Origin of the sequence: Escherichia sp. KTE31, assembly GCF_000407925.1 — a bacterium.
Lineage (GTDB): Bacteria > Pseudomonadota > Gammaproteobacteria > Enterobacterales > Enterobacteriaceae > Escherichia > Escherichia ruysiae.
This window is the reverse complement of the sequence record NZ_KE136726.1, coordinates 1-57,180: the sequence shown is the minus strand read 5'-3', so window position 1 is coordinate 57,180 and position 57,180 is coordinate 1. Positions and strand designations below refer to the sequence as shown.

Below are 57,180 nucleotides of genomic sequence, written 5' to 3'. Positions count from 1 at the left end.
ATAAAAAGAAAAATGAGAAAAATCATCGAGATGTTTGTTGTCGATTTGTTTTGAATTTAATAATAGTAATGAATTAGTTTCATGTTTATTGTTTACACATCTTTTTAGAGATGAAAAACACCAGGATTTTTATCAAAAAATATAGTTGTCGTACATCGATGAAATGTATTCAAAATATGAGATAAAATACACCATTATTAGGAAAGATATAAATATGTTTTATTTTTCTGTCTATTTTTCCTGATTACTCAACTGTTTATTAAGCAATCCTGAATAATGGCATCATTTGGCGCTGATAAAAAACGTTTACAGAATAAGCAAAGAAAAAGGGAGCCGCAGCTCCCTTTGACAACGTTAGTGCGCACCGCCTCCGCCACCACCTGCACCAAATGGCGGCCTGGCAAACCACACCAGCCCCAGCAGGACGAGGAATATCCCGGCTGACATCCAGAAGATCTCATTGGCGGAAATAATCAGCCCCTGATTGGTGATCTGCTGGGCAATCCAGCCGGAAGCCTGCTGTTGCGTCATTCCCAGTCCTTCCAGTTGATGGTACATCGCCTGGGCGTTCGGGTTATATGGGTTCACTGATTCGGTCAACTGCGCATGGTGCAGCGACTCGCGGTTAGTCCACATAGTCGTCGTAATGGACGTGCCGATAGAACCCGCCAGCGTTCGCGTAAAGTTGGAGAGACTCGACGCCGCTGCCAGTCGTTCCGGTGGCAAACCAGAGAGCGTAATGGTGGTCAGCGGCATAAAGAAGCAGGCCACCGCGAAGCCCTGGATAAACTGCGGCCAGGCCGATGCACCAAAATCCATACCCGGTTCAAAAGTATAAGCACGCCAGTAAAAGCAAACGGCATACATAATAAAGCTGAAGGTTACCAGCCGACGCATATCCAGTTTATGCGCAAAACGACCAATAATCGGCGACAGGATCACCGGAATAATCCCTACCGGCGCAGACGCCAGCCCTGCCCAGGTTGCCGTGTAGCCGTATACCTCCTGCAACAACTGCGGCAACAGAACAATAGCGCCGAAGTAGAGCATATACGCGAGGCTGATACACAAGCAGCCAATAGTGAAGTTGCGCGACTTAAACAGTGACAGATCGACTATCGGGTTATCGTCGGTCAGCTCCCAGACAATGAGGAAGCTGATAGCCACCACTGCCACCACGGTGAGGACGATAATTTCCTGTGATGAGAACCAGTCCAGCTCTTTACCCCGGTCGAGCATAATCTGCAGACTGCCGATACCAATCACCAGCAGTGCCAGCCCCACAGCATCAATTCGCCGCCTTTCTGTGCGGGTTTCGCGTCCGCGCAGGGTTTGCAGTGTCATCAACACCACCGCCACGCCAATTGGCACGTTGATGAAGAATATCCAGCCCCAGTGGTAATTGTCACTGATATAACCGCCGAGGATTGGGCCGCAAATTGGCGCGACAATTACCGTCATCGACCACAACGCCAGCGCGATCGAGCGTTTGGCAGGCGGGTAGTTATTCAGTAATAGACTTTGCGAAAGCGGGATTAACGGCCCGGCGACAATCCCCTGAATCACGCGGAAGAAGATCAGCATATTCAGGCTGCTGGAGACACCACACGCCCACGAAGCAATAGCAAAGGCGATGGTTGACCAGAGGAACAGCTTCACTTCCCCGACGCGCTTTGCCAGCCAGCCGGTAAGGGGGATCGAGATGGCGTTTGCCACCCCGAAGGAGGTGATCACCCACGTTCCCTGGCTGAGCGATGAGCCCAGGTTTCCGGCGATAGTAGGGATCGCCACGTTAGCAATGGTGGAGTCCAGCACCTGCATGAATGTCGCCAGTGACAGCGCAATGGTCATAATGACCAGTTGCGCGCCTTCCAGCGGTTTTTGCTGTTGCATCACACGCACCTCTGGATTAGCCAGCGTTAGCTTTTACGATATCGTCGATCAGTTTATTGACAGGTGCCAGGCTGATTTCACGCGCAGTGCTTACCGCTACCGGCATAGAACGTACTTTGTTTGCCAGTACCTGACCGTCACGGTTAGTGGTATTGACACTCACCAGCGTGGACAAACCGATGCGCAGTGGGTATTGCTCCAGCTGTTTCTGATCCAGTTCAATACGAACAGGCAGACGCTGAACGACTTTGATCCAGTTACCGGTGGCGTTTTGCGCCGGAAGCAGCGAGAACGCGCTACCCGTACCCATATCCAGACCGACCACTTTACCGGTGTATTTCACATCATCGCCGTAAATATCAGTGGTAATAGTGACCGGCTGACCGATGCGCATATTGGCAATCTGCGTCTCTTTAAAGTTGGCATCCACCCACATATTGGTCGCCGGAACGACCGCCATCAGCGGCGTTGTTGGGCTAATTTGCGCACCAGGCTGTACGGCTCGGCGGGAGACATAACCGGTCATTGGGCTGACAATACGGGTACGTTCCAGCGCCAGCCAGGCATTACGTACTTCAGTTGCGGCCTGTTGCACGGCAGGCTGATCTTCCAGTTTAGTTCCCAGAATCATCGCCTGATTAGCATTGTATTGTTGAATGGCGACATCCAGTTGCGCCTGGGCGCTGGTGACGGCATCGCGGGCGTGTTGCAGTTCTTCACGACCAATCAGGTTGGCATTGCCCAGCGGCACACGGCGGTTGTAGTCGCTCTGTGCTTTAGCGAGGGCGATTTTCTGCACCTCAATATTCGCCTGCAACTGCTTGCTGTTAATCATCAGCTGGTGGGTTTGACGAACGCTGGAAGCCAGTGCAGTTTTGGCTTTTTCAAACGCCTGGCGAGCATCAGTCGGGTCGAGAGTGACCAGCACATCGCCTTCTTTTACAAAATCGGTGTTATCGGCCCAGACTTTCGTCACGCTGCCTGACACCTGAGACATAATTTGAATCTGATTCCCTGCCACGTATGCGTCATCGGTCTCTTCAAAATGACGCAGTACCAAAAACCAATAAATTCCTATCGCTACGGCAATAATGATAAAGAGCAAGGTGAGAAGGAGGAGCAGACGCTTACGTTTGCCGCTCTTCTTTACCGGTTGCTGCGGGTTTTGAGTCTCCGCATTTGCGCTCATATTGTTCTCCACGATCTTCTTAACTCATCGGCTGAGCCGACCTGCTTGCCAAAAAGGCCAGCACGTTGCGATGCTGGCCGGTCAGTTTTTCTTTTATAAATCTGGATTTTTGAGCGAGATGACGCGTTAGCTCATCGCTTCGAGGACCATGCCGTCTTGTTCCATCTGGTCGAGACGGGAGAGCAACTTGCGGGTGATTTGCTCAAGCTGATCTTTTTCGCTAGTGCTGAGTGCGGACCAGAGTTGATGCAGGCAGTTATGCTGCGGCGGTAAAACCTCGCGCAAAAACTCGTGACCTTTTTCCGTTAATTGCAGATGCAGACAGCGGCGATCGTTATCGCTTTCACGACGCTCGATCCAACCGCGTTTTTCCAGTTCATCGGCAATACGCGTCGCATTGGTACGGGATGATCCAAGAGCACAACTTAATTCAGAAGGCTGAATACTGTGGTTTTCCTGAGACTCCAGCGTAATCAACGCCATAAACAACGTCTCGTTAATCCCCTGAGCCTTCAGCATTTTATTGCGGTTCTCCAGCAGCTTGCTCTGCATATGCATACAAAGACGGGTCAGAAGGATTTCCTGGTAAGGAAAATCTTCGTGGCGGCTGGCGCGAAATTTTAGCATTTGTTCAATGGGCGTAAACGAACTATCCATTTGGGTATGACCTCATTAATTTCAGCCGATATAGTAACGACAGTGACAAATAAAGTAAATGTATTGTTTTAGAAAAATGATTCTTGTGGGTTATATAATCGCCATCACTTTCCAGGCGAGCCCGTAGGCCAGCGCACTTAGCAGTGTCGGGACGATAATGCTGCGTGTTTTATAGAAACTGGCACCCAGTACCGCAAAGCCGACCAGCGTGGGCACGAAACGACGTGTATCGTGCATCACTTCTGGTGCGGTAGAGACAACCAGCAGAGCACAAATCGAGGCTATGCCAATGGTGTCGAGCAAAATACCCACCGCACCACGTTTGGTTGGGCGGGCATTACCCACACGCAGGCGCAGCGGCAAATAGCGAAAGCAGTAATTAACCGCGCCAACCAGTAACCCAAGCAGCAGAACCTCATAGCTCATCGGGCGCTCCTTGCCAGAATGCCTGAATTAGCGCAGTGAGGCAGCCACAGACAATGCCTGCCAGAATGGCGACGGGGATAGAAAATAGCGTTACGCCCGCAAGGGCGCCGATTAACGCTGCGGTAACGCAAAGGGATTGTTTGCGCTGGAAAGAGGCGAGCAGAAAACTCATAAAGAGCGCCGGTAGCATAAAGCCTAATGCTGCTTCAACGGCTGGATAACCTTGCAGCAAACCGCTGCCGGAGAATGCCCCTATAACCGTACCAAATACCCACGATGACCATGAACTGAAGGCAATGCCAATCATCCAGTTCTCGCTCCAGCGGCGATTATTGCGCACCAGCTTTGCCGTTGCTGCGGCAAAAACTTCATCCGTCAGGCCAAACGTCCACAATGCAGTTTTCGATTTTTGCAGACGCTGAACAATGCGGCTACGCAACGATGGGCCATACAGAACATGGCGAACATCCATTGCCATGACGGTCAGCGCAGCGACCCATAAACTACTCCCGGCTGCCAGCATCGTGGTAATGACGAACTGACTCGCGCCTGCATAAATGATGCAGGAGAAAAAAACGCTTTCGAGAGGAGAGAATCCCAGACGGGTCGCATTCAGACCGAAAGCAAAGGCCACCGGAATATAACTAATAACAATCGGTAAACTGTCTTTGCATCCTTCCATGAAGGTCGCCGAACCAGAAGCAGGCAGAGGAGTAGGGCTTACCATAGAGTGTACGCTTAACGACTGTTAAAATTATAAATAGACTGAATGAATATCTTAACCTTATCAGACTGATGGGCTTCTTAACACCCTTATAAGTGTAAAGCCACGAAAACGGTTGCTGATTGTCTAAATAGCGGCTTCCTGACGATGAAAACCTCGCCACCAGACTAACAGATTAACCAGGGCAATCGTCGCACCAGCCAGACAAACGCCAGCCCAACCGGCATGTTGCCAGGCAGAGGCCGAAATCAGTGAACCGGCGGCACCGCCAATAAAGTAACTGGTCATATAGCCTGCGGTCAGACGATTACGTGCATCAGGATAAATACGATAAATCACGGTTTGATTGGTGATATGCACGCCCTGTACGGTGAGATCCAGTACCAGGATGCCGATAATCAGCGCCAGCACGGAAGTGTGACCAAACCAGATCGCCAGCCATGAGAGCAACAGCAGCAGTAGGCCGAAAGTTGTTGTCAGGTGCGATTGACCCTTATCGGCAAAACCACCTGCCGGACGTGCGCCCAGCGCCCCAGCGGCTCCTGCAAGGCCAAACAGACCAATCGTTCCATCGCTGTAGTTAAAAGGCGGTGCGGCAAGCAAAAAGGCCATTGATGTCCACAGAATGCTGAAGTTAGCAAAGGTCAGGCAGCCCAGCACCGCGCGGGTGCGCAGGATCTTATCGCTGATAAACATGCTGAAAACGGAACCTAACAACTGTGGGTAGTTGAGGTGCGTCTCAGATTTCATCTGCGGCAGGCCGCGCCACAACGCCAGCGCCATTAGCGCCATTAATACTGCTGCGACCCAGAAAACGGTGCGCCAGCCGCCGAGATTTGCCAGCAACCCGGCAACGGTACGCGCCAGCAAAATGCCCAGTAGCAGGCCGCTCATAATAGTGCCAACCACCTTGCCGCGTTTTTCTGGTGAGGCCAGTGTTGCCGCCAGCGGAACCAGAATTTGTGCCACGACCGAGAATAAACCCGTTAATGCCGTACCGAGGATCATCATCGCCAGTGACTGACTGCTGGCAGTGATTAACATGCCACCGGCTGCCAGTAAGGTCATTGAGACGATCAGCCTGCGGCGTTCAAACATATCACCCAGTGGAACTAGAAATAGCAGACCGGCGGCATAACCTAGCTGCGCGGCGGTGACAATAAAGCCCGCCGAACTGGCAGAAAGGGAAAAGTTACGCGCGATGGTGTCGAGCAATGGCTGGGCGTAATAGTTGCTGGCGACCGCCAGACCGGTGGCGATCGACATCAGCACGATCAGCGCCGGGCTAAGCTCGTGATTGGGTTTAGTCATTATTGTTGTTTATCAGGTGATGATTAGTCTGAAAAGCAATAATAGCGGATGTTTATGGATGTGGGGTGAAAGATTGATTGTTGAAATGTGCGGTGTGATTTGTAGGCATGATAAGACGACGCCAGCGTCGCATCAGGCATTGTGCACAGAAGGCGGATGCGGCGAAAACGCCTTATCCGCCCGAATAAAAATTACTTCTGCGCTGCCAGCGCCTCATTTACCCAGCCATCGAACTGCTGCTGGTGGGCTTTGATCCAGCCATCAACGTGACCCTGAATATCGCCTTCTGAGGCCTTGCCGTCATGCATAATGGCGTTCTGGGCGTTAATGTCCGCAACCGGTAACTGCATAATGGCAAACAGTTTCGCTGCCGCCGGGTTTTTCTCGGCCCAGGCTTTGTTGGCAACGATATGCATGGTGCTGACCGGGAAGCCGTAATTTGCGCCATTCGGCAGTTTAGTGTCAGCATTTTTATCGCCCGGCAGTGCGGAGAACGGCACCTGCAACCAGACCACATCTTTCCCTGGCTTCAGCTCATTACTCACCCAGTACGGCGTCCAGGTGTAATAAAACACCGGTTTGCCCTCTTTGTAGCGACTGATGGTGTCGGCCATCATCGCTGCGTAGTTCCCCTGATTATGCGTCACGGTGTTGGTCAGTTCATACGCAGCAAGCTGGTGATTAATGGCACCTTCGCAGCCCCAGCCGGGGTTACAGCCGGTTAAATCCGCTTTGCCATCGCCATTGGTATCAAACAGTTTGGCGATCTTCGGATCTTTCAATTGTGCGATGTTGGTGATTTTGTACTGGTCGGCGGTTTTCTTATCGATCAGGTAACCCTGTGCCGCGCCGTTAACAAATACCCCTTCACGATAAAATTTCTTATCGCCACCGGCAGCTTCGTACATGTTGTCATGCAGCGGCGTCCAGTTCACTGCGGTAAAGGTCGCATCGCCGGAAGCAAGCGAGGTGTAGCCAACGTTGTAATCCACTTCGCTGGGTTTATTGACGGTATAACCTAATTTCTCCAGCGCACGGCTGACCAGCAGCGTCTGGAAAGTTTCTTCAGTGATGGTGCTTTGAACCGGATTAACGGTAATGCCTTTGCCCGGCAGATCGGCAGCAAAAGTTTGTGTAGAGATAAGCGTGGCAAACGCTGTCGCAAAAAGTACGCTATGTCGCATTGTTATTCCTTTTTTTGGCAGGGTGATAATGCCCGGCGTCACCGGGCAAGTGCAGAGTTACTTAATGAATGGGCGGGTCAGCAGACCAACAGGGCCAGTGGTGTACCAGCGACGGTTGCCGCGACTGCGTGAGTCGCGCCCAACGGCCTGCGTCAGGCGATCGAGGATAATGGCGAGGATCACAATCCCGACGCCGCCAACGGTGGCAAGCCCCATATCCAGACGACCGATACCGCGCAGAACCATCTGACCCAGCCCACCGACGGCAATCATCGAGGCAATGACCACCATAGAAAGCGCCAGCATCAGCGTCTGGTTGACGCCCGCCATAATGGTCGGCATCGCCAGCGGTAACTGAACTTTGAACAGCATCTGGCGCGGGCTGGCACCGAATGAGCGCGAGGCTTCAATCAGATCCGCCGGAACCTGATTAATCCCCAGAATGGTCAGACGGATAATCGGCGGCAGAGCAAAGATGATGGTCACCACTACGCCCGGCACGTTGCCGATACCAAACAGCATGACGATTGGCACCAGATAAACAAACGCGGGCGTAGTCTGCATGGCATCAAGCAGTGGACGGATTATTTTCGCTGCTCGCGGACTTCTCGCCAGCCAGATCCCCAGCGGCAGACCAATGACGATACAGAACAGCAGGGCGGTTAATACCAGCGCCAGGGTGACCATTGCTTGCGACCATGCGCCAATCGCGCCGATAGCAATCAGTGAAACTAATGCCGCAACGCCCATACCGACGCCGGAAATCTGCCAGGCGATTAGAGCGAAAACGATAATCGCCACAGGTGCGGGCATACCCAGCAGCAGTTGCTGGAAACCGTTGAGGATGTAATCCACCGGAACACGCACGCCCTGGAAGAGGGGACGGAAATGGGTGACTACCCAGTCGATCCCTTCGGTTACCCAACTGTCGAGCGGGATCAGCGTCTTATGGAACGGATCGAGAATATTAAAATGCTCGACGTTTGGCGCAGGCGTACTGGTCAGCCAGTCAGCGCCACCGCCATCAGTTGGTGCAGGAGCCGGTGTACCCCAGGCGTCTGCGGATTGTGCGGCGCTGTCCGCCGCTGGCGTGGTATCCCACGGATTGTTTTGATCAGCCATTGTTTACCCCCTCACGATCTAAAGCGCGCAGCAACATTCCTTTCGAAATGATGCCGACATACTGTTGGTCCTCGTCGACCACGGGCACCGCACAGGGCGCCTGTCCGACATGAGAGAGCAACTCGCTAAGAGGCGTTTGCGCATCGACCGCTAACGGCGCATCAATCAGCGCCGCATCAAGACCTTGCTGCTGTGTTAATGCTGCTTTTAACGAATCGATAGAGACTGCGCCGACAAACTTATTACCGCGTTCGATGACGTAACCATATTCGCGGTCTTCATCCTGCAATAATTTCAGTGCCGAACGCGGGCCGAAACCGGGCGTTTTACGAATTAAGCCATTAGGGCTGCGGCGGGCAATATCTTTTGCGCTGAACACCTGGCTAATATCAACACCACGGAAGAAGGTACGGACATAATCATTCGCCGGATTATTGAGAATTTCATCCGGTGTACCGACCTGAACGACTTCACCATTTTGCATAATGGCAATTCTGTCGCCAATACGCATAGCTTCGTCGAGATCGTGAGAAATAAATACAATGGTGCGCTGATGTTTCGCCTGTAATTTTACCAGCTCATCCTGCATCTCGGTGCGAATTAGTGGATCGAGCGCCGAGAAGGCTTCGTCCATTAATAAAATATCCGGATTGATGGCTAACGCGCGGGCTAATCCCACACGTTGACGCATCCCGCCAGAGAGTTCATCCGGGTAGCTGTGGGCATAATTTTCCAGCCCGACCTGACGCAGTGCATCAATGGCTTTTTCCCGGCGTTCTTCGGCATTAATTCCGGCCAATTCCATACCAAACGCAGTATTGTCCAGCACGGTCATATGCGGCATTAAGGCAAAGGACTGGAAGACCATCGCAATCTTTTTTCTGCGCACCTCACGGAGTTCGGCGTCGGATATTTTGGCAATATCCACACCGTCAATTAGTACTTGTCCACGGGTGGGTTCAATCAGGCGATTGAGAAGGCGTACCATTGTGGATTTACCCGAACCGGATAATCCCATGATGACAAATATCTCGCCTTCTTCAATGGCCAGACTGGCGTCTTTTACGCCAAGCGATAGCCCTGTTTTTTCCAGAATTTGTTCTTTTGAAAGTCCTTGTTCGATATATTTGAAAGCTCTCTGTGGATGCTCCCCAAATATTTTATAAAGATTTTTAATTTCTAATTTAATTGCCATGCAATAGAAAGATTCCTGTTATTTGTTTATGTCGATATATTACCCGATGGAAATAGTCACTTTTTTCTACCCTAACATACTGAGAATCTGAGGCAACCCCTGAGGGCAAATGTGGCATGAATATTGACGTGAGCAAATTGCCGGAATTTCCCGTGATATAAGGGCTGAGAGCAAATCGAGAAAAGTTGATATTTTTTGTTATAGATAGCGAAAAAACTCCTGAATATTGTAGTTTCAGGCGAATAATGCAACAGAGTATCAGTGTAGATCACCACAAAATACTTGTGTGATAAAAAGCTACTTAATGGAAATTATTTCCCTGCTGTGGTTGATGATATTTTTTAAAATAACCGTGTCAGAAATTCCAGTCTTCGTCTTCTGTTTCGACCGCTTTTCCCATCACATAAGAGGAGCCAGAACCGGAAAAGAAATCGTGATTTTCATCGGCATTCGGCGAAAGCGCGGCGAGGATTGCCGGATTCACTTCCGCCATTTCTGCCGGGAAAAGCGGTTCGTACCCCAGATTCATTAATGCTTTATTAGCGTTGTAGCAGAGAAACGCTTTTACATCGTCAGCCCACGGGGTTTCGGCGTACAGCTCATCGGTGTATTGCAGTTCGTTGTCGTAGAGTTCCAGCAACAAATCGAAGGCAAAACTCTTTAACTCTTCGCGTTGTGCCTGGGAGGTTTTTTCCATGTTTTTCTGATATTTATAACCGATGTAATAACCGTGCACTGCTTCATCGCGGATAATCAGACGGATCAGGTCTGCGGTATTGGTCAGCTTACCGCGACTGGAAAAATACATCGGCAGCCAGAAGCCGGAGTAGAACAAAAATGATTCCAGAAAGACACTGGCGATTTTCTTTTTCAGCGGATTATCGCCGCGATAATGTTGCTGAATAATCTGTGCTTTTCGCTGCAACGGCGCGTTTTCTTCACTCCAGGCGTAGGCGGCATCGACATCTTTTGTCTGGCACAACGTCGAGAAAATCGAGCTGTAAGAGCGGGCATGAACCGCTTCCATAAAGCTGATATTCGATAATACCGCCTCTTCATGGGGCGTGAGCGCATCGGGCATCAGCGAGGGTGCGCCGATAACATTTTGCAGCGTGTCGAGCAGCGTCAGGCCAGTAAAAACACGCATCGTCAGTTGTTGCTCTACGGCGCTTAATGTCTGCCAGGCGGGGATATCGTTCGACAGCGGCACTTTTTCCGGTAGCCAGAAATTACTGGTCAGGCGATTCCACACCTCCAGATCTTTATCATCAGTAATCTTGTTCCAGTTGATGGCGCTGATACGTGAGAGTTTCATAAGCAATCCTTAGAGCGCGCAGGAGACGCAGCCTTCAATTTCAGTACCTTCCAGCGCCATCTGACGCAGGCGAATGTAATAGAGCGTTTTGATTCCCTTACGCCAGGCGTAAATCTGCGCTTTGTTGATATCGCGGGTGGTGGCGGTATCGGGGAAAAACAGCGTCAGCGACAGCCCCTGATCGACATGGCGTGTCGCTTCGGCGTAGGTGTCGATAATCTTTTCCGCGCCGATTTCGTAAGCGTCCTGATACAGCGCCAGATTCTCATTCGTCATAAACGGGGCAGGGTAGTAAACGCGCCCGGTTTTGCCCTCTTTGCGGATCTCCACTTTCGCCACAATCGGATGAATACTCGATGTGGCATGGTTGATATAAGAGATGGAACCGGTTGGTGGCACCGCCTGGAGGTTCTGGTTGTAGATGCCGTAGCGCATCACGTCGTCGCGTAACTCTGCCCACATTTCACGAGTAGGTAATGTGATACCGCTACGAGCAAACAGTTCGCCAACTTTCGCCGTTTTCGGCTGCCAGTTACCTTGCAGATATTGGCTAAAATATTCACCGCTGGCATAGCGCGACTGTTTGAACCCGGCAAAGGTTTCACCGCGTTCGCGCGCCAGCAACATTGAAGTACGCAGGGCGTGCCAGGTGATGGTGTAGAAATAGAAATTGGTGAAATCCAGAGCTTCCGGTGAACCATAGGCGATGCCTTCCCGCGCCAGATAACCGTGTAAATTCATCTGCCCCAGCCCGATGGCGTGCGAGGCGGCATTTCCGGCCTCAATAGACGGCACGCTGCGGATATGACTCATATCTGACACCGCCGTCAGACCGCGCACGGCTGTTTCTATCGTGCGGGCAAAGTCAGGGGAATCCATGGTGTGGGCAATATTCAACGAACCTAAATTGCAGGAAATATCATGGCCTGTGCGTGCATAGTCGAGATTCTCGTCATACTCTGAGGCGCTGTTAACCTGCAAAATCTCTGAGCAAAGATTGCTCATATTTATGCGTCCGGCAATAGGGTTAGCACGGTTAACCGTGTCTTCATACATGATGTAGGGATAGCCGGATTCAAACTGGATCTCCGCCAGCCGCAGGAAGAAATCACGCGCATTGATATATTTTTTGCGGATGCGTTCGTCGGCAACCAGTTCGTCATAGTGTTCGCTGATGGCAATATCGGCAAACGGCTTGCCGTAAACCCGCTCAACGTCATAAGGCGAAAACAGTGCCATCTGCGCATTCTCTTTCGCCAGATGGAAGGTGATATCCGGGATCACCACGCCCAGCGACAGCGTTTTAATGCGGATTTTTTCGTCGGCATTTTCCCGTTTCGTGTCGAGAAAACGCAGAATATCGGGATGATGAGCATGTAAATAGACTGCACCAGCCCCCTGACGAGCGCCGAGTTGGTTGGCATAGGAAAATGCGTCTTCCAGCATTTTCATCACCGGAATTACGCCAGAAGATTGATTTTCAATACGTTTAATTGGCGCGCCCGCTTCCCGCAGATTCGACAGCAAAAATGCTACGCCGCCGCCGCGTTTCGACAGTTGCAGTGCGGAATTTACCGCCCGACCAATCGACTCCATATTGTCTTCAATACGCAGCAAAAAACAGGAAACCAGTTCGCCGCGCTGCTGCTTACCGCAGTTGAGGAATGTTGGCGTGGCTGGCTGAAAGCGTCCTGACAGCATTTCATCGGTCAGTTGCAACGCCAGCGTCTCATCGCCTTGTGCCAGCGTCAGCGCCACCATCGTTACTCGATCGGCAAAATCTTCCAGATAACGTTTACCGTCGAATGTCTTCAACGTATAGCTGGTGTAAAACTTCCATGCCCCGAGGAATGTCTGGAAACGAAAACCGCTGGTGTGTGCGTGGGCAAACAGCGTAATGACAAAGTCGCGAGAGTAGCGATTAAGAACGCTTTCATCATAGTAACCTTCGTTGACCAGCCAGTTCAGGCGCTGCTGCTGGCTACTGAAGGTCACACTGTTCGGACGCACATGCGTCGCCATAAAGGCGTCAACGGCCTGGCTGTCTTTATCGAACTGAATGCGGCCTGCGCTATCGTAAAGGTTAAGCATCGCATTCAGAGCGTGGTAATCCATCGTTTCCTGCGTCAGGCATTCTGCGGTTGTCGTTGCCAAAATTCTGTTACTCCTTTACGAACGTTTTCGATATCGCTTTGCGTACCCATAAGTTCAAAGCGGTACAGCCTCGGCACACCGCATTTCCGGGCAATTACATCTCCGGCGCGACCATACGCCTCACCAAAGTTGCGATTACCCGAAGCAATAACGCCGCGAAGCAACGCCCGGTTATGCTCGTCGTTTAAAAAGCGAATCACCTGTCGTGGCACAGCGCCAGCCGTACCGCCACCGCCGTAAGAGGGCACGATCAGGATGTAAGGCTCGTCTACCTGGATCCGTTCCCGCTCATTGAGTGGAATGCGCACGGCGGGTAGCCCTAAACGTTCGATAAAACGCTGCGTATTTTCGGAGCTGCTGGAGAAGTAGACGAGCTGGCTCATGCACTGGCCGCGTGTGGCGCTGGATGCAGACGGTTGATCATGTCCGGGCGGAAACCAGACCAGCTAAGATCGCCTGCAATCACTACCGGCAACTGACGAAAGCCCTGAGCACGCAACGCTTCCGCCGCTTCAGGAACGCGATCGACATTAATCATTTCAAAATCAAAGCCCCGGTTTTCCATCGCCCGTTTGGTGGCGTGGCACTGAACGCAATCGTTACGAGTGTAAATAGTAATGCTCATGATTCGTATTTCCGTTTAAAATGAAGATACGGCGCGATGATACGCGTCGGGTTGTCTCTCTGTTGATACAGGGATACTAGATGTAGTTGAAAAAAGATTCAACCATACAAGATATGGGAAATTTCGATAAATCTCACCGCCGTTGAGTGGCTCAACGGGGTAGGGGGTTTTGTGTTCTATAGCCGGGTGATTACCCGGCATCAGGAAATTACATCCGCATGGAAACGGCCAGGCGGTTAAAGCAATTCATCAGTCCGATGGCAAAAGTCAGGTCGCTGATCTCTGCTGCGCTGAAATATTCAAGCAGAGGTTGATAAACGTCGTCTTCTGCATGGGTTCGGGCAATATCGGTCACCGATTCCGCCCATGCCAGCGCCGCCCGCTCGCGATCGTCAAAATGATGGCTCACCCGCCAGCCTGCAAGAGCGTCCAGCTTGTGCTGTGGCACACTGGATTTGCGTAATGCTTTACTGTGCATCTCCAGACAAAATGCGCAGCCGTTGATTTGCGAGACGCGCAAATAAACTAACTCCATCAGTGTGGTATCCAGCGCACTATTTTCCAGCGCCGTTTTGGCCTGCACCAGCGCGCTATACACTGCCGGGCTAAGTTCGTAGTAAGGCTGACGTAATGTAGTCATACAGTTTCTCCTCTTATTAACGCCCGCAATGTAGCACTATAATGGACTGCTAAAGAGAGCCATAAATTACCTAAAAAAGCAGACCATATGCCGCGCTATCAGGATATCGCCCGTCAGTTAAAAACGGCTATTGAGCAAGGGGAACTGAAACCCGGCGCAAGGCTACCTTCCAGTCGTACCTGGTCGCAGGAGCTGGGCGTGTCTCGATCCACCGTCGAAAATGCTTATGCTGAGCTGGTGGCACAAGGATGGCTGGTACGGCGGGGGCAGGCAGGCACCTTTGTCAGTGAGCAGATACATCCCCAACAATCCGCTGTGGATGTGCTTGCCTTTGCCGGTGAAAGCCAGCAACCGCTGCCATTCCAGATGGGATTACCCGCACTCGATCTCTTTCCGCGTGAGCTGTGGGCGCGGGTGATGGGGCGTCGCCTTCGTACCCAGACGCGCTTTGATTTGGCGTTAGGCGATGTCTGTGGTGAGGTGGCGTTGCGCGAGGCAATTGTTGATTACTTACGCGTCTCACGCGGGATTGAATGCCAGCCAGAACAGGTCTTTATCACTCATGGTTATGCAGCCTCAATGGCCTTAATTCTGCACGCGCTGGCGAAACCGGGAGACAGGATGTGGATGGAAGATCCTGGTTTTCCGCTGATTCGCCCGATTGTTACTCGCCACGGTGTGGAAATTTTACCTGTGCCTGTTGATGACAACGGACTGGATGTCGCAAGCGGAATGCAAAATTATCCTGATGCACGTTTTGCTCTGATAACTCCTGCGCATCAAAGCCCGCTCGGTGTTGCGCTCTCTCTGGCGCGCAGGCATCAGGTGTTGGCGTGGGCAGAGCGTGCGCAGGCGTGGATTATTGAAGACGATTACGACAGTGAATTCCGTTATCACGGTAAGCCATTACCGGCACTGAAAAGCCTCGACGCGCCGCAGCGGGTGATTTATGCCGGAACATTCAGCAAATCGCTATTTCCTGCATTGCGCTGTGCGTGGCTGGTGGTGCCGGTGGAGCAGATTGCACAATTCCGCCAACAGGCGTCACGGGAGCCATGTGCAGTGCCTGTTCTATGGCAGAACACACTGGCAGACTTTCTTCACGAGGGGCATTTCTGGCGGCATCTGAAGAAAATGCGTCAGCACTATGCTCAGCGTAGGCAGTGGATTGAGCAGGCGCTTACGCAACAAGGATTCCAGGTTGTGCCACAAAAAGGGGGCATCCAGATGGTTATCAGCATGGTGGGCGACGATATTGTCCACGCGCGTAAAGCCAATGCTGCTGGCCTTGCGGTACAGGCACTTAGCGACTGGCGTATCTGCTCAAGTGGGGAAGGAGGATTGCTTCTCTCGTTTACCAATATCGTTAGCGAAAGCATGGCGCAGCAGGTGGCACAACAATTACGCGGTGCCTTAAGTTAAAAACCCCGAAGTCAGGCTTCGGGGTCAAAGACGCGTATTTATTATCATTGTTGCATTACGATTTGCGTATGCTTAACAGCGCGCCGATAAAAATACCTACCGCAGCTGCTGTACCCACGCTACACCAGGGTCTTTCACGAACAAAAGAATCTGCGCAGCCAACTGCATCGCGCGCGGCTTGCTGGACGCGAGTACGACCATGCATCCGCGCTCTGGTTTCTTTCAGTAGAGCCTGAGCTTTACTGCGTGCGGCTTCGGCTTCACCTTTTGCGTCGCTGCCCCAGGACCTCAATACAGATTCGAGACTGTCGGCTAATTGATTGACATCATTCTGAATATCCTGCACGCCATCATCGACGTCGTTGCGGTTCGGTCTGTTAAACATATGATCCCCCATTAGAATTCGATGTAATTTTCAGTGTAGACCATAATTTTCTTAACAGAGATTCATCGCGGCTTTATGGACTTTTCTGAAAGCGTTGGGAATGCGCAATCAGGTAAGGTAGGCGCGCAGTAGATAATAACGAGGATAAAATATGTATTTACGACCAGACGAGGTGGCGCGCGTACTTGAGAAAGTCGGTTTTACTGTCGATGTAGTAACCCAGAAAGCATACGGTTACCGCCGTGGGGAACATTATGTCTATGTTAACCGCGAAGCGAGAATGGGACGTACCGCACTGATAATTCATCCAACATTAAAAGAACGTAGTTCCACACTGGCTGAACCTGCTTCCGATATTAAAACTTGCGATCATTACCAGCAATTTCCGCTCTATTTAGCGGGTGAACGTCATGAGCATTACGGTATCCCGCATGGCTTTAGTTCGCGTGTTGCGCTTGAACGTTATTTGCATGGCTTATTTGGCGAAGCCAGTTAAAGACGCGACTGGCGATGCCAGTCGCGAAAAGAAGGGTCAGGCTTTTACCTGCTGGTAGCTGCTCACTTTGAACAAGCGGCGACAGTAATCAAGGAAGTAGCCATAGACCGCCCCCATCAGCATCGAAACAACGATGTTTGAACTGACCGCAGCCATAATCTGGTGCCAGTCTGCGCCTACCACTAATAAGATCGCCATATATACCGGTGACTGGAACGTCACATAAGCCAGAATATCAGCCAGATTTTTTGTCCAACCAGAGTGGCTAACTTTGCGTGCCGCGCGCATAAACAGATCGCGGTACATGCCATATGGCCATGCAATTAAGATATTCACCGGAACGGCCACTAGCCTGGAATAAAAAGACTGTTCGAAGCTCATCCCGGAGAGGAAAACTTCAATACACATGTTCACGACAGTACAATAAACAACCATCGCGAACGTGTCTGCAACTGCATGACGCAAGCGTGACTGCGGTGAGAACATGTTAATGCTCCTTAATAAAAGCGAAATCGGATATGAATGGAAATGGAAGCAGTGCTTTAGACTGCCTGTTTCATTTTTGCATAGCGTATATTGCTGGTTGCCAGTAATCAATTAGTGAAAAATTTTTATTTATTTTGTTTTTGTAGATAAAATGTTCCGCAATGGCGTGTTTTTTATACATTATGGATTTTTAAATGCCTTCATGAATAATTTTATTTAAAATCATATCATTACGTGGTTATTTTGAACTGTGCTGGTGGGGCGGTTAAGAGATGTTAACGCTATAAAGCGTAGACAATCCGGCTTAAGTAGGGGGTTGAGCTCATTTAGCATTTTTAATGACCTGAAGCCACTAATGTCAGCATAAAACTTCAGTTGCTGAAAATTTGTTTTATTCTTTGTTTATGCATTTTTATTCACTTGTCTTTAATCTACATTCGGTGATGATGGCGCAGAGAGCACCCGATTATTCGCAAATGTCTGGAATGATAAGCCAAATGGCTAATATATAAACTGAAAATAATTATTAATTTGTCTGGAAATAACGGTTGAAATAATATCGCACGCGACTGTAAATAGATTAAATTTTGTGGAAATATAATAAGTGATCGCTTACACTACGCGACGAAATACTTTTTTTGTTTTGGCGTTAAAAGGTTTTCTTTATTATGTCCGTAATGTTACAAAGTTTAAATAACATTCGCACCCTCCGTGCGATGGCTCGCGAATTCTCCATTGACGTTCTTGAAGAAATGCTCGAAAAATTCAGGGTTGTCACTAAAGAAAGACGTGAAGAAGAAGAACAGCAGCAGCGTGAACTGGCAGAGCGCCAGGAGAAAATTAGCACCTGGCTGGAGCTGATGAAGGCTGACGGAATTAACCCGGAAGAGTTATTCGGTAATAATTCTGCTGCACCGCGTGCAGGTAAAAAACGCCAGCCGCGTCCGGCGAAATATCAATTCACCGATTTTAATGGTGAAGTCAAAACCTGGACCGGTCAGGGTCGTACACCGAAACCGATCGCTCAGGCACTGGCTGAAGGTAAATCTCTCGACGATTTCCTGATCTAATGACTGCTGCCGGATGCCGCCACTATGGCGCGTCCGGCGTCGCTTCTTACGTTCGCTGATTCCACGGCATCTTATCTAACAACCTTGCCATCCCGCAAAAACCGCTGATACCCGCAAATATTAATCCCGCACCGACAAAGCCGCTTAATAAGAAGAACGCGCTATTCACGGCATAACCCAATACGACGCCGATTAATATTAAGCCACCAGCTGTGATCTGTACCTGACGCATTAATGGTAAAGGCTGTGATTTATTTTCGGCTACCGGCAATCCCGCTTTTTTCCAGCTATCAATTCCGCCTTCCAGTAAAAATATCTCTGCGGGGGCGGCAATCGCTGCTAATTTTTGTGCATTATTACTGGTGCGTTTTCCAGCCTGACAGTGGAATATAATTTGTTCTCTACGTAATTTTTCCGGAAGACCAGCCTGTTCCAGCACGGATAATGGTGCCAGATCCGCTTCAGGAATATGTTCACGAAGATATTCATCGGCATCGCGAATATCGATTAACTTTGCACCGCGTGAGATTAATTCTTGTGCATCATGCGGTGAAATTGTTGTTAAAGCCATTGCTACTCCTTACGGACAATAGACGTTTTTCAGGGTGGCGATAATGGCATTTACCGCCTCATTTTTAATGAAATAAAGAATGCGTTGGGCATCCCGTTGGCTGTCGATAAGCCCTTCGTCACGCATCCGTGCCAGATGCTGTGACGTTGCAGAGGCACTCAGTCCGGTAATACGCGCCAGTTCACCGGCGCTGGTGCCGGGGGAACCGCAAATCATGCACAGAATCAGCAACCGTTTGGGGTGACTCATTGCTTTCAGTAAGGCCGCAGCCTGTTCGGCGCTGGCCTGTAGTTGGGCTAGTTCAGTCATATTTATTTAAGTGTTTTCTAAATTAAGTAAACTCTAAACTAAAAATGTAACGTATACCAGCGTCAGCAGCGTAAATGAGGGTAAAAGCATAGGCTGAAACGGGCAGACTCCGCTAAAATTACTATGCTTAAGAGATAAAATCTCTTTTTAAACAATGATTAATTTTCTTATAGGGAGGAAATATGGGGTTCTGGAGAATCGTCATCACCATCATTTTGCCACCGCTCGGCGTGCTGCTGGGGAAAGGATTTGGTTGGGCATTTATTATTAATATTTTGCTGACACTTCTTGGCTATATCCCTGGTTTAATTCACGCTTTCTGGGTGCAAACCCGCGATTGATCCTGTGCTCATCCTGCGGCGTTAACGCGCCGCGTTCCTCTGCTACACTTTCTGAGTGTTTCCGTTAACGAATGAGGTAATTATGGGTCTGTTCAATTTTGTGAAAGATGCCGGAGAAAAGCTCTGGGACGCGGTTACTGGTCAGCATGATAAAGACGATCAGGCGAAGAAGGTGCAGGAACATCTGAACAAAACCGGTATACCTGATGCCGATAAAGTGAATATTCAGATTGTCGATGGTAAAGCGACGGTTACAGGTGACGGCTTAAGTCAGGAAGCGAAGGAAAAAATCCTTGTTGCAGTGGGGAATATTTCCGGTATTGCCAGTGTTGATGATCAGGTAAAAACGGCGACGCCAGCCACTGCCAGCCAGTTTTATACTGTTAAGTCTGGCGACACCCTGAGTGCCATTTCCAAACAGGTCTACGGTAATGCCAATCTCTACAATAAAATCTTCGAAGCGAATAAACCGATGCTGAAAAGCCCGGATAAAATTTATCCGGGGCAGGTGTTGCGTATTCCTGAAGAGTAGTTAATTGCCAGCCATCGCCTGCTGGATAATCGGAATTGGCGTCAGTAAATGCTGGCGCATTAACTCACTGGCGCGCGCCGTATCTCGCGCCAGCACCGCCGCAGTCAGGGTCTGGTGCTGATCGTGTTTATCTTCCAGCATTTCTACAGAAAGAACCGTTTGCCGCAGCCAGATGAACCGATAGCGCGCCGCCAGATCAAACAAACGCTCGCGCATTTGCAGTAAATAGTGGGAACCGCAGCCCGCCACAATCGCAGTATGAAATGCCTGATGGCGCTGATCCCACTCATCAAGCATTTTCTCGCTGGCGTCAGAGGCTTCAAGTTTACCGAGCAAGTGTGCCTTCGCGAGAACGTCAGCCTCCCACTCATCGCTGCCACGGGCAATTGCCAGACTCACCAGCATCGCTTCCATATTGGCGCGGGCGTCGAAAATATCGAGTAGTTCTTGCTCTGACATAGACGCCACCCGATACCCTTTTTGATTCACCACCGTGACCAGCCGTTCCGCCACCAGTTGCGAAAGGGCTTCCCGCAACGGCCCGACGCCGAGTGCATAACGCGACGTTAGCGAACTCATCCGTAATTTTTCATCCGGCTGAAAATTGCCGCGAATAATATCGTTTTTCAACCAGCGGTAGCCATCCAGAGACGTAATGGTCATGGTGTGACTCCTGAACATTATCAGCGCGTATTATGAACGGGTGTTTTTTGCCACAATATCAGCTTTTTCCAGCGTGCCATAATTGGCACGGTACAGATAATCCCTATCGCTAATAAGCCGGTGGAAATTACCTCGAGTTGTTGCGCCGGGCGGAATAACATCACCACCAATACAAAGGTAATAAAGCCAATCACCAGCCAGGTGAGCCACGGATAAAGCCACATGCGCAGGCGAATTTCGCCGCCTTCCGCCAGCAGGATTTTACGCATCCGCAATTGCGAAACGGCGATGACTAAATAAACCAGCAGGGCAATAGCACCGGAGCTGTCGATCAGGAATTTAAACACTTTCGCAGGCGCGTAATAGTTCACTACCACCGTTAAAAACGCCGCGCCGGTCGAGAGTAATACTGCCACATACGGGGTTTTGCTACGGTTGATTTTGCCCATTACCGCTGGCGCATCCCCGCGACGGCTTAAGGAGTAGAGCATCCTTGACGCGGTATACAGCGCCGAGTTCAGGCAACTGGTCACTGACAGCAAAATAACGCAATCCATAATGAATTTTGCATGTGGAATATTCAGCAGCTCCAGCACGGAACGGTAGGAACCCACGGTTTTCAGTCCTGGCATATTCCACGGTATGAGTGCCACGACGACAAAAATAGAACACAAATAGAAAATGGAGATACGCCAGATAACCGAGTTGGTGGCGCGGACAATATGTTTATCCGGCGTGTCGGATTCTGCTGCGGCAATGGTGACAATTTCCGCGCCCATAAACGAGAACATGGTGATCAGCATCGCGCTTAATACGGCGCCAAAGCCGTTCGGCATAAAGCCGCCGCTATCCCACAATCTTGAAATACCGCTCACTTCGGCATAAGGGTAAAAACCGCTAATTGCTACAGCTCCAAGGAAAATAAACGCCAGAATGGCAATCACTTTGCATATCGCCAGCCAGAATTCAAATTCACCGTAGTTTTTAACGCTTAATAAATTACTGCCGGTTAAGGCGAGGGTGATGACCAGAGAAAATAACCAGATGGGAATGCCGGGAACCCACGAGTGCAGGATCATGGCGGCGATGTTGGCTTCCAGCGGAATGACCAGTACCCAAAACCACCAGTACAGCCAGCCGATGGTATAGCCCGCCCAGCGGCCAATGGCTTTGTCGGCATAGGTGGAAAACGAACCGGTGTCGGGCGTGGCGACCGCCATTTCCGCCAGCATCCGCATAATCATAACCACCAGTAATCCGGCGAACAGATAGGCCAGTAAGACCGCCGGACCCGCTTCGGCGATAGCGACGCTCGAACCGACAAACAGACTTGCGCCGATAACACCGGCAATAGACAACATGGTGACGTGGCGTGATTTCAGCCCGCCGCCTAGCTCATGTGGTTGCGATGATTGCCCCATCCTGAATCCTCTCGAAAGTGTGTCACTTGGGAGAGCGCCCCGACATTTCCCGCGTCGGGTCACGCGTTTAATTGTTATTAATTCTTTTTGCCGGAGAGCGGCTCCGCCTTATCCGGCCGACATAGATTTATTCCTGTTCACGTACGGATTGTCGGATGCGACGTAAACGCCTTATCCGACCTGGATTCCCGTAGGCCGGACAAGACGCGTAAGCGTCGCCTCCGGCATGGGTGCGGTGCTACTGTTTCGCCTCATCAAAACACTGATCGATGATCTCCAGACCCTGACGGATCTGATTATCTTCAATGGTGAGCGGTACAAGGATGCGCAGCACGTTGTAATACGGGCCGCAGGAGAGAAGAATCAGGCCTTTGTCACGGGCGCGCGCCACGATCTCAGCGGTGAGTTTGGCGTTCGGTTTACTGTGATCGCCACCTTCAAACAGCTCGATGGCGATCATCGCTCCCAGACCGCGAACATCGCCGATCTCCGGGTGTTTTTCGGCGATTGCCAACAATCCGTCTTTCAGCTTCTGGCCCAGGTCATTGGCTTTTTGCAGTAGATTTTCCTGCTCAAACACCTTCAACACTTCCAGCGCCGCCACGCAGGCTATCGGGTTACCCGCATAGGTGCCGCCCAGGCCGCCTGGAGCGACGGCATCCATCACTTCCGCGCGCCCGGTGACACCCGCCAGCGGGAAGCCGCCCGCGATGGATTTCGCAAAGGTGGTAAGATCCGGTGCCACGCCCATCTGCTCCATCGCAAACAGCGTGCCGGTACGCCCCGCGCCGCTCTGCACTTCATCGGCAATCAGCATGATCCCGTGCTCGTCACACAGCGCGCGTAAACGCTGCATAAAGGCTGGCGTCGCGGCGTAGAAACCGCCTTCGCCCTGAACCGGCTCAATCACGATGGCGGCGATATCTTCCGGCGCGGCGTCATTTTTGAAGATCCGGTGGATGCTGGCGATAGCGTCATCCTCGCTTATGTCGTGCAGCGGGCAAGGATAAAGCGCGCGATAAACATGGCCCGGCATCAGCCCCATGCCCGCAGAGTACGGATTCACCTTGCCGGTCAGCGCCAGCGTGTAATGCGTGCGCCCGTGATACGCGCCGCTAAAAGCGATGGTGCCGCTACGTTTGGTGGCGGCGCGGGCGATTTTCACCGCGTTTTCCACCGCTTCGGAACCGGTCGTAACCAACAGCGTTTTCTTGGCAAAATCGCCCGGCACCTTCTGATTCATTATTTCGCACAACTCCAGATACGGCTCGTAGGCCAGCACCTGGAAGCAGGTGTGCGACAGTTTTTTCAACTGCGCTTCCACCGCAGCAACCACTTTCGGATGCAGGTGTCCGGTGTTGAGCACCGCAATCCCGCCCGCGAAATCAAGATACTCACGGCCTTCAACGTCCCACACCCGGCAGTTTTCCGCGCGGTCAGCGAAAATCGGGTGGATCTGCCCAACGCCACGAGGAACTGCCTGACTGCGGCGCTGCATTAACTCTTTATTGCTGCTCATTCGCGTTCTCCAGTTAAAGACCGATGCACATATATTTGATTTCTAAGTAATCTTCGATGCCATACTTCGACCCTTCACGACCCAGTCCCGAGGCTTTGATTCCGCCGAACGGGGCGACTTCATTGGAAATAATGCCGGTATTGATGCCGACGATGCCGTATTCCAGCGCCTCGCCCACGCGGAAGACGCGGCTTAAATCGCGGGCGTAGAAATAGGCGGCAAGACCAAACTCGGTGTCATTGGCCTGTGCAATCACATCGGCTTCATCTTTAAAGCGGAATAGCGGGGCGAGGGGGCCGAACGTCTCTTCTTTCGACACTTTGGCGTTGGCCGGAACGTCCACCAGAATGGTCGGCTGGTAGAAGTTGCCGCCGCGTTCGTGCGCTTTACCACCGCAAACCACGCGCGCGCCTTTCTCCAGCGCATCGGCAATATGTTCTTCCACTTTTGCTACCGCTTTTTCATCGATCAGCGGCCCGATGGTGACGCCTTTATCCAGCCCGTCGCCGATGTGCAGTTTGCTCACTGCCTGCTGCAATTTTTCAGCAAAGCGGTCATATACGCCGTCCTGCACATACAGGCGGTTGGCGCAGACGCAGGTTTGCCCGGCGTTGCGGAATTTTGAGGCCAGCGCGCCTTCCACGGCTTTGTCGAGATCGGCATCGTCAAAGACGATAAACGGTGCGTTGCCGCCCAGCTCCAGCGACACTTTTTTGATGTCTTTCGCGCACTGTTCCATTAACTGGCGGCCAATTTCGGTCGAGCCGGTAAACGACAGCTTGCGCACCAGCGGATTGCTGGTCAGTTCGTTACCGACCGCCCCCGCTGAGCCAGTGACGACGTTAAATACGCCAGCCGGAACGCCCGCGCGGATCGCCAGCTCCGCCAGCGCCAGCGCAGAGAACGGTGTTTGACTCGCAGGTTTCAGCACCATGGTGCAGCCTGCCGCCAGCGCCGGGCCAGCTTTACGGGTAATCATCGCCGCCGGGAAGTTCCACGGGGTAATGGCGGCGGTCACGCCAATCGGCTGCTTGATAACAATCAGGCGCTTATCGGCCTGATGACCGGGGATAGTGTCGCCATAAATGCGTTTACCTTCTTCGGCAAACCACTCAATAAAGGAGGCGGCGTAGCTGATTTCGCCTTTCGCTTCAGTCAGCGGTTTGCCCTGTTCGAGGGTCATCAGGCGCGCTAAATCGTCCTGATGCTCCATCATCAAATTGAACCAGTTACGCAGAATGGTGGCGCGTTCTTTGGCGGTGAGCGCACGCCAGGCGGGTAGGGCGCGGTTGGCGGCGTCGATAGCGGCGCGGGTTTCATCTGCGCCCATTTTCGGCACGCTACCCAGCTTGTCGCCGTTCGCCGGATTGGTGACGTTGATGACCTCGCCATTGTTGGCGTCCAGCCATTCCCCGTTAATCAACGCCTGCTGGCGGAATAAGTTACTGTCGTTAAGTTTCATCGTTACGTCCTGTTTTCAAAGGTTATTGATTAAATGCGGCGTGTAAGGCATCCACACTACGTGCCGCTCGCAGCGTGCGTCCGGGGTTACTCTGGCTTGCCAACAGCGTTTGTACCTTGCTGACAATATGCGCACCAATAGGAATTGCTGATGTCGCTGCCGGGGAGGGCGCATTGCAGGTGTGGATCGTGCGCGGGGTGGTGACAAACAGAAAATCGTCAATCAGCTTGCCGTCCGGCGATACCGCCTGCGCCCGCACACCGGCGGGCCAGGGCTGGAGATCGCTTAACGAAAGCCGGGGACAATACTTTTGCACCAGCCGCAGATAGCCGCTTTTGCACAGCGAGTTTTTCATCTCGCCCAGTCCTGAGCGTAGATGGTTTTGCAGCACCCGGCGAATCCCCGACGAGCCCAAAATCTCCAGCGTGTCGCTAAATGAGAAGTCGCGCTTGCGATAACCCTCGCGTTTAAAAGCCAGCACCGCGTTTGGCCCGACGGTGACGCTGCCGTCGATCATCCGGGTGAGATGAACGCCTAAAAATGGCATTGCCGGGTCGGGAATGGGGTAAATCAGGTGGTTAACAATCTGGTTATGCTCCGGCGCAAGGCGGAAATACTCGCCACGGAACGGGCAGATGATAAAGCCGGGTTCAAGGCCGAGCATTTTCACCAGCCGGTCAGCCATCAGCCCGGAACAGCTAATCAGCGTCGACGCTTCATATTCGCCGCCCTGACGGGTACGTATCACCACGCTATTCTTATGCTCATTAAGGCCGCTGACTTCGGCGTTATAGATAATCTCACCGCCTCTGGCCTGGAAGATTTTTGCCATCGCCGCTGTCACTTCGCGGTAGCTGACAATACCGCTGGACGGCACAAAAATGCCGCCGAGCCCGGTGATATTCGGTTCACGTTCGCGAAGCTCGTCGGCGTTTAACCACTCGCGCTCGATCCCGTTCGCCGCTGTGCGTTCCCATAACGCGCGCATCCGCTCCATTTCGAGTTCGGATGTGGCGACCAGCATCTTGCCGCAGTTGTCATAGTGGATGTCGTTTTGATCGCAAAAGGCTTTGGTGGCGCGGTTTCCCGCCAGGCAAAACTGCGCTTTCAGGCTGCCGGGCGTGTAATAGACCCCGGCATGGATCACGCCGCTGTTGTGGCCAGTCTGATGGCAGGCCGGGCCGGACTCTTTTTCCAGCAATGCAATACGGGCGTCGGGATAGACATCAATCAGTTGCATGGCGGTCGACATGCCGATGATGCCGCCGCCAATAATCACAAAATCATACATCCGCTCAATTCCTTTGCGTTTACTGATGCGTCTGGTAGTGGTTAGTGGCGTAAGCGAAATAGCCGCGCTGGCGCATCAGTTCACGACGCAGATCCGGATGTGCGGTAAAGCGGTCGCGACCGTGCAGCCAGAACAGATTGTTAATCAACAGGAATTTGCCAACGGGAACCGGCACAGACAGGATGCCTTTGCTGGTTTCAATGGCGTCCGAAAGCTCGCTCAACCACACGCCTTCTTCAAAATCTTTTGGCTGGACGAACTGGTCGATATAGCGCATCACCGGGCGACCCTGCTGATCGACGTCGAACACAGGATGGAAGACATCTTTACTGACGTTTTTACTCGGCGGCGCGGCAAAGCGCATCGGGCGACGCGCCAGCGGATGGCGGAAATAGTGGTCCAGATGTTCCCAGTCATCGAGATGCAGCAGCAGCGAGTTTCCGCCCTGCATGTTCTGTTCGTCGATTTTCATCATCAGCACGTAGTCGGTGATCTCTTCGACGTAGGTGCCGTCGTTGTGCAGTTCCATCACACGGTGTGGTTGACGCAGATAGCTGTCTGAGTTATCGACATTTTTCACCACAAAACGCGCGTAATACTGACCGCTCATGGCATCGAAATTGGAACGACCAATCAGATGCGCCACCGCCGTTGCCAGCTTCACCATCTCGTCCGCCTGCTTCACATCATCGACACCCACGGCGTTGATTAGCAGTGCACCTTCAGCACGGTTTAGTAGCGTCTTCAACAGCAGTGGTTGCAGCTGATTTGCACACAAGTCGTCAAGAATTTTGCCCACACGGAAACGCAGGAAAGATTTGTACTCCAGCGCCTGCACGGGCCATTCGGCAACCTGTTCGAGGAACTGTTTGGTCGTCTGTTCGGTGAAGGTGAGTTCCAGAAGACGCGGGGATTGCGCCGACGGGGTGAGGGTGAATCCGCTATAGTCCTGGCCTGAATCGACAGCGTTTGTGTGTACGGCGGTCAGTGCATTCATCAGAAGCGATCCTCTTATGAGATGTAGGGTGACATGGCGATGCTCATTTCGTAGCCATAATCTAAAAATATCTACATTTCTGAAAAATGCGCACAAAAGTGACATATTGTTTTCTTATTGTGATCGAAAACAACAAATAGTTAACATTTGGTTTGGTGAGTACCTTCAATGGGCTAAAAAATTCGGATTTAAGTCAGGAATGTATTAATGCAATTCAGTACGGGGCACAGAGAATACAGCCAGATATTTGTTACATTGGCGATGGTTTTCTCTCTATTGAAAAAGGAGAAGGAAGACTGTGATTGTAAAACAGAAGAGTAATACGGGGTCGTTAAATCCGTCGCCATTTTGCCGCCACAACCAAAGAAAAAGGGGCTACGTTTTCACGTAACCCCTTGATTTATTTGGTGGAGCTGGCGGGAGTTGAACCCGCGTCCGAAATTCCTACATCCTCGGTACTACATGCTTAGTCAGTCTTTACATTCGCTTGCCAGCTGCGGACGGACACGCCACTAACAAACTAGCCTGATTAAGTTTTAACGCTTCAACCCCAGGCAGGGCTTCCACGCGATCTCTTTTGGGTTTGACCTCTCTTGATCCCCGTCCTAAGAGCGGAGGCTAGGGAGAGAGGGCTCTAAGCAGGTTATTAAGCTGCTAAAGCGTAGTTTTCGTCGTTTGCGACTATTTTTTGCGGCTTTTTACGAGGCCAACCGCCCCTCGGCATGCACCTTGGGTTTCGCAAATCCCGTCGAATCCAGAATCAGCCCCAATGTGTAACAGCGAGTATACCAGATTTGTGAGCGTCATGACCAGCCCCAATGGCGTTATCGTTCAGGATTTAGCGCCCGCCTGGCATGATTTTTATTCGATTAAGCAAAGGGATGACGACATCTGTATCAAATATGATAGCCGATAAGATGTGCATTCGCGCCACCGGAGAGGGGAGGCGCGGTGAGGATCTGGTCAGAATATGTGATGCAGGTTTAGCGGTGAGCGTTTTTCATGATACGCGCTTTATCAACCTGCCATTCACGTTCTTTGATGTCGGAACGTTTATCGTGCTGTTTCTTACCTTTCGCGACGCCGATTTTCACTTTGCACCAGGCATTTTTCCAGTACAGAGAGAGCGCCACTACGGTATAGCCTTCACGATTGACGCGACCATATAATGAGTCCAGTTCGCGCTGGTTGAGAAGTAACTTGCGGGTACGAGTAGGATCGCACACCACATGTGTGGAAGCCACAGCCATCGGCGTGATATTCGCGCCAAACAGGAACGCTTCTCCGTCGCGCAGAAGGACATAGCTGTCACTAATATTGGCTTTTCCTGCGCGCAGGGATTTAACTTCCCAGCCTTGCAGGGCAAGTCCCGCTTCGAACTCTTCTTCAATAAAGTATTCGTGACGGGCGCGCTTGTTAAGCGCGATGGTCGCTGAACCAGGTTTATGTGCTTTTTTCTTCGTCATAAGCGTCGTGAATCATCGGTAATCTGAAATCGAAAGTACCCCATATCAATCCTGCGGGGGACAAGGCTCTATCTTAGCATGAACACGATGTTACCCAGCACCGGGATAGCGTTTTTTTTACAGCAGGATAAATGATATTATTTGTTGGATTTTTGTTGATGGAATTTGTTATGCCTCAAATTAGCCGGACCGCACTCGTTCCCTACAGCGCGGAGCAAATGTATCAGTTAGTGAATGACGTTCAGTCTTATCCTCAGTTTTTGCCAGGTTGTACTGGAAGTCGGATTCTGGAGTCCACTCCTGGACAGATGACCGCTGCGGTAGATGTTTCTAAGGCTGGGATCAGCAAAACGTTTACTACCCGCAATCAGTTGACCAGTAACCAAAGTATTCTGATGAATCTGGTTGATGGGCCGTTCAAGAAATTGATCGGCGGCTGGAAGTTTACACCGTTGAGTCCGGAAGCGTGCCGTATCGAGTTTCATCTCGACTTTGAGTTTACTAATAAGTTGATTGAACTTGCCTTCGGGCGCGTGTTTAAAGAGCTGGCGGCTAATATGGTGCAGGCTTTCACCGTGCGAGCAAAAGAGGTTTATAGTGCCAGGTAAAATTGCTGTAGAGGTAGCTTACGCGTTACCAGAGAAGCAGTATTTGCAGCGTGTAACATTGCAGGAGGGCGCGACGGTTGAAGAGGCAATTCGCGCCAGTGGTTTGCTGGAATTACGTACAGATATCGATTTAACTAAAAATAAAGTTGGCATTTACAGTCGTCCGGCAAAACTGAGCGATATCGTGCGCGATGGCGATCGTGTAGAGATTTATCGACCACTGATTGCCGATCCGAAAGAGCTTCGTAGACAGCGCGCAGAAAAATCGGCGAATAAATAGCAGGCAGAAAAAAGGTGCTCACTGAGCACCTTTTTTAATCGCTATAAACAGCAAGTTTTATTCGTTGCCACTCAGCGCAGGTTTGTTATCAATATTGGTCAACACACCGCTACTGTTAAAGGTCAGCGTCAGCGTTTGCTGCGTTACACCTTCATGACCAGGTTGCTGGCGGAAGACATAGAACCAGGTATTCGTACCAAATGGATCGGACATCAGCGGTGTACCCAATGCGTACGCAACTTGTTGTTGCGTCATGCCAACACGTATTTTGGATACGTCGTTAGCGGTCAGATAGTTCCCCTGGTTGATGTCAGGACGGTAAACCACTCGCTCCAGAGTGGAACAGCCTGCGGTCAACATCAATAGTACTGCTGCTGCAGCAGTCAGCGTTTTACAGCGCATAGTGATTTGATTCCTTTTCGGGCCCGAGCAGTACGTGGCTCATCTGTAATATGCCGATGATAATAGACCTTTCATCACTTTAAAACCTTTTGCTTTCCGGTCTTACGGCGTTTTGCTGTTTACTCTGACCGTGAAGCAGGAAAAAAGTTTACGCTGCAAGCAGTTCTTTCGCATTCGCCAGTGTATTACGTGTGACTTCACTGCCACCAAGCAGGCGCGCCAGCTCTTGTAACCGCGCTTTTTTATTCAGGGCTTGCATATGCGTTTCTGTCATCGCACCATCGGTTTCTTTGCTGACAAAATAGTGTTGATGACCACATCCCGCGACTTGTGGCAGGTGGGTAACACACATCACCTGAGTTGATTCGCCGAGTTGACGCAGCAGTTTGCCGACAACTGCCGCTGTTGGACCGCTAATCCCTACATCCACTTCATCAAAAATCAGTGCCGGGGTTTCCATTTTACGCGCCGTGATGACCTGGATTGCCAGTGCGATGCGGGACAATTCACCACCGGATGCGACTTTGGCAATAGGCTGCATTGGCTGACCTGGGTTGGTGGTTACCCGAAACTCAATACGATCGGCACCGTCAGCGCCCAGGTGATGCTCGTCAAATTTAACATCGATCGTAAACTGCCCATGCGGCATTGAGAGCGCATGCATACTGTCGGTGATCAGCTGTGCAAGTTCTTCTGCATATTGCTGGCGTTGTTGGTGTAATGCGCGCGCGGTTTCCAGTGCCTGCTGATGATGTTTCGTTACCGCCAGCGCGAGCGTTTCTTGTGAGTCGGCCTGATCGTCCAGTTGCTGCTGTTCTTCCAGTAGCGACTGGTAATACTGTGGTAATGCCTCAGGGCTGACGTGATGTTTACGTGCCAGCGAAATCTGTTTTGAGATGCGCTGTTCAAGTTCAAACAGTCGGTTGGGATCGAGATCCAGACGATCGCAGTAGTGGCGCAGTTCGTCGCTGGCTTCAGCAATCTGGATGGTAGCTTCTTCCAGCATATCAAGTACGCCGGACAGTTTGCTGTCCATGCCAATCAATTCGCTCACCAGTTGTTTAGCCGTGTAAAGCTGACTTTGCAGGTTTGCGTCTTCACCGTCGGCCATTAATGCCAATGCATTCTGGCTGGTGGTCAGCAATTGACCGCTGTTCGCCAGACGTTTGTACTCTTCGTCGATTTGCTCAAACTCTCCGGGCTGCGGATTAAATTCGTTAAGTTCTTTTAATTGGTATTGCAGCAGTTCCGCACGGGCGGCGCGTTCCTGACTTAACTGTTGATGATGCGCGAGGTCACGGCAGCTTTGATGCCACAATTGATAACGTGCGGTCATTTCCTGAAGTAGAGAGGTTTCATTGGCATAGCCATCAAGCAGGAATTTTTGGTGCTCAGGTTTGGTGAGTAATTGATGAGCGTGCTGACCATGGATCTGAATGAGCAACTGACCCAGTTCGCGCAGTTGTGACAGAGGAACAGCTGTACCGTTGATAAACCCACGAGAGCGGCCATCGCTACTGATAACGCGACGAAGCAGGCATTCGTGGCCATCTTCCAGTTGGTTTTCTTCCAGCCAGCGCAGTGCTGCGGGCGTATCTTTCAGTGAAAAACGGGCGCACAGATCAGCGCGGGCAGCGCCGGTACGCACCATGTCGGCTTCAGCACGACCACCGAGACACAGGCCGAGAGCATCTATCGCAATAGATTTACCCGCGCCGGTCTCGCCGGTTATTACGGTCATGCCGCTGTGAAAATCAATCTCAAGCTCACGAACGATAGCAAAGTTGCTGATGGTCAGTTGTGCCAACATAGTTGTTTTCCTGTATGAAAAACCATTACTGTTATTGTGTACAGTATAAACTGGTTTTATATACAGTAAAGAGGCTGGCGTAAAATTAGAATAATTTTTTTGACCAGCCGAGCTTGGTACTTAATGTGTTGAAATAGCTGTAATCTTTCGGGTGAATCAGATTCAGATGGTAATCACAGCGCCGAATCAGGACATCTTCACCTTCCTGAATCGGCAGTGCTATTTGACTGTCGCAACTGATTTCCAGGTCGTTACGGCGATGCGAAAAACGCAGGCGGATCGTGCTGCTGCTGTTTATGACCAGTGGTCGCGCTGACAGCGTATGCGGGAACATGGGTACCAGGGTAATCGCATCCAGAGAGGGGGTCAGAATCGGGCCACCCGCCGACAGAGAATAGGCGGTAGAGCCTGTAGGCGTCGAAATAATCAGTCCATCGGAACGCTGAGAAAACGCAAAGATCTCGTCGATGTACACTTCGAACTCAATCATATGCGCCACTTTGCCAGGATGTAGTACCACTTCATTAATCGCGGTGCTGATGCGTTTCTGGCAATCTTGCTGGCAGACCTGCGCTTCCAGCAAAAAACGTTTCTCGCTGATGTAATGACCTTCCAGCACATCGGCTAACTGTTGTTGGGCGTTATCAGGGTCAAGGTCGGTCAGGAAACCCAGGTTACCACGGTTGATGCCGATGACTTTAATGTCGTAGCGCGCGAGTGTGCGCGCTGCGCCCAGCATATTACCGTCGCCACCAACGACTACCGCGAGATCAGCCAGTTGCCCAATCTCCGCGAGCGTGCCAGTTTTCACATTCTTCAGTTGTAGTTCGTGAGCGATTTGCTGCTCGACGATGACCTCGTAACCTTTTGTGCACAGCCAGCGGTAGAGCATTTCATGTGTTGTCAATGCAGTAGGGTGCCGTGGGTGTCCCACAATGCCAATACACTTGAAATGATTATTCATTTTTCCGAGGTCCTTGTTGCGAAGATTGATGACAATGTGAGTGCTTCCCTTGAAACCCTGAAACTGATCCCCATAATAAGCGAAGTTAGCGAGATGAATGCGAAAAAAACGCGGAGAAATTCATGAGTAGTAAAGAACAGAAAACGCCTGAGGGGCAAGCCCCGGAAGAAATTATCATGGATCAGCACGAAGAGATTGAGGCAGTTGAGCCAGACGCTTCTGCTGAGCAGGTGGATCCGCGCGATGAAAAAATTGCGAATCTCGAAGCTCAGTTGGCTGAGGCCCAGACCCGTGAACGTGATGGCATTTTGCGCGTAAAAGCGGACATGGAAAACCTGCGTCGTCGTACTGAACTGGATATCGAAAAAGCGCATAAATTCGCGCTGGAAAAATTCATCAACGAATTGCTGCCGGTGATTGATAGTCTGGATCGCGCGCTGGAAGTGGCTGATAAAGCTAACCCGGATATGTCTGCGATGGTTGAAGGTATTGAGCTGACGCTGAAGTCGATGCTGGATGTAGTACGTAAGTTTGGCGTTGATGTGATTGCCGAAACGAATGTACCGCTGGATCCGAACGTGCATCAGGCTATCGCAATGGTGGAATCTGACGACGTTGCGCCGGGTAACGTACTGGGCATTATGCAGAAAGGTTATACGCTGAACGGTCGTACGATTCGCGCGGCGATGGTTACTGTAGCGAAAGCAAAAGCTTAATTACTGTTTTCGTAATAAATTACGGCCCGGCATGTGAATGCTGGGCCGTTTTCGTTACTCCGCCACACTCTCGCGCAGCGGTTTCACAGGAAAAACTTTTACCTGCTTAATCATATTGTCCTGTACGTCGAGAATATCGATATCGTACTCGCCAATACGCACGCGAGTGCCTGCGACAGGAATCTCTTCCAGTGCCTCAAGAATGACGCCATTAACCGTGCGAGCATCATCTTCTGGCAGATGCCAGTTAAAGGCTTTGTTGATTTCTCGCACGTTGGCTGTGCCATCAATAATCACCGAACCGTCGTTTTGCGGCGTCACTTCTTCAGCAAGCGTTGGCGACATCGACGTGGTGAAATCACCGACAATCTCTTCCAGAATATCTTCAACCGTCACCAGTCCCTGAATATCGCCGTATTCGTTGACGACCAGGCCGACTTTCTTTTTATTGCGTTGAAATTTAACTAATTGCGTACTGAGCGGCGTGCCTTCCGGCACAAAATAGATTTCGTCCGCAGCGCGTAGCATGGTTTCTTTGGTGAACTCTTTTTTCTCCGACATGAGCCGCCAGGCTTCACGCACACGCAACATGCTGATGGCGTCGTCCAGCGAGTCGCGGTACAGCACTATGCGCCCGTGAGGAGAGTGGGAGAGCTGGCGGAGAATCGATTTCCAGTCATCGTTGATATCGATGCCGATAATTTCACTGCGCGGCACCATGATGTCATCGACGGTCATTTTTTCCAGATCGAGTACCGACAGCAGCATATCCTGATTGCGACGGGAAATTTGTGACCGCGATTCGTGCACAATGGTGCGCAACTCTTCTTTGCTTAAAGAGCCGCTGACCACGATATCAGTTTTGATGCCCATCATGCGCATTAACATGCGGGTGATAGCGTTCAGTAACCATACCAGCGGCATCATCAAAATTTGCAGCGGTGCTAACAGAAAACTACTCGGATAGGCGACTTTTTCCGGGTACAGCGCGGCAATGGTTTTCGGCAATACTTCGGCAAAAACCAGTACTACAAAAGTCAGCACACCAGTCGCAATTGCCACGCCCGCATCCCCGTACAAACGCATACCGACAATGGTGCCCAGTGCGGAAGCGAGAATATTGACCAGGTTATTGCCGATTAATACCAGGCTTATCAGGCGGTCTGGTTTGCGCAGTAATTTTTCGACCCGTTTAGCCGAACGATTACCCTGCTTCGCCATGTGCCGCAGGCGATAGCGGTTGAGTGTCATCATTCCGGTTTCGGAGCCGGAAAAATAGGCTGAAATGACCACCATGATGATCAGAATTATGATCAACGTGGTAGTAGATATGTGTTCCAGGGGAAACTCCTTTTCTGGTTTAGCTGATTAACTGCTGGACAATTCGGCTGCCGAAGTAGGCCAGTGTCAGAATGACCGCACCCGCGACGTTAAACCAGACGACGCGGCGTCCACGCCATCCTTCATGATAATGCCCCCACAGCAGCACAATATAGACAAACCACGCCACGATAGAGAGCACAGCCTTGTCGATATTTTCCATGCTAAATAAGTTGTGCATGTAGAACAGGCCGGTACAAAGAGTGAGCGTTAACAGCACCACGCCAATTTGCGTGATGTGGAACATTTTACGCTCAATACTCATCAGCGGAGGCATTTCCTGATTAAACGCCAGCTTCTTGTTCTTCAGTTGGTAATCAATCCATGCCAGTTGCAACGCGTACAGGGCTGCAATAATCAGCGTGGCATAGGAAAAGAGCGATAAGCCAATGTGTACCAGCATTCCTGGCGTCGCTTCCAGATGAGTGATGTATTCATTGGGCATGAAGGTTGCCAGCGCCAGATTGATGAGCGCAAAGGCATAAACAATCGGCAACAGCAGCCAACCACGGTTGCGTGAGGCCACGATGGTCATTACCGTACAGATCATCAGGCTGACCAGCGAACCGACATTCAACAGGCTAAGGTTTTGTCCGCTATCGCCGCCTGGCAAAATGCGGGCTTCAAGAGCGATAGCGTGGCAGACCAGCGCGATGACCGCAGAAATAATAGCCATTCGCCGCCAGCCGCCGTTTTTTTGCAGCAGACCGGGAACAATCAGCGCGAGACTGACGGAGTAGGCGACGAGCGCGAGCAGAGCAAAAACGGGCATAGTGATGTCGACAGTTTGAGCAATGAGAAAGAAAAGCAGTATAGCGTCAGGTGAACGCTGCTCCAACCGTTGCATAACAACAAAGACGCCTTCATGTTATACTGCGGCAAAATACAGATGATGTGTCGCGATTGCGACCAACCGTTTCCACCCCAGGCGAGAGACAATGTTTGATAATTTAACCGATCGTTTGTCGCGCACGCTGCGCAATATCAGTGGCCGTGGACGCCTTACTGAAGACAACGTTAAAGATACGCTGCGCGAAGTGCGCATGGCGCTGCTGGAGGCGGACGTCGCTCTGCCTGTAGTGCGTGAGTTTATCAATCGCGTAAAAGAGAAAGCGGTTGGTCATGAAGTTAATAAAAGCCTGACGCCGGGGCAGGAGTTCGTCAAAATCGTCCGTAACGAACTGGTTGCGGCGATGGGCGAAGAGAACCAGACCCTGAACCTGGCTGCGCAACCGCCTGCGGTGGTGCTGATGGCGGGCCTGCAAGGTGCCGGTAAAACAACCAGCGTGGGTAAACTCGGTAAGTTCCTGCGCGAGAAGCACAAGAAGAAAGTGCTGGTGGTTTCTGCCGACGTTTATCGCCCGGCGGCAATCAAACAGCTTGAGACGCTGGCTGAACAGGTAGGCGTCGATTTCTTCCCTTCAGATGTTGGTCAGAAGCCGGTTGATATCGTTAACGCGGCGCTGAAAGAAGCTAAGCTGAAATTCTACGACGTGCTGCTGGTGGATACCGCCGGTCGTCTGCACGTTGACGAAGCGATGATGGACGAGATCAAACAAGTCCACGCGTCGATTAATCCGGTTGAAACCCTGTTTGTGGTTGATGCCATGACCGGTCAGGATGCTGCCAATACGGCGAAAGCATTCAATGAAGCGTTACCGCTTACCGGCGTAGTGTTGACTAAAGTGGACGGCGATGCGCGTGGCGGTGCGGCGCTTTCTATTCGCCATATTACCGGCAAGCCTATCAAGTTCCTCGGTGTTGGCGAGAAAACAGAGGCGCTGGAGCCGTTCCACCCGGACCGTATCGCTTCCCGTATTCTCGGCATGGGCGATGTTCTGTCGTTGATCGAAGATATCGAAAGTAAAGTTGACCGCGCGCAGGCAGAGAAGTTAGCCAGCAAGCTGAAAAAAGGCGACGGCTTCGATCTTAACGATTTCCTTGAGCAGCTGCGCCAGATGAAAAATATGGGCGGCATGGCCAGCCTGATGGGCAAACTGCCGGGTATGGGGCAGATCCCGGATAACGTGAAATCGCAAATGGACGATAAAGTGCTGGTGCGTATGGAAGCCATCATCAACTCGATGACGATGAAAGAGCGCGCTAAGCCAGAAATCATCAAAGGTTCGCGTAAACGCCGTATCGCTGCCGGTTGCGGTATGCAGGTACAGGACGTTAACCGTCTTCTGAAGCAGTTCGACGACATGCAGCGCATGATGAAGAAAATGAAGAAGGGCGGAATGGCGAAGATGATGAGAAGCATGAAAGGGATGATGCCGCCGGGATTTCCTGGTCGCTAAATGACCTTATGCGACAGAGTTATTAACTGCTGATTGCATTTTCTCCAGAAATCAGTAAAATTTTCGGGCTTTTAATATGACACCGGACTCCGTTCCTCGATGGGGTCCGGTTGTTTTATTCACACAAGAGGATGTTATGGTAACTATTCGTTTAGCACGTCACGGCGCTAAAAAGCGTCCGTTCTACCAGGTTGTTGTCGCTGACAGCCGTAATGCACGCAACGGTCGCTTCATCGAGCGCGTTGGTTTCTTCAACCCAATCGCTAGCGAAAAAGAAGAAGGCACTCGCCTGGATCTGGATCGCATCGCTCACTGGGTTGGCCAGGGCGCAACTATTTCTGATCGCGTTGCTGCGCTGATCAAAGAAGTAAACAAAGCAGCTTAATCTGTCACGGTGGTCATGATGAGCAAACAACTCACCGCGCAAGCACCTGTTGATCCCATCGTTTTGGGAAAAATGGGTTCGTCTTACGGTATTCGTGGGTGGCTCAGAGTGTTTTCTTCCACCGAAGACGCCGAAAGCATTTTTGACTATCAGCCCTGGTTTATCCAGAAGGCGGGTCAGTGGCAGCAAGTCCAGCTGGAAAGCTGGAAGCACCACAATCAGGACATGATCATCAAGCTGAAAGGTGTTGACGATCGTGATGCGGCGAACCTGCTGACGAATTGTGAAATTGTCGTGGATTCATCGCAGCTGCCCCAGCTTGAAGAGGGTGACTACTACTGGAAAGACCTGATGGGCTGCCAGGTAGTGACCACTGAAGGCTACGATCTCGGTAAAGTCGTCGACATGATGGAAACCGGATCTAATGACGTTCTCGTCATTAAGGCAAACCTGAAAGATGCGTTTGGCATCAAGGAACGTCTCGTACCGTTCCTCGATGGGCAGGTTATCAAGAAAGTCGATCTCACTACTCGTTCAATCGAAGTAGATTGGGATCCTGGTTTTTAAACCACCGGATAAACGGTAAAAGACGGCGCTATGTGGATTGGCATAATTAGCCTGTTTCCTGAAATGTTCCGCGCAATTACCGATTACGGGGTAACTGGCCGGGCAGTGAAAAATGGCCTGCTGAGCATCCAGAGCTGGAGTCCACGTGACTTCACGCATGACCGGCACCGTACCGTGGACGATCGTCCTTACGGCGGCGGACCGGGGATGTTAATGATGGTGCAACCTTTACGGGACGCCATTCATGCAGCAAAAAGCGCGGCGGGTGAAGGCGCTAAGGTGATCTATCTGTCACCGCAGGGGCGCAAGCTTGATCAAGCGGGCGTCAGCGAACTGGCAACGAATCAAAAATTGATTCTGGTGTGCGGTCGCTACGAAGGTATAGATGAGCGCGTGATCCAAACCGAAATTGACGAAGAATGGTCAATCGGCGATTACGTTCTCAGCGGTGGTGAGTTACCAGCAATGACGCTGATTGACTCCGTTTCCCGGTTTATTCCGGGCGTACTGGGTCACGAAGCCTCGGCAACGGAAGATTCCTTTGCTGAAGGATTGCTGGATTGCCCGCACTATACGCGGCCTGAGGTGTTAGAAGGGATGGAAGTTCCGTCAGTGTTACTGTCGGGCAACCATGCCGAGATACGTCGCTGGCGTTTGAAACAGTCGCTGGGCCGTACCTGGCTTAGAAGACCTGAACTTCTGGAAAACCTGGCTCTGACTGAAGAGCAAGCAAGGTTGCTGGCGGAGTTCAAAACGGAACACGCACAACAGCAACATAAACATGATGGGATGGCGTAAGCCCCCGAAATATCAGTTTACCCAGGATAAGAGATTAAATTATGAGCAACATTATTAAGCAACTTGAACAAGAGCAGATGAAGCAGGACGTACCTTCCTTCCGTCCGGGTGATACCGTGGAAGTGAAAGTATGGGTTGTTGAAGGTTCCAAAAAACGTCTGCAGGCATTCGAGGGCGTGGTTATCGCTATTCGTAACCGCGGTCTGCACTCTGCATTCACTGTTCGTAAAATTTCCAACGGCGAAGGCGTTGAGCGTGTCTTCCAGACTCACTCTCCGGTAGTTGACAGCATTTCTGTCAAACGTCGTGGTGCTGTTCGTAAAGCTAAACTGTACTACCTGCGTGAGCGTACTGGTAAGGCTGCTCGTATCAAAGAGCGCCTCAACTAAGATTTCGCTCAGGCGACATCCTGTTAAGAAGGGCTGGCCAATTGGCTGGCCCTTTTTTTATCTATTGGAATTGCGTTTACGGTGCACTAATCACCACCGCAACGCGGCGGTTTTCAGCCCGGCCCTGTGCTGTCTTGTTGCTGGCGATAGGATATTTTTTCCCTAAACCCTGAGTAGTGAGATTACTGCGCGGAATTTGCCCACCTTCAGCCCAGGCATCGGCGACGACATTCGCTCGCTTCAGTGATAAGGCTTCGTTGTAGCTATCTTCACCATAGTTATCGGTGTGACCATCCATACGGGCGTGTGTTAGCCCGGTAGAGGTCAGTTTTGCCGCCATGGTCTGGATTTGTTGCTGACTTTCCGGAAGCAGTTTGTAGTCATTTTTAGCAAACAAAATAGTGTCGGATAAGCCAAGCGACCAGTCACCTGCAGATTCAGTAAAACCATAAGACTGCATAGCAGCGACTTGCTCTGGGGTGAATTTGCCTTGTGGAGTCTGGCAACCAGCCAGTATCAGAGTGGAGAAAACCAGAGGTGCTACCAGTTGCTTTATCATGTAGATATTTCCTTGTTATTTCACCAGCTTTTCGGCGCGCTGATGTTTGGCCTGATACATATTACGATCGGCAAGCTCTTGTAATTTTTCCGCAGAAGCGTGTTCGCGAGTCAGAGCGTATCCAATACTTAAGGTCATACTTGTCTGGTGACCGTTATGGAGATCGAATGGGCGATGAAAGGTTTGTGTGAGAGCTGTACAGATACGCTGCACTTCATATTCTGACAGTACGCCATACAGAATCATGGCGAACTCATCGCCTCCTATACGGTACGCTTGATGCCGTTTCCCGCTAAATTCCATTAACCGTGTTGCTATCTCGATCAAGACCTGATCGCCCGTCGCGTGACCCCATGTGTCATTGATATATTTAAAATTATCGCCATCAAGAAAAAGTAAGGCTGAGGTTTCCCGAACGGTAGAATCACTCATTAACGTATTGATGCAGTTGCGGAATGCTGCGCGGTTAGCCAGGCCGGTTAACGGATCATGCAGGGCAGTACGTAAGAGTTGCGCATTTTTTGCCTGTAAACGAAGCTGCCACTCTTCCATTTCATCCAGCAGACTATTGAAGTCGAGGGCAAAGCGGTGAAACTCTGCGATACGCTCTTCCGAAACTCGTCGGGAAAAATTGCGGTTAGATCGCACATCATGAACTACATCAGTAATGTTTTTTAGCGCCTCCACCAGTCCGTTATGCAAATGGCGGGTGAGGGTGATTGCAATGCCTGATGCCAGCAGAATACAACCGGTAAGCACAGCGAGTGAAAACCAGATGAAATGGCTGATTGAACTGTCGCGAGCGGTTAACTGGACTTCGCCGATGATTTTTCCATTGTGGCGAATGGGCTGAATTACCGGTGCGGGAAAGAGCCAGTGGCTAATGAAATTACTGAATCTATCTCCCGGTTCTCTGGCTGTGTAGTGCCAGGATGCAATGATATTTTGCTGATTATCACGTACTTCAGCGGTTGAAAATTGACCTTGCTGCCCCAGCGCGGCCAGGGTTTCTGTCGCTGCCGAACCATCGGCAAAAACGACCGCTGCTTCCAGACTATAAGTCATGGTTGCTGCGGTGAGCGCCAGATTTTTTTGCGCATATTGTTTCAGTGTCAGTACCGACGTCACGGAAAGCAGCAGCCAGATCAGCGTCATGGTGATAAAGATGCTGGTCATGCTGATGTTGCGTAATGCTCTTTTAAACGTTGGTCGCTTATTAAGAGAATTATCGTTATCCATCTTTTTTCTTCCGAGCGAGCATTAAGACATCCGGGTTGACCTTCACACCACTACGCGATAAGGCATCCAGGTTTACGGCAAATCTGACATCATTATTGTTGATGATCAGACAAAAGGCGCTGCCAATAATGCACTCTGCATTTTGTTCGGCAATTAATAATAACGCCTTAGACGGATATTGTTTGATTAATTCCATCTGGAATGTCGGTGATTCGTTGCCAAAATAAAAACCATTGCAGTCTGAAATCAGTGCTTCTTGTTTGCTGTGAATGATGACGGGCAGATAAGGTAAAGAAGTCGCGCCATTATCTTGCAGGGTGGTACTAAAACGTGAAGATGAAAAAATACATAGCTTTGGCGGGCCAGATAACGCTGGCCAGCGAGTGTAGCTGACAATACCGGAAACCATCTGGCGCACATTTTTCGCAGCGTCAGTGGTTTCCTGAGCAAGTAATGGTGCGCTCGGCAGGAGGGAAATTAGCAGTAAAAACAGCCGGTGAGAAAAACGCATTCAGGGATCCTCACCACCGTCGCTCGAAATGCATCGATAATTTTTTCAGAATACTCATTAAAATATCATTATTCTATGCGGGCGTCATCACGATGAGAATTAAAGTTTGAGTGAGTTAAATCTCATGACTAATTTGTTGATGACGCTCCAGTTAATTTAATCGCATCGTGCTGGCATTTTCCTCTGCCCCTTTTTGCCATGCTTCATGTAGTTGGTTGGCATTTTCAACATTGTTGCAGCTGGCAGGGAAACTTTTACCGGAAAGCCCTCTGGCATAAGTAAAATCGATTTGGCAGGTTTTCTTTTGTCCTTCGGCATATCCTTTAAGGTATACCCTCCGATCAGCCTGTGAATCGCTAAATGTATCGCCATCTTTTATGGCAATACCAGATATTGCATCTTCCATACCAACATCATACCAGTCGGTGCTGGTTAAGTTTGGCGCGTGAGTATAAGGATCAATCTGGCACCCACAAACCACTAAAGCCAACAAGGAACCGATAAATTTTTTCATCATTTTCTCTCCTTTTTCAAAGCATAGCGGATTGTTTTTAATGAAGGTGTAAATTTATTTATACGAATTTTGAGGCTTTTAGCTTATTAAAATTGCATGTGTAAAGTAATATTTACGAAATATGGATTGAAATCTTTACTTGTTGTGTTATCGTTACGTCATCCTCGCTGAGGATTGACTATCGCAAACGAGCATAAACAGGATCGCCATCATGAAAAAAGACGCGCTGAATAACGTACACATTACCGACGAACAGGTTCTGATGACCCCGGAACAGTTGAAGGCAGCTTTTCCATTAAGCCAGCATCAAGAAGCCCAGATTGCTGATTCGCGTAAAACTATTTCAGATATTATCGCCGGGCGCGATCCTCGTCTGTTGGTAGTTTGTGGGCCTTGCTCCATTCATGATCCTGAAACCGCTCTGGAATATGCTCGTCGATTTAAAGCTCTTGCCGCAGAGGTCAGCGATAGCCTCTATCTGGTGATGCGCGTCTATTTTGAAAAACCCCGTACTACCATCGGCTGGAAAGGGTTAATTAACGATCCTCATATGGATGGCTCTTTTGACGTAGAAGCCGGCCTGCAAATCGCGCGTAAATTGCTGCTTGAACTGGTGAGCATGGGGCTGCCGCTGGCGACGGAAGCGTTAGATCCAAACAGCCCGCAATATTTGGGTGACCTGTTTAGCTGGTCGGCAATTGGTGCTCGTACCACGGAATCGCAAACGCACCGTGAAATGGCATCCGGGCTTTCCATGCCGGTTGGTTTTAAAAACGGCACTGATGGCAGTCTGGCGACAGCAATCAATGCTATGCGTGCCGCTGCACAACCGCATCGCTTTGTTGGTATTAATCAGGCAGGACAGGTGGCGCTGCTACAAACTCAGGGTAATCCTGACGGACATGTGATCCTGCGCGGCGGTAAAGCACCGAACTACAGCCCTGCGGATGTCGCGCAATGTGAAAAAGAGATGGAACAGGCGGGACTGCGCCCCTCACTGATGGTAGATTGCAGCCACGGTAATTCCAATAAAGATTATCGCCGTCAGCCTGCGGTGGCAGAATCCGTGGTTGCTCAAATTAAAGATGGCAATCGCTCAATTATTGGTCTGATGATCGAAAGTAACATCCACGAAGGTAATCAGTCTTCCGAGCAACCGCGCAGTGAAATGAAATACGGTGTATCCGTAACAGATGCCTGCATTAGCTGGGAAATGACTGATGCCTTGCTGCGTGAGATTCATCAGGATCTGAACGGGCAGCTGACGGCGCGCGTGGCTTAAGAGGTTTATTATGGTTGCTGAGTTGACCGCGTTACGCGATCAAATTGATGAAGTCGATAAAGAACTGCTGAATTTATTAGCGAAGCGTCTGGAACTGGTCGCCGAGGTCGGCGAGGTGAAAAGTCGCTTTGGGTTGCCCATTTATGTTCCGGAGCGCGAGGCATCGATGCTGGCCTCGCGGCGCGCTGAGGCGGAAGCCCTCGGCGTGCCGCCAGATCTGATTGAAGATGTTCTGCGTCGGGTAATGCGTGAGTCCTACTCCAGTGAAAACGACAAAGGGTTTAAAACGCTTTGTCCTTCACTACGTCCCGTAGTCATTGTTGGTGGCGGCGGTCAGATGGGGCGCTTGTTCGAGAAGATGCTTACGCTGTCTGGCTATCAGGTGCGGATTCTTGAACAACATGACTGGGAACGTGCGGCTGAGATTGTTGCCGATGCCGGTATGGTGATTGTCAGCGTGCCTATTCATGTGACTGAACAGGTCATCGCCAAATTACCACGTTTACCGCAAGACTGTATTCTGGTCGATCTGGCATCAGTGAAAAATGGGCCGTTACAGGCCATGCTGGCGGCGCATGATGGTCCAGTGCTGGGGCTTCACCCGATGTTTGGTCCGGATAGCGGCAGTCTGGCGAAGCAGGTGGTGGTCTGGTGCGATGGACGCCAGCCGGAAGCATATCAATGGTTCCTGGAGCAAATTCAGGTCTGGGGTGCGAGGCTGCATCGGATTAGCGCCGTCGAACACGATCAGAATATGGCGTTTATTCAGGCACTGCGCCACTTTGCCACTTTTGCTTATGGCCTGCACTTGGCAGAAGAAAATGTTCAGCTTGAGCAACTTCTGGCGCTCTCTTCGCCCATTTACCGCCTTGAGCTGGCGATGGTCGGGCGACTGTTTGCTCAGGATCCGCAACTATATGCTGATATTATTATGTCGTCGGAACGTAATCTGGCGTTGATCAAGCGTTACTATAAGCGTTTTGGCGAGGCAATTGAGCTGCTGGAGAAAGGGGACAAGCAGGCGTTTATCGACAGTTTCCGCAAGGTGGAAAACTGGTTTGGCGATTATGCGCAACGTTTTCAGAGTGAAAGCCGCGTGTTATTGCGTCAGGCGAACGACAGTCGCCAGTAGTCATCTTGTGCCGGGGGAGACATCACCCGGCACGATTTCATCACGCCGGATCAACAGGCACTACGTTCTCACTTGGGTAACAGCCCAATACCTTCATCGAACGGGTGATTTCACCTAATTCTTTCAATGCTTTTTGCATTTCCGCTGATTCAAGATTGGCCTGAATATCCAGATAAAACATCTCTTCCCACGGATTACCGTGAATCGGGCGTGATTCCAGACGGGTCATAATCAGATTATGGTTGCGCAGTACCAGCAATGCTTCAACCAGTGCACCTGCTTGTTGTCCGGTCGCTATTAACAGCGTGGTTTTTGCCGGAACCTGGTCAGACACATTAATGGCTTTACGTGCCAGCACCACAAATCGGGTGAAGTTTTGTCGCTGGTTTGCCTCAATACGCTCCAGTACCTGTAAACCGTACAAGGTGCCGCCGGCCTCGCTCCCCAGTGCAGCAATATGCGGTGATTTTGCCTGTGCAACCTTTTCCATCGCCGCAGATGTACTTTCGGTATATTCAATTTTCCAGTGCGGGTAACGATTAAGGAATTTACTGCATTGCTGGAACGGCTGTGGATGGCTGTAGACTGTAGTGATGGTTGATAAATCTGTAGTACCAGAAACCAGCAGGCAGTGGTCGATGGTCAGCGTCATCTCGCCGACAATCGATAAGCTGGTATGTTGCAGTAGATCGTAAACGTCGTTTATGGCACCTGAGCTGGTATTTTCAATCGGTACAACGGCATAGTCGGCCTGACCCGTTTCCACCTGATTAAAAATATCGGCAAATTTTGCGCAACCGCTTTCAATAAATTGTTCGAAATGGCGGGCGGCGTACTGACGTGCGGCAAGGTGTGAATAGGAACCTTTAGGGCCGAGAAAAGCAATACGAGCTGAATGTGGATTAATTTTATTGAGATGCTGCTGGAGCAGTGCCTGCTGAGTTAATACGGAATCTTCAATGATGAGCTGGAACAGGCGAGTAATGTAATGGGCGTCCAGATGGTGCGCTTTACCGAGCGTAATTAATCTTTCCAGTAAATCGCGTTCACGATCAATATCACGTACCGGGCGATGCGAGAGCAGTTTGGCTTTTCCCACCTCGACGGCCAGTTCGCGCCGCTCTGCCAGTAACGCCAGTAATTTTTCATCCAGCGCGCTGATTTTCTCGCGCAGCGCCAGTAATGGGGTTTCCGATGTCATAGTGTTGCCTTTTTTGTTATCAATAAAAAAGGCCCCCCGGTTTGGGAGGCCTTATTGTTCGTCTTCGCATTCTGTTTCACACGACGAAACGCCTCCCATTCAGGGGAAGGTAAAAAAGAATGCGAAGAAGAACGGCGTGTGTTTCATGTTTGTTTCCTTAAGCGACTTCAGTACAGTACCTGTACTGTTTTCACGCTGTCAACAAAAAACGCGCCCGAAGGCGCGTTGGCGATACACTCAATATAAAGGACTACTCTTCTTCAACTTCTTCGACGAAGTTGGCGTCTTTCACCGATGTTGCGGCACGACGTGCTTCGCCTTTGTGCTGCAGTTTATTGAGCTGCCGTTCCAGCTTGTTGATCAATTCGTTAATTGCGGTGTACATATCTTCATGTTTACCACTGGCAACCAGAACGCCGTTAGGTGTATTGATTGTGGCGTCAGCAACGAACCCTTGTGGCTCTTTGGACAGAATGATATGTGGATTAATCAGATGTGTTTGCCATTTTTCCAGTTTGGCGAGACGGTCTGCGACATGTTGGCGGATGGCCGGAGTAATTTCCATTTGTTTGCTGGTAATGTTCATTGTCATAAATTTTACCTCTTGTCTTCCCGTCTTGGTGAATTCAGCATACCGTTCCTGATGTCAAAATATGTGATGGAAATCTCATAATTTTGTCACTTTTTGTCAACGAAGCTTTTTTGTGAGAAATCGCAGGAAGAGGTGTTTTTTTACTTGAGGAATGTCTCAAACCGAGCCATATTTGATGAGATCGGTCGCGACTAAATAGCTTCAGTCACGGTTGTTATAGAATAAAAAAACGGCAGCTTAAGGGCTGCCGTTTTGCGTCTCAGAATTCTGTTATGTATTGCTGCTATTTGCGGCGATGATTTTCGCTACTTTTTCAGCTTGCGCATTCATCTGCATCTGACGGTATGCATTTTCCATCAGCGGCAGCGCATCACGCGTAGCCTTGGTATCCGGGTAATCGCGCAACATGCCTTCTACACGGTTAACGACGGCAACCCATGCACCACGTTCTGTATAGTACTCAGCAACGGAGTATTCATATTTCGCCAGACGATCTTTCAGGAATACCAGACGTTTGGTGGCATCGGTGGTGTACTGACTGTTCGGATAGCCGCGAACCAATTTGGAAAAGTCACTAAACGCAGCTCGTGCATGTTGAGGATCGCGATCGCTACGGTCAACGCCAAAGAACCCTTGCAGCGCACTGTCATCCAGCGCCATATTGGTCAGGCCACGCATGTACATGACATAATCGATATTCGGATGGGTCGGGTTAAGGCGAATAAAACGATCGATGGCAGCCTGCGCTAACGGCAAATCGGCGTTTTTATAGTAGGCGTAGATGAGATCCAGCTGCACCTGCTGCGAATACGGACCAAACGGATAGCGATTATCTAACGCTTCCAGTTGCGTTATTGCCTGTCTCCAGTTACCGTCCTGCAGCTTTTGTTGTGCAGTCGCGTAAATTTCATTTGGCGGATTATCAGGTACTTCTTCCTTTGACCCCGAGCAACCCGCCAAAAACAGGCTTAGTGTGGCGGCTGCCACCAGATATTTCATGCGCGTCATGACGTTTTGACTTTCCTCAAAATGTAATACGGGAGATTCTCTGTTCCTGCTCCCGGTTAAGACCAGCTACAATAGCACACTATATTAAACGGCAAAGCCGTAAAACCCCAACGATAAACGAAGAAGCAGTATATATGGCACAACGAGTACAGCTCACTGCAACGGTGTCCGAAAACCAACTCGGTCAACGCTTAGATCAGGCTTTGGCCGAAATGTTCCCGGATTATTCACGTTCGCGAATAAAAGAATGGATCCTCGACCAGCGCGTGCTGGTAAACGGCAAAGTTTGTGATAAGCCGAAAGAAAAAGTATTGGGTGGCGAGCAGGTTGCCATCAACGCTGAGATTGAAGAAGAAGCGCGTTTTGAACCGCAGGATATCCCGCTGGATATCGTCTATGAAGATGAAGATATCATCGTCATTAATAAACCGCGCGACCTGGTGGTACATCCTGGCGCGGGTAACCCGGATGGCACGGTACTGAATGCGTTGCTTCATTACTATCCGCCCATTGCTGATGTTCCACGTGCGGGCATTGTCCATCGTCTGGATAAAGACACCACTGGTCTGATGGTTGTCGCAAAAACCGTTCCGGCTCAGACGCGTTTAGTCGAATCTTTGCAAAGGCGTGAAATTACTCGTGAGTATGAAGCGGTGGCAATTGGTCATATGACCGCTGGCGGGACAGTAGATGAACCAATCAGCCGCCACCCGACCAAACGTACTCACATGGCGGTGCATCCGATGGGCAAACCGGCGGTGACTCACTATCGCATCATGGAACACTTCCGTGTGCACACGCGTCTGCGGTTGCGTCTGGAAACTGGACGTACGCACCAGATCCGCGTGCATATGGCCCATATCACTCATCCGCTGGTGGGCGATCCGGTTTATGGTGGCCGTCCGCGTCCGCCAAAAGGTGCTTCGGAAGCGTTTATCTCCACATTGCGTAAGTTTGACCGCCAGGCGCTTCATGCAACCATGTTGCGTCTTTATCACCCAATCTCCGGCATCGAAATGGAATGGCATGCGCCTATTCCACAAGATATGGTGGAGTTGATTGAGGTGATGCGCGCCGATTTCGAAGAGCATAAGGATGAAGTTGACTGGTTATGAGTAAGCTGATTGTCCCGCAGTGGCCGCTGCCAAAAGGTGTTGCGGCCTGTAGCTCTACCCGTATCGGCGGCGTGAGCTTGCCGCCTTACGACTCGCTCAACCTCGGCGCCCATTGTGGCGATAACCCGGATCACGTTGAGGAGAATCGCAAGCGGCTTTTTGCTGCGGGCAATTTGCCTTCAAAACCGGTTTGGCTTGAGCAGGTGCACGGTAAAGATGTGCTTAAGCTTACTGGCGAACCTTATGCTTCAAAACGAGCGGATGCCTCTTATAGCAACACGCCCGGCACAATTTGCGCAGTGATGACTGCCGACTGCCTGCCCGTGCTGTTTTGTAATCGTGCGGGAACGGAAGTGGCTGCAGCCCATGCTGGTTGGCGTGGGCTGTGCGCTGGGGTGCTGGAAGAGACGGTTTCCTGTTTTGCTGATAATCCAGAAAATATTCTCGCCTGGTTAGGGCCAGCAATCGGTCCACGCGCGTTTGAAGTGGGGGCGGAAGTTCGCGAGGCATTTATGGCAGTAGACGCCAAAGCGAGTGCAGCTTTTATTCAGCATGGTGATAAGTATCTGGCGGATATTTATCAGCTTGCCCGCCAGCGTCTGGCGAGCGTTGGTGTTGAGCAAATTTTCGGCGGCGACCGCTGTACATTCACGGAAAATGAGACTTTCTTCTCTTATCGTCGCGACAAGACCACGGGTCGTATGGCAAGTTTCATTTGGCTGATATAACCTAAAGAATCAAGACGATCCGGTACGCGTGATTTTCTTTTCACATTAATCTGGTCAATAACCTTGAATAATTGAGGGATGACCTCATTTAATCTCCAGTAGCAACTTTGATCCGTTATGGGAGGAGTTATGCGTCTGGATCGTCTTACTAATAAATTCCAGCTTGCTCTTGCCGATGCCCAATCACTTGCACTCGGGCACGACAACCAATTCATCGAACCACTTCATTTAATGAGCGCCCTGCTGAATCAGGAAGGGGGTTCGGTTAGCCCTTTATTAACATCCGCTGGCATTAATGTTGGCCAGTTGCGCACAGATATCAATCAGGCATTAAATCGTTTACCGCAGGTTGAAGGTACGGGTGGCGATGTCCAGCCTTCACAGGATCTGGTGCGCGTTCTTAATCTTTGCGACAAGCTGGCGCAAAAACGTGGTGATAATTTTATTTCGTCAGAACTGTTCGTTCTGGCGGCACTTGAGTCTCGCGGCACGCTGGCCGACATCCTGAAAGCAGCAGGGGCGACCACCGCCAACATTACTCAAGCGATTGAACAAATGCGTGGAGGTGAAAGCGTGAACGATCAAGGAGCCGAAGACCAACGTCAGGCTTTGAAAAAATACACCATCGACCTTACCGAACGTGCCGAACAGGGCAAACTCGATCCGGTGATTGGTCGTGATGAAGAAATTCGCCGTACCATTCAGGTACTGCAACGTCGTACTAAAAATAACCCGGTGCTGATTGGTGAACCTGGCGTTGGTAAGACTGCCATCGTTGAAGGTCTGGCGCAGCGTATTATCAATGGCGAAGTGCCGGAAGGGCTGAAAGGCCGCCGCGTACTGGCACTGGATATGGGCGCGCTGGTGGCCGGGGCGAAATATCGCGGTGAGTTTGAGGAACGATTAAAAGGCGTACTGAACGATCTCGCTAAACAGGAAGGCAACGTCATCCTGTTTATCGACGAATTACATACTATGGTCGGCGCGGGTAAAGCCGATGGCGCAATGGACGCCGGGAACATGCTGAAACCGGCGCTAGCTCGTGGTGAACTGCACTGCGTGGGAGCCACGACGCTTGACGAATATCGCCAGTACATCGAAAAAGATGCTGCGCTGGAACGTCGTTTCCAGAAAGTGTTTGTTGCCGAACCTTCTGTTGAAGATACCATTGCGATTCTGCGTGGCCTGAAAGAACGTTACGAGCTGCACCACCATGTGCAAATTACTGACCCGGCAATTGTTGCAGCGGCGACGTTGTCTCATCGCTACATTGCTGACCGTCAACTGCCGGATAAAGCCATCGACCTGATCGATGAAGCAGCATCCAGCATTCGTATGCAGATTGACTCAAAACCAGAAGAACTCGACCGACTCGATCGTCGTATCATCCAGCTCAAACTGGAACAACAGGCGTTAATGAAAGAGTCTGATGAAGCCAGTAAAAAACGCCTGGATATGCTCAACGAAGAACTGAGCGACAAAGAACGTCAGTACTCCGAGTTAGAAGAAGAGTGGAAAGCAGAGAAAGCATCGCTCTCTGGTACGCAGACTATTAAAGCGGAACTGGAGCAGGCGAAAATCGCCATTGAACAGGCTCGCCGTGTGGGTGACCTGGCTCGGATGTCTGAACTGCAATACGGCAAAATCCCGGAACTGGAAAAGCAACTGGAAGCCGCAACGCAGCTCGAAGGTAAAACTATGCGTCTGTTGCGTAATAAAGTGACAGATGCCGAAATTGCTGAAGTGCTGGCGCGTTGGACGGGGATTCCGGTTTCTCGCATGATGGAAAGTGAGCGCGAAAAACTGCTACGTATGGAGCAAGAACTGCACCATCGCGTTATTGGTCAGAACGAAGCGGTTGATGCGGTATCTAACGCTATTCGTCGTAGTCGTGCGGGGCTTGCCGATCCAAATCGCCCGATTGGTTCATTCCTGTTCCTCGGCCCAACTGGTGTGGGTAAAACTGAACTTTGTAAGGCGCTGGCGAACTTTATGTTCGATAGCGACGAGGCGATGGTTCGTATCGATATGTCCGAGTTTATGGAGAAACATTCGGTGTCTCGTCTGGTTGGTGCGCCTCCGGGATATGTGGGTTATGAAGAAGGTGGCTACCTGACCGAAGCGGTGCGTCGTCGCCCGTATTCCGTCATCCTGCTGGATGAAGTAGAAAAAGCGCATCCGGATGTCTTCAACATTCTGTTGCAGGTACTGGATGATGGGCGTCTGACTGACGGGCAGGGGAGAACGGTCGACTTCCGTAATACGGTTGTCATTATGACCTCTAACCTCGGTTCCGATTTGATTCAGGAACGCTTCGGTGAACTGGATTATGCGCACATGAAAGAGTTGGTGCTCGGTGTGGTAAGCCATAACTTCCGTCCGGAATTCATTAACCGTATCGATGAAGTGGTGGTCTTCCATCCGCTGGGTGAACAGCACATTGCGTCGATTGCGCAGATTCAGTTGAAACGTCTGTACAAACGTCTGGAAGAACGTGGTTATGAAATCCACATTTCTGACGAGGCGCTGAAACTGCTGAGCGAGAACGGTTACGATCCGGTCTATGGTGCACGTCCTCTGAAACGTGCAATCCAGCAGCAGATCGAAAACCCGCTGGCACAGCAAATACTGTCTGGTGAATTGGTTCCGGGTAAAGTGATCCGCCTGGAAGTTAATGAAGACCGGATTGTCGCCGTCCAGTAAATAAGAAAAGCGAGCCCCTGGGGGCTCGCTTTTGTCTATAAGTTAGACGGAAAAGACTATATTTAAGATGTTTTGCCTGAAAAATGAGCGAACGATAAAGTTTTTATATTTTTCGCTTGTCAGGCCGAAATAACTCCCTATAATGCGCCACCACTGACACGGAACAACGGCAAACACGCCGCCGGGTCAGCGGGGTTCTCCTGAGAATTCCGGCAGAGAAAGCAAAAATAAATGCTTGACTCTGTGGCGGGAAAGTGTATTATGCACACCCCAGCGCCGCTGAGAAAAAGCGAAGCGGTACTGCTCTTTAACAATTTATCAGACAATCTGTGTGGGCACTCGAAGATACGGATTCTTAACGTCCTCGGACGATAAATGAATACCAAGTCTCAAGAGTGAACACGTAATTCATTACGAAGTTTAATTCTTTGAGCATCAAACTTTTAAATTGAAGAGTTTGATCATGGCTCAGATTGAACGCTGGCGGCAGGCCTAACACATGCAAGTCGAACGGTAACAGAAAGCAGCTTGCTGCTTTGTTGACGAGTGGCGGACGGGTGAGTAATGTCTGGGAAACTGCCCGATGGAGGGGGATAACTACTGGAAACGGTAGCTAATACCGCATAACGTCGCAAGACCAAAGAGGGGGACCTTCGGGCCTCTTGCCATCGGATGTGCCCAGATGGGATTAGCTAGTAGGTGGGGTAACGGCTCACCTAGGCGACGATCCCTAGCTGGTCTGAGAGGATGACCAGCCACACTGGAACTGAGACACGGTCCAGACTCCTACGGGAGGCAGCAGTGGGGAATATTGCACAATGGGCGCAAGCCTGATGCAGCCATGCCGCGTGTATGAAGAAGGCCTTCGGGTTGTAAAGTACTTTCAGCGGGGAGGAAGGGAGTAAAGTTAATACCTTTGCTCATTGACGTTACCCGCAGAAGAAGCACCGGCTAACTCCGTGCCAGCAGCCGCGGTAATACGGAGGGTGCAAGCGTTAATCGGAATTACTGGGCGTAAAGCGCACGCAGGCGGTCTGTTAAGTCAGATGTGAAATCCCCGGGCTCAACCTGGGAACTGCATCTGATACTGGCAGGCTTGAGTCTCGTAGAGGGGGGGAGAATTCCAGGTGTAGCGGTGAAATGCGTAGAGATCTGGAGGAATACCGGTGGCGAAGGCGGCCCCCTGGACGAAGACTGACGCTCAGGTGCGAAAGCGTGGGGAGCAAACAGGATTAGATACCCTGGTAGTCCACGCCGTAAACGATGTCGACTTGGAGGTTGTGCCCTTGAGGCGTGGCTTCCGGAGCTAACGCGTTAAGTCGACCGCCTGGGGAGTACGGCCGCAAGGTTAAAACTCAAATGAATTGACGGGGGCCCGCACAAGCGGTGGAGCATGTGGTTTAATTCGATGCAACGCGAAGAACCTTACCTGGTCTTGACATCCACAGAACTTTCCAGAGATGGATTGGTGCCTTCGGGAACTGTGAGACAGGTGCTGCATGGCTGTCGTCAGCTCGTGTTGTGAAATGTTGGGTTAAGTCCCGCAACGAGCGCAACCCTTATCCTTTGTTGCCAGCGGTCCGGCCGGGAACTCAAAGGAGACTGCCAGTGATAAACTGGAGGAAGGTGGGGATGACGTCAAGTCATCATGGCCCTTACGACCAGGGCTACACACGTGCTACAATGGCGCATACAAAGAGAAGCGACCTCGCGAGAGCAAGCGGACCTCATAAAGTGCGTCGTAGTCCGGATTGGAGTCTGCAACTCGACTCCATGAAGTCGGAATCGCTAGTAATCGTGGATCAGAATGCCACGGTGAATACGTTCCCGGGCCTTGTACACACCGCCCGTCACACCATGGGAGTGGGTTGCAAAAGAAGTAGGTAGCTTAACCTTCGGGAGGGCGCTTACCACTTTGTGATTCATGACTGGGGTGAAGTCGTAACAAGGTAACCGTAGGGGAACCTGCGGTTGGATCACCTCCTTACCTTAAAGAAGCGTTCTTTGAAGTGCTCACACAGATTGTCTGATAGAAAGTAAAAAGCAAGGCGTCTTGCGAAGCAGACTGATACGTCCCCTTCGTCTAGAGGCCCAGGACACCGCCCTTTCACGGCGGTAACAGGGGTTCGAATCCCCTAGGGGACGCCACTTGCTGGTTTGTGAGTGAAAGTCGCCGACCTATGTATCTCAAAACTCACTTACGAGTGATGTTTGAGATATTTGCTCTTTAAAAATCTGGATCAAGCTGAAAATTGAAACACTGAACAACGCAAGTTGTTCGTGAGTCTCTCAAATTTTCGCGACACGATGGTGTTTTACGAAACATCTTCGGGTTGTGAGGTTAAGCGACTAAGCGTACACGGTGGATGCCCTGGCAGTCAGAGGCGATGAAGGACGTGCTAATCTGCGATAAGCGTCGGTAAGGTGATATGAACCGTTATAACCGGCGATTTCCGAATGGGGAAACCCAGTGTGTTTCGACACACTATCATTAACTGAATCCATAGGTTAATGAGGCGAACCGGGGGAACTGAAACATCTAAGTACCCCGAGGAAAAGAAATCAACCGAGATTCCCCCAGTAGCGGCGAGCGAACGGGGAGCAGCCCAGAGCCTGAATCAGTGTGTGTGTTAGTGGAAGCGTCTGGAAAGGCGCGCGATACAGGGTGACAGCCCCGTACACAAAAATGCACATGCTGTGAGCTCGATGAGTAGGGCGGGACACGTGGTATCCTGTCTGAATATGGGGGGACCATCCTCCAAGGCTAAATACTCCTGACTGACCGATAGTGAACCAGTACCGTGAGGGAAAGGCGAAAAGAACCCCGGCGAGGGGAGTGAAAAAGAACCTGAAACCGTGTACGTACAAGCAGTGGGAGCCTCTTTATGGGGTGACTGCGTACCTTTTGTATAATGGGTCAGCGACTTATATTCTGTAGCAAGGTTAACCGAATAGGGGAGCCGAAGGGAAACCGAGTCTTAACTGGGCGTTAAGTTGCAGGGTATAGACCCGAAACCCGGTGATCTAGCCATGGGCAGGTTGAAGGTTGGGTAACACTAACTGGAGGACCGAACCGACTAATGTTGAAAAATTAGCGGATGACTTGTGGCTGGGGGGGAAAGGCCAATCAAACCGGGAGATAGCTGGTTCTCCCCGAAAGCTATTTAGGTAGCGCCTCGTGAATTCATCTCCGGGGGTAGAGCACTGTTTCGGCAAGGGGGTCATCCCGACTTACCAACCCGATGCAAACTGCGAATACCGGAGAATGTTATCACGGGAGACACACGGCGGGTGCTAACGTCCGTCGTGAAGAGGGAAACAACCCAGACCGCCAGCTAAGGTCCCAAAGTCATGGTTAAGTGGGAAACGATGTGGGAAGGCCCAGACAGCCAGGATGTTGGCTTAGAAGCAGCCATCATTTAAAGAAAGCGTAATAGCTCACTGGTCGAGTCGGCCTGCGCGGAAGATGTAACGGGGCTAAACCATGCACCGAAGCTGCGGCAGCGACACTATGTGTTGTTGGGTAGGGGAGCGTTCTGTAAGCCTGTGAAGGTGTGCTGTGAGGCATGCTGGAGGTATCAGAAGTGCGAATGCTGACATAAGTAACGATAAAGCGGGTGAAAAGCCCGCTCGCCGGAAGACCAAGGGTTCCTGTCCAACGTTAATCGGGGCAGGGTGAGTCGACCCCTAAGGCGAGGCCGAAAGGCGTAGTCGATGGGAAACAGGTTAATATTCCTGTACTTGGTGTTACTGCGAAGGGGGGACGGAGAAGGCTATGTTGGCCGGGCGACGGTTGTCCCGGTTTAAGCGTGTAGGCTGGTTTTCCAGGCAAATCCGGAAAATCAAGGCTGAGGCGTGATGACGAGGCACTACGGTGCTGAAGCAACAAATGCCCTGCTTCCAGGAAAAGCCTCTAAGCATCAGGTAACATCAAATCGTACCCCAAACCGACACAGGTGGTCAGGTAGAGAATACCAAGGCGCTTGAGAGAACTCGGGTGAAGGAACTAGGCAAAATGGTGCCGTAACTTCGGGAGAAGGCACGCTGATACGTAGGTGAAGCGACTTGCTCGTGGAGCTGAAATCAGTCGAAGATACCAGCTGGCTGCAACTGTTTATTAAAAACACAGCACTGTGCAAACACGAAAGTGGACGTATACGGTGTGACGCCTGCCCGGTGCCGGAAGGTTAATTGATGGGGTCAGCCGCAAGGCGAAGCTCTTGATCGAAGCCCCGGTAAACGGCGGCCGTAACTATAACGGTCCTAAGGTAGCGAAATTCCTTGTCGGGTAAGTTCCGACCTGCACGAATGGCGTAATGATGGCCAGGCTGTCTCCACCCGAGACTCAGTGAAATTGAACTCGCTGTGAAGATGCAGTGTACCCGCGGCAAGACGGAAAGACCCCGTGAACCTTTACTATAGCTTGACACTGAACATTGAGCCTTGATGTGTAGGATAGGTGGGAGGCTTTGAAGCGTGGACGCCAGTCTGCGTGGAGCCGACCTTGAAATACCACCCTTTAATGTTTGATGTTCTAACGTGGACCCGTGATCCGGGTTGCGGACAGTGTCTGGTGGGTAGTTTGACTGGGGCGGTCTCCTCCTAAAGAGTAACGGAGGAGCACGAAGGTTGGCTAATCCTGGTCGGACATCAGGAGGTTAGTGCAATGGCATAAGCCAGCTTGACTGCGAGCGTGACGGCGCGAGCAGGTGCGAAAGCAGGTCATAGTGATCCGGTGGTTCTGAATGGAAGGGCCATCGCTCAACGGATAAAAGGTACTCCGGGGATAACAGGCTGATACCGCCCAAGAGTTCATATCGACGGCGGTGTTTGGCACCTCGATGTCGGCTCATCACATCCTGGGGCTGAAGTAGGTCCCAAGGGTATGGCTGTTCGCCATTTAAAGTGGTACGCGAGCTGGGTTTAGAACGTCGTGAGACAGTTCGGTCCCTATCTGCCGTGGGCGCTGGAGAACTGAGGGGGGCTGCTCCTAGTACGAGAGGACCGGAGTGGACGCATCACTGGTGTTCGGGTTGTCATGCCAATGGCACTGCCCGGTAGCTAAATGCGGAAGAGATAAGTGCTGAAAGCATCTAAGCACGAAACTTGCCCCGAGATGAGTTCTCCCTGA

56 protein-coding genes, 1 tRNA gene, 2 rRNA genes, 1 other RNA gene and 1 other annotated feature are annotated in these 57,180 nt (G+C 50.9%); of the genes, 21 read left to right on the top strand and 39 right to left on the bottom strand.

The window, feature by feature from the left end:
- Positions 1–354: 354 nt before the first annotated feature.
- The 14 genes from emrB to WES_RS05325 form a co-directional block, all read right to left on the bottom strand.
- Positions 355–1,893, bottom strand: coding sequence for a multidrug efflux MFS transporter permease subunit EmrB (emrB, locus tag WES_RS05260; RefSeq protein WP_010350384.1), 1,539 nt, complete (start codon positions 1,891–1,893; stop codon positions 355–357).
- A 16-nt stretch (positions 1,894–1,909) separates the two neighbouring features.
- On the bottom strand, positions 1,910–3,082 hold the full coding sequence (gene emrA / locus WES_RS05265; protein WP_016159589.1) for a multidrug efflux MFS transporter periplasmic adaptor subunit EmrA: 1,173 nt from the start codon (positions 3,080–3,082) through the stop codon (positions 1,910–1,912).
- Positions 3,083–3,208: 126 nt separating this feature from the next.
- Positions 3,209–3,739, bottom strand: a complete 531-nt coding sequence (emrR, locus tag WES_RS05270; RefSeq protein WP_000378436.1) for a multidrug efflux transporter EmrAB transcriptional repressor EmrR — start codon at positions 3,737–3,739, stop codon at positions 3,209–3,211.
- 90 nt (positions 3,740–3,829) lie between these two features.
- Positions 3,830–4,165 (bottom strand): L-valine transporter subunit YgaH, encoded by a 336-nt coding sequence (gene ygaH, locus WES_RS05275; protein WP_000119757.1) that lies wholly within the window; start codon positions 4,163–4,165, stop codon positions 3,830–3,832.
- Entirely contained in the window at positions 4,155–4,892 is a 738-nt protein-coding gene (gene ygaZ, locus WES_RS05280) for an L-valine exporter subunit YgaZ (protein WP_016159588.1), read from the bottom strand. Before ygaZ ends, ygaH begins: the two co-directional genes overlap by 11 nt.
- A gap of 123 nt (positions 4,893–5,015) precedes the next feature.
- Positions 5,016–6,200 (bottom strand): MFS transporter, encoded by a 1,185-nt coding sequence (locus tag WES_RS05285; protein WP_000165720.1) that lies wholly within the window; start codon positions 6,198–6,200, stop codon positions 5,016–5,018.
- 191 nt (positions 6,201–6,391) lie between these two features.
- Complete coding sequence (proX, locus tag WES_RS05290) at positions 6,392–7,384, bottom strand: glycine betaine/L-proline ABC transporter substrate-binding protein ProX (RefSeq protein ID WP_001216525.1); 993 nt, start codon at positions 7,382–7,384, stop codon at positions 6,392–6,394.
- A 57-nt stretch (positions 7,385–7,441) separates the two neighbouring features.
- Entirely contained in the window at positions 7,442–8,506 is a 1,065-nt protein-coding gene (proW, locus tag WES_RS05295) for a glycine betaine/L-proline ABC transporter permease ProW (RefSeq protein ID WP_000774968.1), read from the bottom strand.
- Positions 8,499–9,701, bottom strand: coding sequence for a glycine betaine/L-proline ABC transporter ATP-binding protein ProV (proV, locus tag WES_RS05300; protein ID WP_000985481.1), 1,203 nt, complete (start codon positions 9,699–9,701; stop codon positions 8,499–8,501). Before proV ends, proW begins: the two co-directional genes overlap by 8 nt.
- 355 nt (positions 9,702–10,056) lie before the next feature.
- The gene (gene nrdF, locus WES_RS05305; protein WP_016159587.1) at positions 10,057–11,016 is read right to left on the bottom strand and encodes a class 1b ribonucleoside-diphosphate reductase subunit beta; all 960 of its coding nucleotides are present in this window, start codon (positions 11,014–11,016) and stop codon (positions 10,057–10,059) included.
- Positions 11,017–11,025: 9 nt separating this feature from the next.
- Positions 11,026–13,170 carry a class 1b ribonucleoside-diphosphate reductase subunit alpha gene (gene nrdE / locus WES_RS05310; protein WP_016159586.1) on the bottom strand — a complete coding sequence of 715 codons (2,145 nt, stop codon included), beginning with the start codon at positions 13,168–13,170 and terminating at the stop codon, positions 11,026–11,028.
- A complete protein-coding gene (nrdI, locus tag WES_RS05315) occupies positions 13,143–13,553 on the bottom strand; it encodes a class Ib ribonucleoside-diphosphate reductase assembly flavoprotein NrdI (protein ID WP_016159585.1) in 411 nt (136 codons plus the stop codon). The genes nrdE and nrdI overlap by 28 nt, the downstream gene beginning before the upstream one ends.
- Positions 13,550–13,795: a glutaredoxin-like protein NrdH gene (gene nrdH, locus WES_RS05320; RefSeq protein WP_000028864.1), complete on the bottom strand. Its 246-nt coding sequence runs from the start codon at positions 13,793–13,795 to the stop codon at positions 13,550–13,552. The genes nrdI and nrdH overlap by 4 nt, the downstream gene beginning before the upstream one ends.
- 208 nt (positions 13,796–14,003) lie before the next feature.
- The gene (locus tag WES_RS05325) at positions 14,004–14,435 is read right to left on the bottom strand and encodes a carboxymuconolactone decarboxylase family protein (RefSeq protein ID WP_016159584.1); all 432 of its coding nucleotides are present in this window, start codon (positions 14,433–14,435) and stop codon (positions 14,004–14,006) included.
- An 87-nt stretch (positions 14,436–14,522) separates the two neighbouring features.
- On the opposite strand from WES_RS05325, the gene WES_RS05330 reads away from it, so the two are divergent.
- The gene (locus tag WES_RS05330; RefSeq protein WP_001138441.1) at positions 14,523–15,857 is read left to right on the top strand and encodes a MocR-like pyridoxine biosynthesis transcription factor PdxR; all 1,335 of its coding nucleotides are present in this window, start codon (positions 14,523–14,525) and stop codon (positions 15,855–15,857) included.
- Positions 15,858–15,912: 55 nt separating this feature from the next.
- On the opposite strand, the gene WES_RS05335 is transcribed toward WES_RS05330, so the two are convergent.
- Entirely contained in the window at positions 15,913–16,242 is a 330-nt protein-coding gene (locus WES_RS05335; RefSeq protein WP_010352475.1) for an ElaB/YgaM/YqjD family protein, read from the bottom strand.
- A gap of 151 nt (positions 16,243–16,393) precedes the next feature.
- On the opposite strand from WES_RS05335, the gene WES_RS05340 reads away from it, so the two are divergent.
- Positions 16,394–16,738 carry a DUF2002 family protein gene (locus WES_RS05340; protein ID WP_000281310.1) on the top strand — a complete coding sequence of 115 codons (345 nt, stop codon included), beginning with the start codon at positions 16,394–16,396 and terminating at the stop codon, positions 16,736–16,738.
- Between the two features lie 36 nt (positions 16,739–16,774).
- Here WES_RS05340 and alaE read toward each other — a convergent pair whose 3' ends face one another.
- Positions 16,775–17,224 (bottom strand): L-alanine exporter AlaE, encoded by a 450-nt coding sequence (alaE, locus tag WES_RS05345; RefSeq protein WP_000492676.1) that lies wholly within the window; start codon positions 17,222–17,224, stop codon positions 16,775–16,777.
- A gap of 668 nt (positions 17,225–17,892) precedes the next feature.
- On the opposite strand from alaE, the gene stpA reads away from it, so the two are divergent.
- Positions 17,893–18,294 (top strand): DNA-binding protein StpA, encoded by a 402-nt coding sequence (gene stpA, locus WES_RS05350; RefSeq protein WP_000115375.1) that lies wholly within the window; start codon positions 17,893–17,895, stop codon positions 18,292–18,294.
- A 46-nt stretch (positions 18,295–18,340) separates the two neighbouring features.
- On the opposite strand, the gene WES_RS05355 is transcribed toward stpA, so the two are convergent.
- Both WES_RS05355 and WES_RS05360 read right to left on the bottom strand, forming a co-directional pair.
- Positions 18,341–18,865, bottom strand: coding sequence for a rhodanese family protein (locus WES_RS05355; RefSeq protein ID WP_001229481.1), 525 nt, complete (start codon positions 18,863–18,865; stop codon positions 18,341–18,343).
- A 9-nt stretch (positions 18,866–18,874) separates the two neighbouring features.
- Complete coding sequence (locus WES_RS05360) at positions 18,875–19,174, bottom strand: ArsR/SmtB family transcription factor (protein WP_000137274.1); 300 nt, start codon at positions 19,172–19,174, stop codon at positions 18,875–18,877.
- A gap of 182 nt (positions 19,175–19,356) precedes the next feature.
- On the opposite strand from WES_RS05360, the gene WES_RS05365 reads away from it, so the two are divergent.
- Both WES_RS05365 and kbp read left to right on the top strand, forming a co-directional pair.
- Entirely contained in the window at positions 19,357–19,515 is a 159-nt protein-coding gene (locus WES_RS05365; RefSeq protein ID WP_000508177.1) for a YqaE/Pmp3 family membrane protein, read from the top strand.
- Positions 19,516–19,597: 82 nt separating this feature from the next.
- The gene (gene kbp / locus WES_RS05370) at positions 19,598–20,047 is read left to right on the top strand and encodes a potassium binding protein Kbp (RefSeq protein ID WP_000522418.1); all 450 of its coding nucleotides are present in this window, start codon (positions 19,598–19,600) and stop codon (positions 20,045–20,047) included.
- Here kbp and csiR read toward each other — a convergent pair whose 3' ends face one another.
- The 8 genes from csiR to smpB all read right to left on the bottom strand — a co-directional run bounded on the left by csiR (position 20,048) and on the right by smpB (position 28,866).
- The gene (gene csiR, locus WES_RS05375; protein ID WP_000156830.1) at positions 20,048–20,710 is read right to left on the bottom strand and encodes a DNA-binding transcriptional regulator CsiR; all 663 of its coding nucleotides are present in this window, start codon (positions 20,708–20,710) and stop codon (positions 20,048–20,050) included. It abuts the gene before it with no gap.
- A gap of 20 nt (positions 20,711–20,730) precedes the next feature.
- On the bottom strand, positions 20,731–22,131 hold the full coding sequence (gene gabP, locus WES_RS05380) for a GABA permease (RefSeq protein WP_016159580.1): 1,401 nt from the start codon (positions 22,129–22,131) through the stop codon (positions 20,731–20,733).
- A 238-nt stretch (positions 22,132–22,369) separates the two neighbouring features.
- Entirely contained in the window at positions 22,370–23,650 is a 1,281-nt protein-coding gene (gene gabT / locus WES_RS05385; RefSeq protein WP_000097667.1) for a 4-aminobutyrate--2-oxoglutarate transaminase, read from the bottom strand.
- Positions 23,651–23,663: 13 nt separating this feature from the next.
- Positions 23,664–25,112, bottom strand: a complete 1,449-nt coding sequence (gene gabD, locus WES_RS05390) for an NADP-dependent succinate-semialdehyde dehydrogenase (RefSeq protein ID WP_016159579.1) — start codon at positions 25,110–25,112, stop codon at positions 23,664–23,666.
- Between the two features lie 22 nt (positions 25,113–25,134).
- Positions 25,135–26,403: an L-2-hydroxyglutarate oxidase gene (gene lhgO, locus WES_RS05395; protein WP_016159578.1), complete on the bottom strand. Its 1,269-nt coding sequence runs from the start codon at positions 26,401–26,403 to the stop codon at positions 25,135–25,137.
- A gap of 19 nt (positions 26,404–26,422) precedes the next feature.
- Entirely contained in the window at positions 26,423–27,400 is a 978-nt protein-coding gene (gene glaH / locus WES_RS05400; RefSeq protein WP_010352484.1) for a glutarate dioxygenase GlaH, read from the bottom strand.
- Between the two features lie 405 nt (positions 27,401–27,805).
- Positions 27,806–28,168: a transfer-messenger RNA gene (gene ssrA / locus WES_RS22995) on the bottom strand.
- Positions 28,169–28,383: 215 nt separating this feature from the next.
- A complete protein-coding gene (gene smpB / locus WES_RS05405; protein WP_000162574.1) occupies positions 28,384–28,866 on the bottom strand; it encodes an SsrA-binding protein SmpB in 483 nt (160 codons plus the stop codon).
- Positions 28,867–29,036: 170 nt separating this feature from the next.
- On the opposite strand from smpB, the gene ratA reads away from it, so the two are divergent.
- Entirely contained in the window at positions 29,037–29,474 is a 438-nt protein-coding gene (ratA, locus tag WES_RS05410) for a type II toxin-antitoxin system toxin RatA (RefSeq protein ID WP_024191158.1), read from the top strand.
- Positions 29,464–29,754 (top strand): RnfH family protein, encoded by a 291-nt coding sequence (locus WES_RS05415; protein ID WP_001117835.1) that lies wholly within the window; start codon positions 29,464–29,466, stop codon positions 29,752–29,754. The genes ratA and WES_RS05415 overlap by 11 nt, the downstream gene beginning before the upstream one ends.
- A gap of 57 nt (positions 29,755–29,811) precedes the next feature.
- Here WES_RS05415 and bamE read toward each other — a convergent pair whose 3' ends face one another.
- The 3 genes from bamE to nadK all read right to left on the bottom strand — a co-directional run bounded on the left by bamE (position 29,812) and on the right by nadK (position 32,930).
- Entirely contained in the window at positions 29,812–30,156 is a 345-nt protein-coding gene (bamE, locus tag WES_RS05420; protein WP_001203438.1) for an outer membrane protein assembly factor BamE, read from the bottom strand.
- A 148-nt stretch (positions 30,157–30,304) separates the two neighbouring features.
- Positions 30,305–31,966 carry a DNA repair protein RecN gene (gene recN / locus WES_RS05425; RefSeq protein WP_016159575.1) on the bottom strand — a complete coding sequence of 554 codons (1,662 nt, stop codon included), beginning with the start codon at positions 31,964–31,966 and terminating at the stop codon, positions 30,305–30,307.
- An 85-nt stretch (positions 31,967–32,051) separates the two neighbouring features.
- Entirely contained in the window at positions 32,052–32,930 is an 879-nt protein-coding gene (nadK, locus tag WES_RS05430) for an NAD(+) kinase (RefSeq protein WP_001059169.1), read from the bottom strand.
- 122 nt (positions 32,931–33,052) lie between these two features.
- On the opposite strand from nadK, the gene grpE reads away from it, so the two are divergent.
- The gene (grpE, locus tag WES_RS05435) at positions 33,053–33,646 is read left to right on the top strand and encodes a nucleotide exchange factor GrpE (protein ID WP_016159574.1); all 594 of its coding nucleotides are present in this window, start codon (positions 33,053–33,055) and stop codon (positions 33,644–33,646) included.
- Positions 33,647–33,700: 54 nt separating this feature from the next.
- Here grpE and WES_RS05440 read toward each other — a convergent pair whose 3' ends face one another.
- Complete coding sequence (locus WES_RS05440; RefSeq protein ID WP_010723175.1) at positions 33,701–34,987, bottom strand: HlyC/CorC family transporter; 1,287 nt, start codon at positions 34,985–34,987, stop codon at positions 33,701–33,703.
- Between the two features lie 19 nt (positions 34,988–35,006).
- Complete coding sequence (locus WES_RS05445; protein ID WP_024165125.1) at positions 35,007–35,798, bottom strand: cytochrome C assembly family protein; 792 nt, start codon at positions 35,796–35,798, stop codon at positions 35,007–35,009.
- 166 nt (positions 35,799–35,964) lie between these two features.
- On the opposite strand from WES_RS05445, the gene ffh reads away from it, so the two are divergent.
- The 5 genes from ffh (at position 35,965) to rplS (ending at position 39,465) form a co-directional block, all read left to right on the top strand.
- Entirely contained in the window at positions 35,965–37,326 is a 1,362-nt protein-coding gene (ffh, locus tag WES_RS05450; RefSeq protein ID WP_000460035.1) for a signal recognition particle protein, read from the top strand.
- Positions 37,327–37,462: 136 nt separating this feature from the next.
- Complete coding sequence (gene rpsP, locus WES_RS05455; protein ID WP_000256450.1) at positions 37,463–37,711, top strand: 30S ribosomal protein S16; 249 nt, start codon at positions 37,463–37,465, stop codon at positions 37,709–37,711.
- Between the two features lie 18 nt (positions 37,712–37,729).
- Positions 37,730–38,278 (top strand): ribosome maturation factor RimM, encoded by a 549-nt coding sequence (gene rimM / locus WES_RS05460; RefSeq protein ID WP_000043335.1) that lies wholly within the window; start codon positions 37,730–37,732, stop codon positions 38,276–38,278.
- Between the two features lie 30 nt (positions 38,279–38,308).
- Positions 38,309–39,076 (top strand): tRNA (guanosine(37)-N1)-methyltransferase TrmD, encoded by a 768-nt coding sequence (gene trmD / locus WES_RS05465; protein WP_000264785.1) that lies wholly within the window; start codon positions 38,309–38,311, stop codon positions 39,074–39,076.
- Positions 39,077–39,117: 41 nt separating this feature from the next.
- Positions 39,118–39,465, top strand: a complete 348-nt coding sequence (rplS, locus tag WES_RS05470) for a 50S ribosomal protein L19 (RefSeq protein WP_000065253.1) — start codon at positions 39,118–39,120, stop codon at positions 39,463–39,465.
- Positions 39,466–39,541: 76 nt separating this feature from the next.
- Here the strand turns inward: rplS and WES_RS05475 are convergent, their stop codons facing one another.
- The 4 genes from WES_RS05475 to WES_RS05490 all read right to left on the bottom strand — a co-directional run bounded on the left by WES_RS05475 (position 39,542) and on the right by WES_RS05490 (position 42,291).
- A complete protein-coding gene (locus WES_RS05475; protein ID WP_000595359.1) occupies positions 39,542–40,024 on the bottom strand; it encodes an OmpA family protein in 483 nt (160 codons plus the stop codon).
- 15 nt (positions 40,025–40,039) lie between these two features.
- Entirely contained in the window at positions 40,040–41,263 is a 1,224-nt protein-coding gene (gene dgcN / locus WES_RS05480; protein ID WP_016159573.1) for a diguanylate cyclase DgcN/YfiN, read from the bottom strand.
- Positions 41,256–41,774: a regulatory sequestration protein YfiR gene (locus WES_RS05485; RefSeq protein WP_001212409.1), complete on the bottom strand. Its 519-nt coding sequence runs from the start codon at positions 41,772–41,774 to the stop codon at positions 41,256–41,258. Before WES_RS05485 ends, dgcN begins: the two co-directional genes overlap by 8 nt.
- Positions 41,775–41,925: 151 nt before the next feature.
- A complete protein-coding gene (locus tag WES_RS05490) occupies positions 41,926–42,291 on the bottom strand; it encodes a DUF2799 domain-containing protein (protein WP_000976010.1) in 366 nt (121 codons plus the stop codon).
- A gap of 208 nt (positions 42,292–42,499) precedes the next feature.
- Between WES_RS05490 and aroF the strand changes: the two genes are divergently transcribed.
- The gene (gene aroF / locus WES_RS05495; RefSeq protein WP_016159571.1) at positions 42,500–43,570 is read left to right on the top strand and encodes a 3-deoxy-7-phosphoheptulonate synthase AroF; all 1,071 of its coding nucleotides are present in this window, start codon (positions 42,500–42,502) and stop codon (positions 43,568–43,570) included.
- A gap of 10 nt (positions 43,571–43,580) precedes the next feature.
- Positions 43,581–44,702 (top strand): bifunctional chorismate mutase/prephenate dehydrogenase, encoded by a 1,122-nt coding sequence (gene tyrA / locus WES_RS05500; RefSeq protein WP_016159570.1) that lies wholly within the window; start codon positions 43,581–43,583, stop codon positions 44,700–44,702.
- Positions 44,703–44,742: 40 nt separating this feature from the next.
- On the opposite strand, the gene pheA is transcribed toward tyrA, so the two are convergent.
- The 4 genes from pheA to bamD all read right to left on the bottom strand — a co-directional run bounded on the left by pheA (position 44,743) and on the right by bamD (position 47,503).
- Entirely contained in the window at positions 44,743–45,903 is a 1,161-nt protein-coding gene (gene pheA, locus WES_RS05505; RefSeq protein WP_000200175.1) for a bifunctional chorismate mutase/prephenate dehydratase, read from the bottom strand.
- Positions 45,904–45,925: 22 nt separating this feature from the next.
- Positions 45,926–46,051, bottom strand: a sequence feature (Phe leader region).
- Positions 46,003–46,050: a pheA operon leader peptide PheL gene (gene pheL, locus WES_RS24135; RefSeq protein ID WP_001386991.1), complete on the bottom strand. Its 48-nt coding sequence runs from the start codon at positions 46,048–46,050 to the stop codon at positions 46,003–46,005. Its footprint overlaps the feature before it by 48 nt.
- A gap of 102 nt (positions 46,052–46,153) precedes the next feature.
- On the bottom strand, positions 46,154–46,495 hold the full coding sequence (raiA, locus tag WES_RS05510; RefSeq protein WP_000178456.1) for a ribosome-associated translation inhibitor RaiA: 342 nt from the start codon (positions 46,493–46,495) through the stop codon (positions 46,154–46,156).
- 270 nt (positions 46,496–46,765) lie between these two features.
- Entirely contained in the window at positions 46,766–47,503 is a 738-nt protein-coding gene (bamD, locus tag WES_RS05515; RefSeq protein WP_000197682.1) for an outer membrane protein assembly factor BamD, read from the bottom strand.
- Between the two features lie 134 nt (positions 47,504–47,637).
- Between bamD and rluD the strand changes: the two genes are divergently transcribed.
- From rluD to WES_RS05545, 6 genes are all read left to right on the top strand, one after another.
- Entirely contained in the window at positions 47,638–48,618 is a 981-nt protein-coding gene (rluD, locus tag WES_RS05520; RefSeq protein WP_000079112.1) for a 23S rRNA pseudouridine(1911/1915/1917) synthase RluD, read from the top strand.
- Positions 48,615–49,346, top strand: coding sequence for a purine nucleoside phosphorylase YfiH (yfiH, locus tag WES_RS05525; RefSeq protein WP_016159569.1), 732 nt, complete (start codon positions 48,615–48,617; stop codon positions 49,344–49,346). The genes rluD and yfiH overlap by 4 nt, the downstream gene beginning before the upstream one ends.
- A 129-nt stretch (positions 49,347–49,475) precedes the next feature.
- Entirely contained in the window at positions 49,476–52,049 is a 2,574-nt protein-coding gene (gene clpB, locus WES_RS05530; protein ID WP_016159568.1) for an ATP-dependent chaperone ClpB, read from the top strand.
- Between the two features lie 445 nt (positions 52,050–52,494).
- Positions 52,495–54,036 (top strand): 16S ribosomal RNA (locus tag WES_RS05535).
- Positions 54,037–54,121: 85 nt separating this feature from the next.
- Positions 54,122–54,197 (top strand) — tRNA-Glu (locus tag WES_RS05540).
- Positions 54,198–54,388: 191 nt separating this feature from the next.
- Positions 54,389–57,180, top strand: a 23S ribosomal RNA gene (locus WES_RS05545); the annotation flags it as partial.

Bases quoted from the DNA above. Each gene is read 5' to 3' on its own strand.
- csiR (WP_000156830.1), bottom strand. From the start codon at position 20,710: ATGACCATTACGTCTCTGGATGGCTACCGCTGGTTGAAAAACGATATT.
- rplS (WP_000065253.1), top strand. From the start codon at position 39,118: ATGAGCAACATTATTAAGCAACTTGAACAAGAGCAGATGAAGCAGGAC.
- aroF (WP_016159571.1), top strand. From the start codon at position 42,500: ATGAAAAAAGACGCGCTGAATAACGTACACATTACCGACGAACAGGTT.
- clpB (WP_016159568.1), top strand. From the start codon at position 49,476: ATGCGTCTGGATCGTCTTACTAATAAATTCCAGCTTGCTCTTGCCGAT.
- WES_RS05445 (WP_024165125.1), bottom strand. From the start codon at position 35,798: ATGCCCGTTTTTGCTCTGCTCGCGCTCGTCGCCTACTCCGTCAGTCTC.
- gabP (WP_016159580.1), bottom strand. From the start codon at position 22,131: ATGGGGCAATCATCGCAACCACATGAGCTAGGCGGCGGGCTGAAATCA.
- recN (WP_016159575.1), bottom strand. From the start codon at position 31,966: ATGTTGGCACAACTGACCATCAGCAACTTTGCTATCGTTCGTGAGCTT.
- glaH (WP_010352484.1), bottom strand. From the start codon at position 27,400: ATGAATGCACTGACCGCCGTACACACAAACGCTGTCGATTCAGGCCAG.
- bamE (WP_001203438.1), bottom strand. From the start codon at position 30,156: ATGCGCTGTAAAACGCTGACTGCTGCAGCAGCAGTACTATTGATGTTG.
- rpsP (WP_000256450.1), top strand. From the start codon at position 37,463: ATGGTAACTATTCGTTTAGCACGTCACGGCGCTAAAAAGCGTCCGTTC.
- emrB (WP_010350384.1), bottom strand. From the start codon at position 1,893: ATGCAACAGCAAAAACCGCTGGAAGGCGCGCAACTGGTCATTATGACC.
- WES_RS05330 (WP_001138441.1), top strand. From the start codon at position 14,523: ATGCCGCGCTATCAGGATATCGCCCGTCAGTTAAAAACGGCTATTGAG.
- gabD (WP_016159579.1), bottom strand. From the start codon at position 25,112: ATGAAACTTAACGACAGTAACTTATTCCGCCAGCAGGCGTTGATTAAC.
- pheA (WP_000200175.1), bottom strand. From the start codon at position 45,903: ATGACATCGGAAACCCCATTACTGGCGCTGCGCGAGAAAATCAGCGCG.
- emrR (WP_000378436.1), bottom strand. From the start codon at position 3,739: ATGGATAGTTCGTTTACGCCCATTGAACAAATGCTAAAATTTCGCGCC.
- tyrA (WP_016159570.1), top strand. From the start codon at position 43,581: ATGGTTGCTGAGTTGACCGCGTTACGCGATCAAATTGATGAAGTCGAT.
- nrdI (WP_016159585.1), bottom strand. From the start codon at position 13,553: ATGAGCCAGCTCGTCTACTTCTCCAGCAGCTCCGAAAATACGCAGCGT.
- bamD (WP_000197682.1), bottom strand. From the start codon at position 47,503: ATGACGCGCATGAAATATCTGGTGGCAGCCGCCACACTAAGCCTGTTT.
- WES_RS05490 (WP_000976010.1), bottom strand. From the start codon at position 42,291: ATGATGAAAAAATTTATCGGTTCCTTGTTGGCTTTAGTGGTTTGTGGG.
- proW (WP_000774968.1), bottom strand. From the start codon at position 8,506: ATGGCTGATCAAAACAATCCGTGGGATACCACGCCAGCGGCGGACAGC.
- nadK (WP_001059169.1), bottom strand. From the start codon at position 32,930: ATGAATAATCATTTCAAGTGTATTGGCATTGTGGGACACCCACGGCAC.
- dgcN (WP_016159573.1), bottom strand. From the start codon at position 41,263: ATGGATAACGATAATTCTCTTAATAAGCGACCAACGTTTAAAAGAGCA.
- WES_RS05360 (WP_000137274.1), bottom strand. From the start codon at position 19,174: ATGACTGAACTAGCCCAACTACAGGCCAGCGCCGAACAGGCTGCGGCC.
- kbp (WP_000522418.1), top strand. From the start codon at position 19,598: ATGGGTCTGTTCAATTTTGTGAAAGATGCCGGAGAAAAGCTCTGGGAC.
- ygaH (WP_000119757.1), bottom strand. From the start codon at position 4,165: ATGAGCTATGAGGTTCTGCTGCTTGGGTTACTGGTTGGCGCGGTTAAT.
- lhgO (WP_016159578.1), bottom strand. From the start codon at position 26,403: ATGTATGATTTTGTGATTATTGGCGGCGGCATCATCGGCATGTCGACC.
- alaE (WP_000492676.1), bottom strand. From the start codon at position 17,224: ATGTTCTCACCGCAGTCACGCTTGCGTCATGCAGTTGCAGACACGTTC.
- proX (WP_001216525.1), bottom strand. From the start codon at position 7,384: ATGCGACATAGCGTACTTTTTGCGACAGCGTTTGCCACGCTTATCTCT.
- trmD (WP_000264785.1), top strand. From the start codon at position 38,309: ATGTGGATTGGCATAATTAGCCTGTTTCCTGAAATGTTCCGCGCAATT.
- gabT (WP_000097667.1), bottom strand. From the start codon at position 23,650: ATGAGCAGCAATAAAGAGTTAATGCAGCGCCGCAGTCAGGCAGTTCCT.
- ratA (WP_024191158.1), top strand. From the start codon at position 29,037: ATGCCTCAAATTAGCCGGACCGCACTCGTTCCCTACAGCGCGGAGCAA.
- proV (WP_000985481.1), bottom strand. From the start codon at position 9,701: ATGGCAATTAAATTAGAAATTAAAAATCTTTATAAAATATTTGGGGAG.
- yfiH (WP_016159569.1), top strand. From the start codon at position 48,615: ATGAGTAAGCTGATTGTCCCGCAGTGGCCGCTGCCAAAAGGTGTTGCG.
- rimM (WP_000043335.1), top strand. From the start codon at position 37,730: ATGAGCAAACAACTCACCGCGCAAGCACCTGTTGATCCCATCGTTTTG.
- WES_RS05365 (WP_000508177.1), top strand. From the start codon at position 19,357: ATGGGGTTCTGGAGAATCGTCATCACCATCATTTTGCCACCGCTCGGC.
- raiA (WP_000178456.1), bottom strand. From the start codon at position 46,495: ATGACAATGAACATTACCAGCAAACAAATGGAAATTACTCCGGCCATC.
- emrA (WP_016159589.1), bottom strand. From the start codon at position 3,082: ATGAGCGCAAATGCGGAGACTCAAAACCCGCAGCAACCGGTAAAGAAG.
- WES_RS05285 (WP_000165720.1), bottom strand. From the start codon at position 6,200: ATGACTAAACCCAATCACGAGCTTAGCCCGGCGCTGATCGTGCTGATG.
- ygaZ (WP_016159588.1), bottom strand. From the start codon at position 4,892: ATGGTAAGCCCTACTCCTCTGCCTGCTTCTGGTTCGGCGACCTTCATG.
- WES_RS05475 (WP_000595359.1), bottom strand. From the start codon at position 40,024: ATGATAAAGCAACTGGTAGCACCTCTGGTTTTCTCCACTCTGATACTG.
- ffh (WP_000460035.1), top strand. From the start codon at position 35,965: ATGTTTGATAATTTAACCGATCGTTTGTCGCGCACGCTGCGCAATATC.
- rluD (WP_000079112.1), top strand. From the start codon at position 47,638: ATGGCACAACGAGTACAGCTCACTGCAACGGTGTCCGAAAACCAACTC.
- nrdF (WP_016159587.1), bottom strand. From the start codon at position 11,016: ATGAAACTCTCACGTATCAGCGCCATCAACTGGAACAAGATTACTGAT.
- grpE (WP_016159574.1), top strand. From the start codon at position 33,053: ATGAGTAGTAAAGAACAGAAAACGCCTGAGGGGCAAGCCCCGGAAGAA.
- WES_RS05335 (WP_010352475.1), bottom strand. From the start codon at position 16,242: ATGTTTAACAGACCGAACCGCAACGACGTCGATGATGGCGTGCAGGAT.
- nrdH (WP_000028864.1), bottom strand. From the start codon at position 13,795: ATGAGCATTACTATTTACACTCGTAACGATTGCGTTCAGTGCCACGCC.
- WES_RS05340 (WP_000281310.1), top strand. From the start codon at position 16,394: ATGTATTTACGACCAGACGAGGTGGCGCGCGTACTTGAGAAAGTCGGT.
- WES_RS05355 (WP_001229481.1), bottom strand. From the start codon at position 18,865: ATGGCTTTAACAACAATTTCACCGCATGATGCACAAGAATTAATCTCA.
- smpB (WP_000162574.1), bottom strand. From the start codon at position 28,866: ATGACGAAGAAAAAAGCACATAAACCTGGTTCAGCGACCATCGCGCTT.
- WES_RS05325 (WP_016159584.1), bottom strand. From the start codon at position 14,435: ATGACTACATTACGTCAGCCTTACTACGAACTTAGCCCGGCAGTGTAT.
- WES_RS05485 (WP_001212409.1), bottom strand. From the start codon at position 41,774: ATGCGTTTTTCTCACCGGCTGTTTTTACTGCTAATTTCCCTCCTGCCG.
- stpA (WP_000115375.1), top strand. From the start codon at position 17,893: ATGTCCGTAATGTTACAAAGTTTAAATAACATTCGCACCCTCCGTGCG.